The following is a 50,134-nucleotide window of genomic DNA, read 5'->3' as shown; positions in this document are numbered from 1 at the left end:
CGGCGCTGGGCCGCGCGGTGGGGTTCACCGTGCGGCCCAGGGCGAGGGTGGTGCGAGGGGGTGCGGGGTCAGCCCTTGCGGGTGTTGATCTCCTCGGTGAGCTGGGGGACGACGGTGAACAGGTCGCCGACGACGCCGTAGTCGACGAGGTCGAAGATCGGGGCCTCGGCGTCCTTGTTGATCGCGACGATGGTCTTGGAGGTCTGCATCCCGGCCCGGTGCTGGATCGCGCCGGAGATCCCCGAGGCGATGTACAGCTGCGGGGAGACGGACTTGCCGGTCTGCCCGACCTGGCTGGTGTGCGGGTACCAGCCCGCGTCCACCGCCGCGCGCGAAGCGCCCACCGCCGCGCCCAGACTGTCGGCGAGCGCCTCGATCAGCGGGAAGTTCTCCGCACCGTTGACCCCCCGCCCGCCGGACACCACGATCGCGGCCTCGGTCAGCTCCGGGCGCCCCGTGGACTCCCGCGGCGTACGCGAGGTGACCTTCGTGCCCCTGGCCGCGTCACCGAACGACACCGCCAGCTCCTCCACCGCACCGGCCGCCGCGGCCGGCTCCACCGGCGCCGAGTTCGGCTTGACCGTGATCACCGGCACCCCCCGCGAGACACGGGACCTCGTCGTGAACGAAGCCGCGAACGCCGACTGCGTGGCGACCGGACCCTGCTCACCGGCCTCCAGATCCGTGGCATCGGTGATCACACCCGACCCCACCCGCAACGCCAGACGCGCCGCGACCTCCTTGCCCTCGGCCGACGACGCCACCAGCACCGCCACCGGAGCCACCACCCCGAAAGCAGCCTGCAGCGCGTCCACCTTCGGCACCACCAGATACTCCCCGAACTCCGCGGCCTCCGCCACCAGAACCCGCACCGCACCGTGCTCACCCAGCACCCCGGCGGTCTCCCGCGCCCCCGCACCCAGCGCCACCGCCACCGGATCACCGACCCGACGGGCCAGCGTCAGCAGCTCCAGGGTCGGCTTGCGCACCGCACCGTCCACATGATCGACCAGAACCAGAACTTCAGCCATGACAACGCACTCCAGACAGAGAAGACACAGGAAGACAAGACACAACCGCACACACACCCGCACCCGGCCACCCCACCCACACCGGCGCCGAACCGGGCACGGACACCGGAACAGACCCCGACACGGACACGGGAACAGGCCCGGGCACTAGATGAACTTCTGGCCCGCGAGGAACTCCGCGAGCTGCCGGCCGCCCTCGCCCTCGTCCGTCACGACCGTGCCCGCCGTACGCGCCGGACGCTCCACGGCCGAGTCCACCGCCGTCCACGCACCCGCCAGACCCACCTCACCGGCCTCCAGACCCAGATCCTCCAGATCCAGCGACTCCACCGGCTTCTTCTTCGCCGCCATGATCCCCTTGAACGACGGGTAACGAGCCTCACCGGACTGATCGGTCACCGACACCACCGCCGGCAACGACGCCTCCAGCAACTCCGTCGCCGTGTCACCGTCACGCCGCCCCGTCACCACACCCCCCGCCACCGCGACCTCCGACACCAACGTCACCTGCGGAACACCCAGACGCTCCGCGAGCAGAGCCGGAAGCACCCCCATCACCCCGTCCGTGGAAGCCATCCCACAGACCACCAGGTCATACCCGCTCTTCTCCACCGCCTTCGCCAGCACCAGCGACGTCCCCATCACATCACTGCCGTGCACAGCACCGTCCTCGACGTGAACCGCCTTGTCCGCCCCCATCGACAACGCCTTGCGCAACGCGTCCCTGGCATCCTCCGGACCCACCGTCACCACGGTGACCTCCGCACCGTCCGCCCCGTCCGCGATCTGCAACGCCTGCTCGACCGCGTACTCGTCCAGCTCCGACAACAGACCGTCCACATCCTCACGGTCCAACGTCAGGTCATCGGCGAAACGCCGGTCACCGGTCGCGTCGGGCACGTACTTCACACAGACAACGATCCTCAAGCTCACGCCGGCTCTCCTACTGCATCGTCATTTCCGGGCTGCCTTGTCGCACGCAGCATAGGCGCCTTCTCCGGTCGAATCCGGTCAGGACGACCAAGGCCCTGAGCCCGATATTACTCGCCAGTACACTCAGTGTCCTGTCCCTGAGCAAGCGCTGTGCGCTGTGACCTTGCCAACGCGGCGGGCCCGTGCGTGCGTGACCTCAGTCTCGCAGAGACGTGAACCGTCCCTCGTGGTAGACCAGCGGCCGGGCGGCCCCGGAGAAGTCACCGGCGACGGCCTCGGCGATCACGACACGGTGGTCGCCCGCCGGAATGCGGCTCACGACGCGGCAGACCAGCCACGCGGACACATCGTCCAGCAGCGGAACGCCCCGGGGGCCGACGGTCCACTGCGTCGACGGGCCGAAGCGGTCCGCGCCGCTGCGGGCGAACGTCGCGGCCAGCTCGCGCTGGTGCTCACCGAGTATGTGGACGCCGACATGCTCGGCCTCGGCCAGCACGGGCCAGCTGGAGGAGGCCGTACCGACGCCGAAGGAGATCAGCGGCGGCTCAGCCGCGACGGAGGTGAGCGAGGTGGCGGTGAAGCCGACCGGGCTCTCTCCCGCGGCGGTGATCACTGCGACGCCGGCGGCGTGGCGGCGGAAGACGGAGCGCAGGAGTTCGGGCGTGGCGTCCGCCGGGGCGGAGCGCAGGGGCTCGGGCGCGGTGGCCGCCGGGGAAGGGGGGAGGCCGGGCGTAGCCGTCATGGACGCCTCCTTCTGCGGAGACGGCGTGTGGGCCCCTGGGTTCTCAGGCACCCGGACAACGCGCACTCGCGCAGCGCGCGAGGTCCTCATGGGCGCGGCCGTGGAGAAGGGGTTCTGGCGGCATAACGTCAGACTGACGATGCACGGTGGGTACCGTCAAGGGGGCCCCGCGAGGTGCGAGATGCGTCACGGTCCGTCACGACACGCGGCCCGGGTTCACACGGCCCGGCCCAGCGCCGCGACGACGTCCGCGGTGCGGGGCGCGCCGGACGCCCGGCGGACCACCTCCCCCGCGGCGTCGAGCACGAGGACGGTCGGCGTCCTCGTGATCTCCAGTCGCCGCACGAGGGCGAGATGGGCCTCGGCGTCGATCTCGATGTGTGCGACTCCGTCGACCATCCCGGCCACCTGCGCGAGGGTGCGGCGGGTGGCCCGGCACGGCTGGCAGAAGGCGCTGGAGAACTGGACGAGCGTCGCCCGCTCCCCCAGCGCCGCGCCGAGTTGGGCCGCGTCGAGCCGCCGCACGTCGTTCGGGCCGTCCACGTGATGCCTCCTGATCAGAGCTCTTCGCAGAGACGTCAGCACCGGTCGGCTCCTGGGCATTCCCGCAGCTCCTGCGGGAAGAAGCACGTGATGAGAATCTCGCGTCCCGAGCCCACCGGGACTGGCCAGCGGCTCGCGCATGGGGCACCATCGCCACCATGCCGAAAACCTACGGCTGCGTAACTTCCGCCGGGAGAACCCTCCCCAGGCACAGAAGAAGGGTCTTCCCCAGATGGCAGAGCTCGTCTATCGCCCGGTCATCGGCGCCGCCCGCACCTTGTTCAAGGCGCTCGACCTGAAGATCGACGCTCAGGGTTCGGAGCACATCCCGAAGACCGGCGGTGCGGTGCTGGTGAGCAACCACATCAGCTATCTCGACTTCATCTTCACCGGCCTGGGCGCGCTGCCGCAGAAGCGGCTCGTCCGGTTCATGGCGAAGGAGTCGGTCTTCCGGCACAAAATCTCCGGCCCGCTGATGCGGGGGATGAAGCACATCCCGGTCGACCGCGAGCAGGGGGAGGACGCCTATGCCCATGCGCTGCGGTCCCTGCGTTCCGGCGAGATCATCGGCGTGTTCCCCGAGGCGACCATCTCGCAGTCGTTCACGCTGAAGAGCTTCAAGTCGGGCGCGGCGCGTCTCGCCCAGGAGGCCGGGGTCCCCCTGGTCCCGATGGCGCTCTGGGGCACGCAGAGGATCTGGACGAAGGGGCGTCCCCGCAACTTCCGGCGCAGCCACCTACCGGTCACCATCCGTGTGGGAGAGCCCGTGGAGGCGCCCGCCGACCAGTACGCGGGCGCGATCACCCGGCGGCTGCGGGACAGGGTGCAGGAGCTCCTGGAGGCGGCGCAGCGGGCGTACCCCGTGCGCCCGAAGGACGTGAGCGACACCTGGTGGGTCCCGGCCCACCTCGGCGGTACGGCCCCGACCCCGGCCCAGGCGCGCGAGCTCGGCTGAGGCCGGCGTCGCGGGAGCGCGATCTCAGCCCGGGCGCGGCGGGCAGTGATCCGCGCCCTGGGCCCGGCCCTCGCCGGGGCGCGGTGGACGCGATGTCCGCGGCCGTCGACCGCGTCATCGTCCGCCGCGCCCCGGCGCTGTTCGGCTTCCCGGCACTCAGAGGCCGGCGGGGAGGAGCCGCCACAGCTCCGAGGTGCTGCGGGCGGCCCTCAGGGCGTGGAGGATCGCCCGGGGCGGCGCGGCGTGGACGGCCCGGTAGTCGACTTCGCCGTGTTCCTCACGCACGGTCCAGGCCAACCGCTCCTCGCCCAGCGAGAACCGGGCGTCGATGCCCGGTCTGGTTCCCGCGGGTCCACCCGTGCCCAGCTTTCGCCGCCCGGGAGCCGAAGGGCGACGAGGCCGTGGACGACCGGGGTCGCGCCGTCGTCGACAAGGAGCTGGTAGCAGAGCCCCGCGGGGATGCCGCGGGCCCGCAGCAGGGCCACGAGGGCGATCGACTTGGCGTAGCAGGTGCCGGTGCGGGCGGCGAGGACATCGGAGGCGCGCCAGGTGACGCGCGGGTCGCCCGAGTCGGCGGAGTGCGGGACGGCGTCACGGATGAACGTGAAAGCGGCACGGGCGTATGTGTATGCGTCGGCGCTGTCGTGAGCGAGACGGGCCGCGATATCGCGTACGCCAGGATGTTCGTGATCGATGGCGTCGTCGGCGGCCAAATAGTGGGTGATTTCCGGGGACTGCTGGATCAGCTCCATGACGCGGAGCCTATGAAGCGGTCGACCGGAAATCCATTGATTTCCGGTCGACCGCATAGATATGCACACGTGACGGCTACCGGGCCATCTCTTCCTTCAGCGCCTGGAGGAAGGCGTCCACGTCGTCCTCGCCGGTGTCGAAGGCGCACATCCAGCGGACGTCCCCGGCGGCCTCGTCCCAGAAGTAGAAACGGAAGCGCTGCTGGAGCCGCTCGCTGACCGCGTGCGGCAGCCGGGCGAACACGGCGTTGGCCTGGACCGGGTAGAGGATCTCCACCCCGTCGATCGCCCGGACGCCCTCAGCCAGCCGCTGGGCCATGGCGTTGGCGTGCCGGGCGTTGCGCAGCCACAGATCCCGGGCGAGCAGGGCCTCCAGCTGGACGGAGACGAAGCGCATTTTGGAGGCCAGCTGCATGGACAGCTTGCGCAGGTGCTTCATCGCCCGGACCGCGTCGGGGTTCAGCACCACGACGGCCTCACCGAACAGGGCCCCGTTCTTCGTGCCCCCGAAGGACAGCACGTCGACGCCGACCGTGTTGGTGAACGTCCGCATCGGCACGTCCAGTGAGGCGGCGGCGTTGGCTATCCGGGCCCCGTCGAGATGCACCTTCATACCGAGCCCGTGGGCGTGCTCGCAGACAGCCCTGATCTCGTCGGGCGTGTAGACGGTGCCCAGCTCGGTGTTCTGGGTGATCGAGACGACCTGCGGCATCGCGCGGTGCTCGTCGTCCCAGCCGAAGGCCTGCCGGTCGATCAGCTCGGGGGTGAGCTTGCCGTCCGGCGTGGGCACGGTCAGGAGCTTGAGGCCGCCCATCCGCTCGGGGGCTCCTCCCTCGTCCACGTTGATGTGCGCGGACTCGGCGCAGATCACGGCGCCCCAGCGGTCGGTGAGCGCCTGGAGGGCGACCACATTGGCTCCCGTGCCGTTGAAGACCGGAAAGGCCTCGGCACCGGACCCGAAGTGGCTGTGCATGACCCGCTGGAGGTGGCCGGTGTAGTCGTCCTCGCCGTAGGCGACCTGGTGGCCGCCGTTGGCGAGGGCGAGGGCCGCGAGGACCTCGGGGTGCGCTCCCGCGTAATTGTCACTGGCGAAACCGCGTACCCGCGGGTCGTGATGACGTCGCGCGTCGGTCCTTACGGTTGCGGGGTCAGCCACAGGCGCTTTCCGTTCACTTCGGTGGCGGGCCGGTCCCAGACGCCGGCGATGGCCTCGGCCAGTTCCGTGACGTCGGTGAAGCCCGCGAACTTCGCATTCGGGCGCTCGGCGCGCATCGCGTCGTGCACCAGTGCCTTGACCACCAGGATCGCAGCAGCGGTCCGCGGCCCCGCCTCGCCCCCCGCCTTGCGGAAGGCGTCGGCCAGCGCGAGCGTCCACGCCTCCGCGGCCGCCTTGGCGGAGGCGTAGGCGGCGTTGCCCGCGGTGGGCTTGCCGGCCCCGGCGGCGCTGATCAGGAGGTACCGGCCCCGGTCGCTGCGCTGAAGGCTCTGCTGGAAGGCGAGCGAGGTCGACTGGACCGTCCGGATGAGCAGTTTCTCCAGGGCGTCCCAGTCGGACAGCGCGGTCTCCTCGAAGGAGGCGCTGCCGCGCCATCCGCCGACGAGATGCACCAGGCCGTCGATGCGGCCGAACTCCGCCTCCGTGCGCTCGGCCCAGTCCCGGGCCGCGTCGACGTCGAGCAGATCGACGGTCTCGCCGGTGACGGTGGCACCGCCGTGGGCGTACCGGGCGGCGTCCACCGCCTCGGCGAGCCGTTCGGGGTGGGCGTCGCAGCCGACGACGGTCGCGCCCGCCTCCGCGAGCCTCAGCAGCGTCGCGCGCCCCGCGGGCCCCGCCGCTCCGGCGACCGCGACCACAGCCCCTTCGAGCGCTCCGGGTCCGCTGTTCGTACCGATTCCGTTCATGGCCACCGCCTCCTCGGGAGAATGGTTCACGCGGCTGCCCGCTCGTCGTCGGCCGCGGTGATTCCCTTGGCGGAGGCAATCACGTTCTTCAGCTTCTTGGCGAGCGCCTCATAGAACATGCTCAGGGGAAACTCGTCCGGAAGCACGTCGTCGACCAGCTTGCGGGGAGGCAGGGTGAGGTCCAGGGCGTCGGGGCCCTTGGCCCAGCGGGACCCCGGGTGTGGCGCGAGGTAGGTGGACACCAGCTCGTAGGCCGCGAACCAGTGGACCAGCTTCGGGCGGTCGATGCCGTCGCGGTAGAGCTTCTCGATCTCGTCGCAGAGCTGGTTGGTGATCTGCGGGGCGCGGTCCCAGTCGATCTTGAGGGTGTTGTCGGTCCAGCGGACGACATCGTGCTGGTGGAGGTAGGCGAAGAGCAGCTGACCGCCGAGGCCGTCGTAGTTGCGCACGCGCTCGCCGCTGACGGGGAAGCGGAACATCCGGTCGAAGAGCACCGCGTACTGCACGTCACGGCCGTGGGCGTCGCCCTCGGCCTCCAGCTTCACGGCCTCCTTGAAGGCGGTGAGGTCGCAGCGCAGCTCCTCCAGGCCGTACATCCAGAACGGCTGGCGCTGCTTGATCATGAACGGGTCGAAGGGGAGGTCGCCGTGGCTGTGGGTGCGGTCGTGGACCATGTCCCACAGGACGAACGCCTGCTCACAGCGCCTCTGGTCGCCGATCATCTCGCGGATGTCATCGGGCAGCTCCAGGCCGAGCAGGTCGACGGAGGCCTCGGTGACCCGGCGGAAGCGGGCGGCCTCGCGGTCGCAGAAGATGCCCCCCCAGCTGAAGCGCTCGGGGGCCTCACGCACGGCGATGGTCTCCGGGAAGAGCACCGCGGAGTGGGTGTCGTAGCCGGAGGTGAAGTCCTCGAAGGCGATGCCGCAGAAGAGCGGGTTGTCGTAGCGCTGGGCTTCGAGCTCGGCGAGCCACTGGGGCCAGACCATTTTCAGCACGACCGCTTCGAGGTTGCGGTCGGGGTTGCCGTTCTGCGTGTACATCGCGAAGACGACGAGGTGCTGGAGGCCGTCGGCGCGGTTCTGAGCGGGCTGGAAGGCCAGCAGGGAGTCGAGGAAGTCCGGGACGCGGAAGCCGTCGGCGGCCCAGCGGCGCAGGTCGGCGACGAGCGCGCGGTGATAGTCGGCGTCGTGCGGGAGCAGCGGTGAAAGCGCCTCGACGGCCGTGATCACCCGCTGGAGGACCTGCTCCACGGTGGCGGGGGACGGGGCGCCCTCGGCCTCGAAGTCGATGGACCCGTCCTTGGACTGCCAGGGCCGGATCTCCTCGACGGCGTTCTTGAGCACAGGCCAGGCCGGGTGCTCGACCACCCGCTGGGCGGTAGTTGCAGCGCCGTCGGTGGCGTCGTGCACAAGAATTTCCGTCATAACACTTCCTCCACGGGAGAACCTCGCGTCCCATCACCGTAGTCGCGCAGCACTCCTCCCGACAAGCGGAGGTCAGAAGATTATCCTGCACACCCGCCTCGTAGCCGCTGTTTTTCCTGTCACATCCCGGGTATGCGCACAGTTCGCGCCGCCGCTCGCCGGACCCGTCGACCTGGTCAGCCGGGCGACGGTCGGCACACGCGGCGGCGGCCCCCGCCGGCGCCGCTTCACCGCGCCTTCGCGCGGGCAGGAGCAGTGGGCGGACAGCCGTCGACGGAAACGAGGCCGCCTTGCCTTTTCTCACCCTGGGTCATCGCGGAGTGATGGGGGTCGAACCCGAGAACACCCTGCGCTCCTTCGTCCGTGCGGAGGCGGCGGGAATGGACGCCATCGAGCTGGATCTCCACCTCAGCAAGGACGGCGCGCTCGCCGTGATGCACGACACGTCCGTGGACCGCACCACGGACGGGACCGGGCCCGTCGCGGGCAAGACCCTGGCCGAGCTGCGCGCGCTCGACGCCGGCTCCGGCGAGCGGGTCCCCGTCTTCGAGGAGGTGCTGGAGGCCGTGGCCTCACCGCTCCAGGCCGAGATCAAGGATGTCGCGGCCGCCCGCGTACTGGCGGACGTGATGCGGGAGCGCGACCTCGTCGACCGGGTGGAGGTGTCCTCCTTCCACGACGAGGCCGTTGCCGAGATCGCCCGGCTCGTGCCCGGCGTACGGACCGTCCTCATCGCGAGCCGCTGGGGCCCGGACGTGGTGGAGCGGGCGAGGACGGCGGGGGCGGCGACGCTCGCGCTGAACATCCGCCGCCTCACCCTGCAGGTGGTGGAACAGGCGCACGCAGAGGGCGTCAAAGTGATCGGCTGGGTGGTCAACACCCAGGATCACCTGCGGCTGGCACGGGCCCTGGGCCTGGACGGCGCGACGACCGACTTCCCGGAGATCCGCCGAGCCGGCCGCTTCACCGCCTGAGCCCGACGCCCCGCGCCCGGCCGCCCCTGCCGTACGCCGGGAGCATGCGCCGTGTGCGCCGGGCGGGGCGGGCCCGGCAGGGCGGTGGGGCAGTGCGGTCGGGCGACGGGCCCCGCCCTCAGACGCTCTTGACCAGCAGCTCGAAGGCGAGGTCGTCGCGCTGAGGAATGCCGAAGCGCTCGTCGCCGTACGGGAACGGGGTGAGCTGTCCCGTACGGCGGTAGCCCCGGCGCTCGTACCAGGCGATGAGGTCCTCGCGCACCGAGATCACCGTCATGTGCATCTCCCCGATGCCCCAGCCGTCCTTGGCGATGCGCTCCGCCTCTGCGATGACCGCCTTGCCGAGCCCACCGCCCTGGAGTCCGGGCCGCACCGCGAACATACCGAAGTAGGCGGCCTCGCCCCGGTGTTCGAGCTGGCAGCAGGCAACCAGGCCGCCGTCCCGCTCGACGGCGAGCAGTCGGCTCGCCGGCGCGTCGATGACCGCGCGCACGGCGTGCCCGTCGGTCCGCTGCCCCTGGAGGAGGTCGGCCTCCGTGGTCCAGCCGGCACGGCTGGCGTCGCCGCGGTAGGCGGACTCGATCAGGGCCACCAGCGCGGGGACGTCGTCCCCGGTCGCGTCGCGGAAGGTCAGCCGGGCCGAGTCGGGGGGCGTGGCGGTGTCCATGGTGCGGCTCTCCTCTTCTCTGCCGCCGTGCGGGCGGCGGCAGTCCTTACTCACCCGAGCGGCGCATGCCCTGCCTCCGCACGTGCGGTCGAGAGTAGCGCGATACGGAGCGCCCCTCCCGGGCCCCGGCGTACCCCCTTCACACCCCCGTGCGCCGGGTTCGGCGCCGGCGGCGTGGGCATCGACCAGACGACCGCGGGAGCCGTACGTCCGAGAGGTGGTGCGCCGTGCACGGAGGGGCCCTGGCCGGCTGGCTGCTGCTGACGCTGTGCGCGGTGAGCGGCGCCGTCTGCCTGCTGCGCGCCCGCACCGGCCCCCCGGGGGAGCGCGGCTCCGCGCGCTCGGAGGCGGTGATGGCCTTCGGCATGGCGGTCATGGCCGTTCCCGCGGCCCTGCTGTCGCCCCCGGGCTGGGCCTGGGCGGTGTACGCGGCGCTGTTCGGCGTGGCCGCCCTGCGATCCCTGCGGCCCGCCCTGCGCGACGGGTGCCGTCTGCACCACCTGGTCGGCTCCCTGGCCATGGTGTACATGGCCGTGGCGATGGCTCCGGGGGCGATGGGGAGCGCCGGGGACGGGGGCGGGCACCTCGGGCACGGAGCAGGCGGGGCCGGAGGCGTCCCCTTGCTGACCGGCGCCCTGCTCGTCTATTACGCCTGGTATGTACTGACATCGGCCGGGCGACTGCTGCCGGCGACCGCCACGGTCGGCGGAGCCTTGGGGGCCCCTGGGGCCGAAGGCCGGGGAGAGGGAGGCGGCGGGGGCGGGGCGGGCAGCCGGTCGGAACTGACCGACGCCTGCCGGCTGACGATGGGCCTGGCCATGTTCGCCATGCTGCTCACCTTGTGAGACGGGGCATGGGACAGAGGCCGCCGTACACCGTGGTCTGCGTCACTTGACCGTCGCATCCGTATCCGCGGCGGACCCGCCCCTCATAGTCTGAGGGCATGCTGGTCTCCCTCGCGCTGCTTCTGCTCGGTGCACTGACCGCCCTGGTGACGCCGCGCCTGATGGCACGCGCCCGGTGGCCGGAGCGTGAACCGGTCGTGGCCCTGTGGGTCTGGCAGTGCGTCGTGGCGGGGGTGCTCATCTCGTTCGCGCTGTCCATGACCTTGAGCGCTTCAGCGGCCTGGCAGGCCGTACGCGGCCATGTCTTCGCCCCCGCTCCGCACGCCGTGGTCGAGGCCTACGCCCTGGCCGCCTACGGGCCGTGGTCGGCCGTCATCGCGGTACTGCTCGCGCTCGGCGGCCTGTGGAGCGGCACGATGCTTCTCCGGGAGGTCCGGCGGGCGCGGCGGCGGCGGGCGCGGCGGCGGGCCGAACTCTTGGTCCGCGCGCCCCTGATGCCCGGGGAGGAGCCCGGCGCCGACCGCCTCGTGGTACTGGAGGGCGAGCGCCCCGACGCGTGGTGGCTGCCTGGCGCCGCGCCACAGCTCGTCATCACCACGGCCGCGCTGGGCCGCCTGAAGGGCCGCCAGCTCGATGCCGTGCTCGCTCACGAGCAGGGCCACGCCCAGGCGCGGCACGACTGGCTGCTGCACTGCTCGTCGGCGCTGGCGATCGGCTTCCCGCAGGTTCCGGTGTTCGCCGCGTTCCGCGACGAGATGCACCGGCTGGTCGAGCTGGCCGCCGACGACGTGGCGTCACGCCGCTTCGGCAGGCTCACGACCGCGCTCGCCCTGGTCGGCCTCAACGAGGACCGCGGGGTGTTCGGACCCTGCCCCACACCGGACGCCCAAGTGCCGCTGCGCGTCAACCGGTTGCTGGGACCGGTCGATCGGCTGACCGCGGGCCGCCGGCTGCGCCTGACGGCCGCTGCCGCGTTGGTGCCGGTCGTCCCTCTGGTCGTTGCCTTCGTTCCGGGCCTCAGGGCCCTGGGGTAGTCGCCCGGCCGGGCTCAGCGGAGCACGACGGGTTGGTCATTCGGCCGCCTCCTCCACGAGGATCACCCCATGCGCTCTCCCCACGTACCCTCGCCGCGTCACTCCCCCCGCCTCCCGGCCGCCCCGTGGGCCGGGGCCGTCGCCGTCACAGCCGCCCTGGCGTGGCTCACGCTGGTCGCGACTCGCTGGCCTCCGCTGATGTCTGTGGACCGTGCGGTCGCCGAGGCCCTGCACCGGCGGGCGGTGGCGGAACCAGGGCTGGTCCAGGTCAACCGGGTGCTGACGGACTGGGTGTGGGACCCGTGGACCATGCGTGCCCTGACCGCGGTGGTCGTGATCGCCCTGTGGCGGCGGGGCGCTCGGCCGCTCGCCCTCTGGGCAGCCGCGACGAGCCTGCTGGCCTCCCTCGTCCAGCAGGGCCTGAAGTACGTCGTGGGCCGCGAGCGCCCGCAGTGGGCCGATCCGGTGGACACCGCGCAGTACGCCGCCTTCCCCTCCGGTCACGTCATGACGATGGCGGTGAGTTGCGGGGTGCTGCTGTGGCTGCTGCGGCTGTACGGCGCCGGCCCCGGGGCGTGGGGGGCGGCGGTGGCCGTGGCGGTGGTCTCCACGGTCGGCGTGGCGGTGACCCGGGTGTACCTGGGGGTGCACTGGCTGTCCGATGTCGTGGGCGGCGTTTTGCTGGGGGCGGCCGTGGTGACGCTGAGCACCGCCGCATACGCGCGCCGCACCGCGCGCCCGGCCCCGGCGGAGGCGCGACCCGAGGCAAAGACCACTCCACGGGCCTGAGACGCCGTGCTGTCGGCCCGGCCCGAGGCGGGACACCCCGCCGCCCCCGCGTCCTGCTCCGCCGACGCCCCCTCTCCCCCCTCGCGAGCCGGCGTCGTCGGAACCACGAGAGGCGGCGCCGTCAGGGCGGGGCGGCCCCGGGGAGGATCGCGTTCAGGGCGATCAGAGGCGTGCTCTTCGACTTCTGAGGAGCCCTGTTCCGCGTCGAGCCGGTCCGGGGCCGGTCGCGAGCGTGGCGTCGACGTACCGCCCGAGGGGGCTGAGCGGTGCGTACGTCACCTCACGGCCGCCGGTGCGCTGCCGGGCGGTCCGCCGCCGCTCCGGGCCCCGGAGCGTCTGGCCGGGGCGGTGGCGCACAGGGGCCTGAGCGCGCCGCCGCACCGAGAGGCGTGCACCGGCCCGGGAGGCCGCGCCCTGCCCGTCGCCGATCCGGGGCTGCCCGACGCGCCGTACGACCACCGCAGGAAGCCGGACGCGGCAGCCCTGCCCGGACGCGGCGGAGGTGCTGAGGGGCCGCGGCGGACGGGGGTCGAGGTCGGCGTGGCCGGCACCATCGGCTGGGGCCTGCGCCCGGCCTTCCGCGCCCACGGGCCCAACGCCCGGTCGACGCGCACGCACTGCCCCCTTCGAGCACGGTCTTGGCGCACGGGCCTCCGGGCTGTTTCGCACCGCCTGCTCGCACTCCGGGCCGCCGCGCCCCCTCCGCCTCGGGGGGGCCGTCCGCCGGGGCCGGACCGGCCTGACGGGCGGCGCGGGCCGGGGCCGGCCTCGGCGCGCGGCACCGCCGAGAAGAGGCGCGGCCGGGCCGGGATGTGAGGCATATCCCGCTGCGGATGGGGTACAAGAGTGTGCCCATGGCCGTAGCCTGGCAGGCATGTCCCCAATGTCGTCGCCGTCCGCTTCCGTGCGTTCCGCAACCGAGGTCAACGCGGAGATCCGTGACCTGTGGCAGCGCTCCGGCGGGTGCCTGAGCCCACAGGACGAGGCGGATTACCAGCGTCTTCTGGTGGAATGGGCGGCCGCCACGGGGGCCGGCGCCCGGACCGCCGCCTGACCTCCCGGAGCCGGGACCGGATACGCGGAAAGCGCCCGATCCGGCGATCCCCCGCGTCGCCGGATTCGGGCGCACCCCTCGAACGCGTCTGGACAGACACGGCCGCGAACCGCATCGGGGACCGGAGTTGCCCAGTCCGCCGGCGCAGGGCTCCAGCATGTCCCCACCCGGGTCATCGGTCAATGAATTTCCGCCCGTGCGGCACCGGGGCCGGGGCCGCACGGGCGGATGACCGCCCGGCAGGCGCCGGCCCCGGAGCGCCGGGCCTCTGACCGGACGCCCGCTGACGGATCAGCGGTCGAAGTAGTCCGGCTGGGTCTGCACATTGAGTTCGTGCATCTTGACCCGCTGCGCCGGGTTGGTCCGCGGGTCGACGAGCTTCAGCACGTCGAAGCCCTTGGCGATGTCGCTGGAGTAGATGTGGCCGTTGTAGTAGTACGCCGACCAGGGGCCGGCCGTGGTGACCCGGTCGAGGTTCACCGGACCGCGCTCGAAGAAGGCGATCTCCTCGGGCTCGGCCGAGTCGGTGAAGTCCCACACGGAGACACCGCCCTGGTACCAGGCCTGCACCATCAGGTCGCGGCCCTTCACCGGGATGATCGAACCGTTGTGGGCGACGCAGACCTCGACGTCGGCCTGGTGCCGGTCGATCTTGAAGTAGCTGCGGAAGACCAGCTCGCGGTCGTCCCCCTCGCCCACGATGTCGTAGACGCCGTCGGCCCCCCGCTCGGGGCCGATCTCCTTGTTGCAGGTCGCCGCGCCGCCGCCGCCGAGCTCGTCGGTGAAGACGACCTTGTTCGCACCCTGGTTGAAGGTGGCCGAGTGCCAGAACGCGAAGTTCTCGTTGTCCTGCACCCGGTCGATGATCCTGGGGTTCTCCGGGTCCTCGATGGAGAACAGCAGGCCGTCTCCCATACAGGCTCCGGCGGCGAGCTTCTCGGAGGGCAGGACTGTGAGGTCGTGGCAGCCGGTCGTCTCGATCACGCCCGGGTTCTCGGGCGCTCCGGGGTTGCCGCCGTCCGGGAAGAGCACCGGGAAGTTAACGATCCGGGCCTTCTGGGGCGCCTTGACCGGCACCTTGATGATGGAGATGCCGTCGTGCGGCGGCCGGCAGTCCGGGAACGCCTCATGGGGCGCGTACGAGGAGACGTAGACGTAGACGTGCCTGCCGTCGGGCACCAGCGTGTGGGTGTGCGAACCGCAGGCGGTCTCGACGGCCGCGATGTACTGCGGCCGCCGTTTGTCGCTGATGTCGAAGATCTTCATGCCCTCCCAGGAGGACTTCTCCGTGGCGGGCTGCGAGGTGCTGGAGCAGGAGTCGTCGCTGCGCGAGGAGTCGGTCGACAGGAACAGCAGGTCTCCGGAGACCGAGATGTCGTTCTGTGAACCGGGACAGAGGACCTGCGAGACCGTTCGCGGCTTCTTCGGCTTGCTGATGTCGTAGATGACGAAGCCGTCGTAATTGCCGACGAAGGCGTAGTCGCCCTGGAACGCGAGATCCGTGTTGGTTCCCCGCAGAGCACCCTTCGGGACGTTAGCCAGGTGCTTGATGTTGGAGCTGTGGACGATCTCGTCCACGCCGGGTATGTCGCCCGCGGCGATCGCGGCCCTCGCCTCGGCCTGCTCGCCGGTGGTGACGGAACCGCGTTCGTTCGGGGCGTCGCCCGGGTCGGGCGTCGCGGCCGCTGTGGTGGCCGTCAGCAGCGTGGCGAAGAGGCCGGCCGCGGCTGCCGCCGCCCCCAGACGTCTGCGCCGCACGCGGGTGGTGTGCAACGAGGTCACTGCGTCCTCCCTTGTATCCGTTCGAGGTCGAACGGTTCACGGACCCCCGCAGTATCGTCCCTCACATGTACACATCAACAGAGGGCGACGAAGACGTCCGGAAGGTTTTCGATCTCCCGTCCGTGGAAGCGTGTGAGCACGATCCGCGACACCCCCATGGGGGACAGGAGGCCACCGTGTTGACCCCTCGACGGTCGGTACGTCTGCGTGCGACGGCTCTCGCGGCAGCGGCGGTCGCGGTACTCGCCCTCGCCGCATGCGACGCGGACGGCGGTCACGGACAGCAGCAGGCGGGTAAGGACGCAGGTCCCGGCGTGCTGGCCCCCGGCCGACCGGGCGAACCTGCGCGGACGCTCTCCGCAGAGGAGGCCGTCGCGGAGGTCGGCCAGGACACCGCCAACGCGGCCGACTTCCGCTATACGCAGATGATGATCGAGCATCACCGGCAGGCCCTGGTGATGACCGGCCTCGTTCCGGGACGGACCTCGACCACTTCCGTCAAACGGCTTGCGGAGCGCATATCCGCAGGCCAGAAGCCCGAGATCGGGGCGATGGAAGGATGGCTGAAAAAGAACGGCGGGGAGGGGCGGAAGCAGCCCCACCATCACGCGGCCATGCCCGGCATGGCGACCGAGGCTCAGTTGAAGGAGCTCCGCGCCTCCCAGGGCAAGGCCTTCGACGCGCTCTTCCTCGAACTGATGATCACTCACCACCAGGGGGCGATCACCATGGCCGCAGAAGCGCTCTCCGACGGGAACGACGTCCTCGTCGAGGAGATGGCGAGCGACGTGATGGCCCAGCAGACCGTGGAGATCAACCGGATGCGCGCGCTGATGACCTGAAGCCCCGACCGCCCCCCACTCGACCGGGCGGCGTGAGGATGGGCGACGCGGCCGGTCGCCGCGGGGCCGCGGGGCCGGGACGCCGCCCGGAGCCATGGCCTCCGCTCCGCGCTCGGCGGGAGTCCGCCCTCGGCCCGGCGTGCACCGCTCATTCCCTGGCCGCCACCACCAGGCGGGCCCTGGGGCTGCCGTCCGGGCGCAGTCCCAGGTCGGTCAGCGGCAGCAGCCGCACGGCGAACCCGGCCGCCATCAGGTCCTCCAGCACATCGGCCAGCCGGAACGTGCGGTAGTACATGACGAACTGCGGGCGCCACAAGGCGTTGCGCACCCGCATCGCCGCGTCGAAGCCGACCAGCGACCAGTAGGCGCGCGACCCCACCGGGGGCGGCGCGCCGAGCGGGAAGACGAACTGTCCGCCCGGCCGGAGAGATCCGTACACCTCAGCGAAGAGGCCGAAGCGTTCGTCGGGCAGGAAATGACCGAACGCGCCGAGGCTCAGGGCCAGATCGAAGGCGGGAGCGAAGGGCAGGGCACGGGCGTCCGCCCGCACCCAGTCCACCGCGGGCCCGTCGTCGCCCGGGGGATGCGCGGCACGGGCCTCGGCCAGCATGCCGGCGCTGAAGTCGACCCCGGTCACTCGCTTCCGGCACACCTGCCGAAGGACCCCCGTCCCCGCGCCGGTGCCGCAGCAGACGTCGAGTCCGGCGTCGAAGGGCCCCAGCGGACGCAACGCCCGTGTGACGGCGTCGAGCACGTGGTCCGGTGTGCGGTAGGGCGTCCGGTCGAACTTGGGGGCGAGAAGGTCGTATCCGCGCTCGGTCGAGGAGAGCGCCTGGACTGCCAGTTCGCGCACGGTGGGGCCCTGTTTGGTGAACATCACGGGACACCCTACCGATGCCGGACACCGCCCCCGGACCGTCGAGCCGCCGTCCGGTGGGCGCGGCCCGCGGACCTCCGGCGCTTACATGCCGGTCTCCTCGGCGCCAGGGCATCGGGCGGCCCGGGCGCCCCGTACCTTCTCCCGGTCCATTTGGGCAACGCTCCCTCCGGCCGCCGCGCTGCCCATGAGGCACGTCGGCGAGGGCGCGTGAGCGGCCGCGAGGGTTCAGCGGCCCCCGGGGAGCCGCCGCCTGAGAGTGACGGGGGTGTCGACGGCGTATGCCTGGGTCCAGCTGCGACCGGCTCCGGACTTCCAGGTGACGTGCGCGGTGGAGCCGTCGGTCCGCACACTCTGGACGGTCATGACCCGCTCACCGTCGCGTACGTCGCCGCGGCGCAGTTCTCCCGCCGCGACCGTCTCGGGCTCCTCTCCGGGCGCGCTCTCCGCGTCCTCGGCCGCCCGGACGAGTGAGGCGGCGAGGTCCCGGGCCGCCTGGGGGGTGCAGGACCAGCGCAGTTCGCCGGCCGGGGGCGACAGCCGGATGCCCACACGGGGGGCCGGGCCGTCCTTGCCGACGACGACCGTCACCGGCACCTCGTGGCCGTCGGCGTCCGTGATCCCGCTGCCCATCGTCGTCTCCTCGTGCTCTCGCGGCCGGCGTCCGGCCGCTGCCAGCATGACAGCAGCCGGGAGGAGGCCCAGGAGGGGAGGGCGCGGAGCGCGGGGCGCGGCGGGGGCCCGGCCGTCGGGGCGGGCAGGGGGACGTGAGCCGACCGCGCCGAGCACGCGCGAGCCGGGTCACGCGTCCGGCCCGGTCCGCGTGTGCGCGGGCCGCTGTCAGTGGTCGGGGGCAGACTGGCCTTGTTCCGGCACAACGGCGTATCCGGAGGTTGTGGACCATGACCGATGTACTCCTCACCGTAGGCACCCGCAAAGGCCTCTTCATCGGCCGCAGGCGCGGCGGCGCCTGGCAGATCACGGGGCCGCACTTCAACGCGCAGGCGATCTACTCGGTCGCCGTCGACACGCGGAGCGCCACGCCCAGAATGCTCGTGGGCGGGGACAGCGCGCACTGGGGGCCCTCCGTCTTCCACTCCGACGACCTGGGCGAGACCTGGGTCGAGCCGCGGCAGCCCGCCGTGAGGTTCCCGAAGGCCACGGGGGCGTCCCTGGAGCGCGTCTGGCAGTTGCATCCGGCCGGTCCCGAGGCGCCGGACGTCGTCTACGCGGGCACAGAACCGGCCGCACTGTTCCGTTCCGAGGACCGGGGCGAGACCTTCGAGCTGGTGCGCCCGCTCTGGGAGCACCCGACCCGGTCCCGGTGGGCGCCGGGTGGCGGGGGCGAGGGGCTCCACACCATCCTGACCGACCGGCGGGACGCGGCGGCGGTGACCGTCGCCGTCTCGACCGCCGGCGTTTTCCGGACGCGGGACGGCGGGGCGAGCTGGGCCCCGTCGAACAAGGGCGTCTCCGCGGTCTTCCTCCCGGACCCCGAACCGGAGTTCGGCCAGTGCGTCCACAAGGTCGCCCGGGACGCGGCCGACCCGGACCGGCTCTATCTGCAGAACCACTGGGGCGTGTTCCGCAGCGACGACTGCGGCGACAGCTGGAGCGGCATCGGCGCGGGTCTGCCCTCGGACTTCGGGTTCGCGGTCGCCGCGCACCCGCACCGCGGTGACACGGCCTACCTCTTCCCGATCAACGCCGACGCCGACCGGGTCCCGGCGGGGCGCCGCTGCCGGGTCTTCCGCACCACCGACGCGGGGAGCACCTGGGAGCCGCTCAGTGCCGGGCTGCCGGACGGCGCGCACTACGGCACGGTGCTGCGGGACGCGCTGTGCACCGACGACTTGGACCCCGCCGGGGTCTATTTCGGCAATCGCAACGGCGAGTTGTACGCGAGCGCGGACGACGGGGACAGCTGGCAGCGGCTCGCCTCGCACCTGCCGGACGTCCTGTGCGTCCGCGCGGTGGCGCTCGGCTGACGGCAGTTGATCGGAGCGGTCGTATCAGCAGTAGAGTTCGGGCCGTGGCAGCACGACCGTTGAAAGAGATCATCGAGCCGGGGTGGGCCGACGCCCTCGAACCCGTCGCCGACCGCATCGCCGCTATGGGCGACTTCCTCCGCGCGGAGATCGCCGCAGGACGCACGTACCTGCCCTCGGGGGCTCATGTGCTGCGGGCGTTCCAGCAGCCGTTCGAGGAGGTGCGGGTGCTCGTCGTCGGCCAGGACCCGTATCCCACCCCGGGCCATGCGATCGGGCTGAGCTTCGCCGTGGCCCCCGACGTCCGGCCGCTACCGGGCAGTCTGGAGAACATCTTCCGGGAGCTGCAGGCGGACCTGGGCCTGCCGAGGCCGTCCGACGGGGACCTCACGCCGTGGACACGGCAGGGTGTGCTGTTGCTGAACCGGGCGCTGACGACGGCCCCGCGGCGGCCGGCGGCCCACCGGGGCAAGGGCTGGGAAGAGGTGACCGAGCAGGCCATCCGGGCGCTCGTGGCCCGGGGAACGCCGCTGGTGTCGGTCCTGTGGGGACGCGACGCCCGCAATCTGCGCCCGCAGTTGGGCGACTTTCCCGCGATCGAGTCCTCGCACCCCTCCCCCATGTCCGCGGACCGGGGCTTCTTCGGCTCACGCCCGTTCAGCCGCGTCAACGAGCTGCTGGAGCGCCAGGGGGCCCAGCCGGTGGACTGGCGGCTTCCGTGACCCGTCCCCCGGCGGCGATCCCTCCGGCCGACCGCGCCGTCCACGTCGTCGGGGTCGACTCCGGGGGTTCGGGGCTGCGGGTGGCGCTCGGGCGGGTGGACCGGCCGGAGCCCGTCGTGACGACGGTCTGCGCGGAGCCTGTGCGGACGGGGCCCGGCGGCATCGACCCCGCCCACCTGCTGGATCAGCTGCTGCCCGCCGTGCGGGATCTGCGGGCGCGCGCCGGTGCGGCCGGCGAGGCGTCGTCCGGCGGGATCGCCGCGCTGGCGATCGGGGCGGCCGGGATGGCCTCGCTGGGCGAGCGGTTGCGGACGGAGCTGCCCGGCGCGCTGGCGGATGCGCTGGGCGTGCGCAGGCTGGCGCTGGCCGCCGACGCGGTGACGGCGTACGCCGGGGCTGTGGGGCAGCGGCCCGGGGCGGTCGTCGCGGGCGGCACGGGCATGATCGCCCTCGGCACGGACCTGAGGTCCTGGCGCAGGGCGGACGGCTGGGGACACCTTCTGGGTGACAGCGGCGGCGGTGCGTGGATCGGCCGGGCCGGGCTGGACGCCGCGATGCGCGCCCACGACGGACGGAGCGGTGGATCGCCGGCGCTGCTGGCCCGGCTGGTGTCCGTGTTCGGTCCGGCAGAGGAGCTGCCGGGGTTGCTCTACCCCCGCTCCGACCGGCCTGCCGTGCTGGCCTCGTTCGCCCCGGAGGTGGCGGCGTGCGCCGGTGCGGACCAAGTCGCCGCGGGCATTCTGCGGGAGGCCGCCCGCCATATCGCCGAAGCCGCTTCGGCCGTGTGCCCCCGGGACGAGGCCGACGACGGGCAGGTCGGCGAAGTAGCCCTGACGGGCGGCCTGTTCCGGTTGGGCGACCCGCTGCTCCGGCCGTTGCGCGAGGAGTTGGCGCGGCTGCTGCCACGGGCCCGTGCGACCTCGGGAACCGGCGATCCGCTGACCGGCGCGCTGGGAATCGCGCGCGCCCTGGCCGATGGCGGTCTACGGTTGCCGCGCCACCCGACGATGCTGTGCGTGCACGCCGAGGGTCCGGAGAAGGGGGAGAACGGAGACCGTGAACGCACGGCGACACCGGGGTGAGCGAACGGACACAAGAGGACGAAAGGCGGGAGTCCGGGCGCAGTTCACCGTCCGACAGACAGGGACACTCCGGTGGTACATCACTCATCGGACATAAGCGGATAGTTAACGCTCGACCGGGCCCTCCCCGAACGGGGGAGCCGACAAAACCAGTAGCATGCGGCGCCATGAGCACCCCCACTGGGCCCGCTTCCGGCCTGCCTGTACGAATGCCGCGACCTCGCCAGTCCGGACGGCACCGCCGCCCGGAGCCGGTGGTCGCGCCTGAGGGCGCCGCCGCGCTCGTTCTCGCCCTTCCCGGTACCCCCTCTTCGGCCTCGCGCAGTCTGGCCGAAGAGGTGATCAGCATCGCCCGTTCGGAGCTGCCCGGCCTCAACGCCCGGATCGGCTACCTCGACGGCGACGACGCCGAGTACCCGACTCTCGCCACCGTCCTCGCCCACACCGCCGCCGAGCGCGTCGCGCGCTACGAGCGGGCCGTCGCCGTCGGCCGCGAGGCCGCCGAGCCCGAGGGCCCGTCGGCTGTCGTGGTGCCGCTCATCGCGGGCCCCGACAGCGCCCTGATGCGGCGGATACGACAGGCCGTGATGGACAGCGGGGCGCAGGTCGAGCTCACCGATGTGCTCGGCCCGCACCCCCTGCTCGCCGAGGCCCTGCACGTGCGCCTGTCGGAAGCCGGGCTGGCGCGCGCCGACCGGGCGAGGCTGTTCACCGTCGCGACCGCGGCGGACGGCATCGTGCTGGCCACCGTGGGCGGCGAGGAGGCCGTACAGGCGGCCGGCATCACGGGCATGCTGCTGGCCGCCCGGCTCGCCGTGCCGGTGATGGCCGCCGCACTGGACGTGGAGGGCTCGATCGCCTCGGTCGCGGAGCAGCTGAAGAGCTCCGGCTCGGCGCAGCTCGCCCTGGCCCCGTACCTGGTGGGCCCCGAGATCGACCCCGGCCTGCTGGACGCCGCCGCGAAGGAGGCGGACTGCGCGACGGCCGAGCCGTTGGGCGCGTACCCGGCGATCGGCAAGCTGGTGCTGTCGCTGTACGCCACGACGCTGGGCATCACGCCCGCGACCCCGCAGGGGGCCCCGGCGCTCTGACCGGACGCCCCCCCACAGCGGCTGGGGAGACCCGCCGTACCGCTTCCGTGGGACCGTGCCCCGTGGGGCATGCGAGCCGAAGACCAGGGCCGCCGGGTCCGGGCCGCGAGAGCCGGGGGCCGGGCCGGCGGCAGCCGCAGCGCGTCGAGCCCAGCCCCGTCTCCGCCCTCCGGGACCCGGCGGGAAGCCAGACGAGTCCGGGACCCGGCGGAGAGTCAGACGAGGACGACGCAGGAGGCCGCGGGGATCTCGATGGAACCCGCGTGCTGCGGGACGCCCGTCTCGGCGTCCACGGCGAACCAGCTGACGTTCCCGGAGTGCTCGTTGGCCGCGTACAGCCACTGGCCGCTCGCGTCGAGGGTGAGATCGCGTGGCCAGTGGCCGCCGCAGCCGACGGTGGCCACCAGGGCGGCCCTCTCCCCGGCCTCGTCCAGGGTCAGCACGGAGATGCTGTCGTGCCCCCGGTTGGCGGTCCACACGAAGCGCCCGTCGTGCGCGACGACCACCTCGGAGGGGTAGCTGCGCACCGCGTCGTCCGCGCGCTCGTGCTCGGGCAGTACAGGGGTCTCCCCGAGCACGTCGAAGCGGCCGGCGGCCGGGTCCCAGCGGCAGACGGTCAGGGTCGGCTCCAGCTCGCCCAGCACATAGGCCAGACGGCCTTTGGGGTGGAAGGCCAGGTGACGCGGTCCCGTGCCCGGACGCAGCGCCGTTTGCGAGTGCGGCCGCAACGAGCCGGTGGCGGGGTCGAGGGAACAGACGCGCAGCGAGTCGGCGCCGAGGTCCACGCTGACCACCCAGTCCCCCGAGGGGTCGGCGAGCACCTGGTGGGCGTGCGGCCCCTCCTGGCGGTCGGTGTCCGGGCCGCTGCCCTCGTGGCTGAGCACCGAGGTCGCCGCGCCGAGCGAACCGTCGGCGAGGACCGGAAGGACGGTGACGCTGCCGGAGCCGTAGTTGGCGGTGACCAGATGGCCCGCCGCGATCGCCAGGTGGGTGGGCGCGTCGGCGTCGACGGACCTGGCGGGGCCCAGGAGGGCGGGAACATCGCCGCTGACGTCGAAGGCGGCGGCGACGCCGGGGGCGCTCTCGCCGACCGCGTACAGCGCCGCGCCGGCTGCCGACGGGCCGACCGTGAGGAACGAGGGGTCGGGCACGGCGTCCGTGGACCCGAGCACGGTCAGCGCGCCGGTGTTGCGGTCCACAGCGGCGGCGGTGATGCCACCGCCGCCCGCAGAGGTGAACGACCCTATGAATGCCCGCCCGGCGCTGCTGCCGTCCATCGCGCTACCCCTCTTCGCCGTCGCCGTGATCTTCACGGCCGACGGTAGCAGGCAGCCCTGCGCGGTCCGGACCAGGAGAGCGCGCTTTGGGCCGGACGCGGGGCGTCCCGCCCGGAGCGGCCGCTTCCGGGCGGCGGGCGGCTTCCGGGGGCGGGGGACGGAACGGCGGACCGGGCGGTCGACGCCGACAGGGGAGGTCAGGCGCTCGCAGCCGTCGCTCGGCCGTGCGGCCCGCCGAGCGGTGCGGCCAGTGCGGCGAGCGCGCGCTCCAGGCCGTGGAGGTGGGCGAGTGCGGGGTCGACGACGGGAGCGGGCAGTTCCGCCGGATGGCTGGTCCACGCCCGCGAGCCCTCCGGCCGGGTGAGCGCTTCGACGGCCGCCTCCACACGGGAGCACGCGGCCGAGAGCCGGGCGTCGTGCGAGGCGTCCGGGTCGGCGGCGATGGAGGCCAGGCCGCGTACCTCCCGCACGCAGTCGTCCAGCAGCGCGAGCACCTGCCGGGCTCGTGCCTTGCGCGCCGCCAGCGGGCTCAAGGGGTGCACCAGGGGTGCGAGAGAGAGCCGGACGCGGCCCAGCAGCATCTCCAGTTCGGCGACCCGGGGGCCGGGGTCGGCGAGCTGCGAGCCGGCCAGGCGGGCGGCGGCCTCGGCCGTGCAGGCGTGCACACACCGCAGGGCCTTCTGGACCCACGCGTCGGTGACGGCGTGCGTCGTGACGGGGAGGACCAGCAGCACGGCCAGCACCGCGCCGAGCGCCCCGACGGCCGTCTCCGCCACGCGCAGCCACAGCAGCGAGGCGTCCAGGACCCCCAGGACGCCGTAGAGCATGCCGACCATCACCGTCACGAAGAACATCATCCAGCTGTAGGAGACCGCGGCCGTGTAGAAGATCCCGAAGACGCTCACCGCGACGATGGCGGCGGTCGGGACGCCCGCGCCGTCGAGGGGGATGGCCACGGCGAATCCGGCGACGATGCCGGCCACGGTCCCCAGGACCCGCCGGAACCCCCGGACCAGGGTCTCCCCGCGCGAGGTGGTGTTGACGAAGACCCACCAGGTGGCGCCGAGCGCCCAGTACCACCGCTGGTCCGACAGCATCTGCCCCACCCCCAGCGCGAAGGCTCCGCCCAGCGTGACCTGCACGGCCTGCCGCGTGGTGATCCGGGCCAGCCCGCGGCCCTCGGGAGGAGCCGGCGCGGGGGCGACGGGCAGCCGTCGCTCGTAGCACCAGGCGCCGAACCGCACGCAGGACGAGGCGGCCACGGAGAGCACCACGGCGGTGTACAGCTCGGGGAGCTGCTCGGGCACGGTGTGCAGGAACTGGGCGGCGAAGAAGGTCATGAACGCGAAGACGCCCAGCGCGTGCCCACGCGGCCCCCACCGGCGGGCGTACACGCCCGCGCCCATGACCGCGAGGAAGATCAGGTCACGGGCGACCGGCTGATCGTGCAGGACGGCGGCGACGGCGAGGACCGGAAGGCCGACGACGGGGAGCAGCGCCGTGGTGACCGCCTGCCCCCGCACCGTCGGGTCGGTCACGGTGAAGAGGGCGAGCAGCGCCGCCAGTCCGCCGGTGATGGCCGCGACGAGCGACAGGCCCGCGAGCCCGCACAGCGCGACCGCGAGGCTGATCCCCACAACGGCCCGGCCGGCGAAGCGCAACCGCATCCGCCCCGGGTCCGGTGCCACGAACACCCTCTTCAGCACACTTCCACCCCTTCCGCGTCCCCGCAGAACTCGCATGAAAAAGGCGCCGCGGAGAACCGCAGCGCCATCGACGGGTACATCACAGCATCCTGCGGACCCATGGATCAAACGGAGCCCCGAAGAGTGGGCCAATGGCCCAGCTTGCCGCCTGATCTTTCAGCCACCGACAGGCCAACGGACCACGCTCAGGGGGCACGGTGCCAAGCGGGGGAGCAGGTGCCCGGCGGGCCGGGACGGGGGGCCCGCGGCGGTCGCCCCGCGATGGACGCCAGGGCTTCGGCGCTCCATGGGTACAGTCGGGGCTGCAGCGGACGGGGCGGAAGGAGATCGGCGGATCATGGCGGTGGACGCTCTCGACACCCGGATTCTGCGCCTGCTGATCGAGCAGCCGCGCACAAGCGTCCGGGAGTACGCGCGCATCCTCGGCGTGGCCCGCGGCACCCTCCAGGCGCGGCTGGACCGACTGGAGCGCAACGGTGTGATCACCGGCACCGGGCCGGCCCTCTCCCCCGCCGCGCTCGGCCACCCAGTGCTCGCCTTCGTCCATCTGGAGGTCACCCAGGGCCATCTGGTGGACGTGGGTGACGCGCTGGCGGCCGTGCCCGAGATCATCGAGGCGTTCTCGACGACGGGCGGCGGCGATCTGCTGACCCGTGTCGTCGCCCGGGACAACGGGCACCTGGAGGACGTGATCCAGCGGTTGATCCAGATGCCGGGGGTCGTCAGGACGCGTACGGACGTGGCGCTGCGCGAGCGGGTGGCCTACCGGGTGCTGCCGCTGGTGGAGGCCGTGGGGCGGGCGGCGGGGAGCCAGGACCGGGCGGCCCGCGGCCAGGACTGAGCCCGGCTCCGCGCACGGGCGGTCAGGGCCTCGGCGGTCTCGGCCGGCAACGGATCGGCCTCTCGGGACGGCGGGGCGCGGCGCGCGAAGAAGGCCGCCGGGTCCGGGCATTGGAGGGGGCCCGGCCGACCGGCTGCGGCATGCTGGAGGCCATGACCTCACACCCCGCCCCCCGGCCCGGCGCCCCCACCCACGTCGTCTTCGATCTCGACGGGACCCTGGTGGACAGCGAGCCGAACTACTACGAGGCGGGCCGTCGGCTGCTCGCCCGGTACGGGGTGCGGGACTTCGGCTGGGAGGACCACACCCGGTTCATCGGGATCGGCACCCGCGAGACGCTGACCGCCCTGCGCGCGGAGTACGGGATCGACGCTCCCGTCGATGAGCTGCTGGCCGGGAAGAACGCGCTGTACCTGGAGCTGGCGGGAGCGTCGACCGAGGTGTTCGGGCAGATGCGGGCCCTCGTGGAGCGCCTGCACGCCGCCGGGGCGCCGATGGCGGTGGCCTCCGGCTCGTCCCGGGCCGCGATCGGGGCGGTGCTCGCGGTCACGGGGCTGGACGCGTACATCCCGCTGTACGTCTCCGCCGAGGAGGTCGCGCACGGCAAACCCGAGCCGCACGTCTTCCTGGAGGCGGCCCGGCGGCTGGGAGCCGACCCGGCCGACTGCGTGGTGTTGGAGGACGCGCCGCCCGGAGCGGCGGCGGCTAGGGCGGCGGGCATGCGGTGCATCGCCGTCCCCTATGTTGCCGCGACCGCCTTTGACCCGGCGTTCGCGGCGGCGGACCTGCTGTTCGCGGGCGGGCAGTCGGAGTTCACAGCCGAGGCCGCGTACGCCTGGCTGCTCGGCTGATCCACCCGCGGAGGCATCACGCACGGGGCGGGCGCCGGCTCCCGGCTCCCGGCTCCCGGCTCCCGGCTCCCGGGCACGGCGTAACGGGGACGGCGTAACGGGCACGGCGTAACGGGCACGGCGCCGGGTGGCCAAGGGCACCCGGCGAAAGGGCAGTCGGGGCGATCGGGGTCCGCCGGACGGATATCCTGATCATGTCCTTCGCCCCACCGCCCCGGACTCCACCGGAGACCGGTCGCGCGAGGTGGGCCGACCATCGGAACGGGCCACCATTCGAGAGAGGTGTACAGGTGCTGGTAGCTGGTCGGTACCGATTGGTCTCCCCCATCGGTCGTGGTGGCATGGGCGAGGTGTGGCGTGCCACGGACGAGGTGCTGGGCCGGGCCGTGGCGGTGAAGCTGCTGCTGGGGGACCAGGCGGACGCCTCGTCGACGGCACGCTTCCGGCTGGAGGCGCAGACCGCGGCCCGGCTGAGCCACCCGCACCTGGTGGCCGTGTTCGACTTCGGGGCCTGGGAGGACCGGTTCTTCCTGGTGATGGAGCTGGTCGAGGGGCAGAGCCTCGGGGACCTGCTGGCCGCCCAGGAGCGGGTCCACCCCGAACAGGTCGCCCATATCGCGGGCCAGGCCGCCGCCGGGCTGGCCGCCGCGCACCGTCAGGGCATCGTCCACCGTGACATCAAGCCGGGCAATCTGATGCTGGACGCGGACGGCTCGGTGAAGATCGGCGACTTCGGTATCGCGCAGTTCGTCGACGACCCCTCGACCGCGCTGACGACGGCCGGCCACATCGTGGGCACCAGCCTGTACCTGGCCCCGGAGCGGGCGCTCGGCCGCACCGCCGACTCCGCGTCCGACATGTACTCCCTGGGCTGCGTCGTCTACCAACTACTGCTGGGCGAGCCGCCGTTCCGGTCCGACACCGCGACCGCGACGCTCTATCAGCATGTGGACACCCCGCCGGTGCCACTGCGGCAGCGCGGTGTGGAGATATCCGCCGCCTTCGACGCGTATCTGCTGGGCCTACTGGCCAAGCAGCCCGAGGAGCGGCCCACCGCCCAGCAGGTCTCCGACTGGTTCCGCACCGACGCCTGGCGCGGCCGTCCGGAGCCTCTCCCGATGCAGACGCCCGCACGCCACCGGCCCTCCGCCCCGGCTCCCGTGCCCTCGCCGTCGCTCCCGGAAGCGCCGCCAGTTCCCGTCGGCCCCACGACGTACCGGCTGCCGCAGCAGCCCACGGGTCGGCGGCGCAGCACCGCGCCCCGCCCCGCTCCGGCCCGCCGGCGCAGCACCCGTGAGGCGATCCGACGACGGCCCAGGGTGGCCAGCCTCATCGCGGGGACGGCCACGTTCCTGGCCGCCGTGTATCTGGGGATGATCCTGTTCTCCCCTGACTCCAGCTCCGCCGGCACCCCCGTACCCGATGCGCCCTCCGCCCCGGCGCAGGACGCCGGCAACGGTGGCGGCGAACCGCAGCAGAGTCAGGGTCCGCAGGGGCAGAACCCGCAGGAGCAGAACCCGCAGGACCAGGGCCCGCAAGAGCAGGGTCAGGACGACGACCGGAGCGGAGAGCGGGGCCAGGAGAAGAAGCAGGAGAAGGGCCGGGACCAGGACCGGGGCGAGCAGGCGGACCACGACCGCGGCGAAGAGCACGACGAGGACCAGGACGACTGACCCCGAGTCCGAGAGTCCCTCGGCCACGCGATGTTCTGGCTGAACGAAGCGAAGCCGCACGGCGAGTTCGCGCTCACCCGCGTCGGGCCGAGGGAGGAGCGGGGCGGCGGGCCCCCGAGACCCGGTTGCCGATCAAGGCGAACGACCGCCTCGCCGTACGCGGGAGGGCCGGCCCGCCCGACCCGTACCACGCCAGGCCGACCCCACGACGACAGCGCGCATGTCAAGCGGGACGATCAACCACCCCCCAGCCGAACAAAGAGGCGGATAGGGCGGTGAGCGGCCCTCGTGAACCGATCGCGCCTCCCCGGCCCGGATGGAGGGGCGCTGGGGCGCCGATGGGGTCGGTCACCCGTACGCCGGGCCGGTACGCGACGGCCGAGCCGCCCGTGCCGACCGCACGGCAGTGAGGTGTGACCGGAGCCTCTGCGGGCGACGGCCGGGCCGCCGGGCAGGACGGTCCGCAGCCGGGCGGACGGCGCCCGGGCCAGCGGCACGTCCCCCGCGCCGGCCCGGCAGCTGCGACGGCCGGGCCGCCGGGCGCCGAGTGAGGAGGGCCGTGCCTGAGCGGGCGAGGACGGCCTCGGCCGGCGCGTCCCGCAGGTCGGCGTCCCGGGCCTGGACGAGGAGGGCCGGTTGCGGGACGCCGACCTGCCGGAGAAGGCCGGGTACCGCCCCGGTCCGTCCTGGTCGATGATGTGGCCGGGGCCGCACCCGGCAGGGGCGACGGCCGTCGAACGAAGGGGTTGTGATGCGGGATCTGACACCGGACCCGGCGACGGCGGACGCACGGGAGGTCTCCCGCGCGGGGGAGGACGCCCAGGTGATCGTGGTGGGGGCGGGGCCGGCCGGGTCTTCGGTCGCCTGCCACCTGGCCCGCGCCGGAGTCGATGTGATCCTGTTGGAGAAGGCCCGCTTCCCACGGGAGAAGGTGTGCGGCGACGGCCTCACCCCCCGGGCGGTGCACCAGCTCATCCGGATGGGCGTCGACGTCTCCGCGCCGGGCTGGATGCGTTCGCGCGGAATGCGCTGGGTGGCCGGGGAGCGCCACGTGCACATCGAGTGGCCCGCGCTGGGCCGGTACCCGGATTTCGGACTCTCGCGCAGTCGGCACGACTTCGACGACATCCTGGCGCGGCATGCCGTGGCGGCCGGGGCCCGGTTGCACAGCGGCTGGAAGGCGGGGCGGCCGCTGACAGACAGGGCGGGACGCATCACGGGAGTCACCGCCACGTCGGACTCGCCGGACGTGCCGGACCCGGTCGAATTCCGCGCGCCGCTCGTCGTCGCCGCCGACGGGGCCTCCGCGCGGCTGGCCCTGTCGATGGGGCTGGAGCGGGACCCCCGGCGGGCGGTCGCGACCGCTGCCCGCCGCTACTACCGCAGCCCGGAGCGCTCCCAGGAGGAGTATCTGGAACTGTGGGCGGACCTGCGCCTTCCGGACGGCGGCCCGTATCTCCCCGGATACGGGTGGATCTTCCCGATGGGCGACGGGCGGGTCAACGTCGGGCTCGGGGCGCTGCCGCACCGGCGGCGCGGCACGGTCGACCTGCGCGCGACCCTGGACCAGTGGCTGGCCCGGACTCCGGCGGAGTGGGGGCTGCGGGAGGAGAACGCGGAAGGCCCGGTCCGCAGCGCCGCCCTCCCCCTCGGCTTCAACCGGCATCCGCTCTACACGCGGGGCCTGCTGCTGGTCGGGGACTCCGGCGGCATGGTCAGCCCCTGGAACGGCGAGGGCATCGCCCAGGCCATGGAAGCCGGCGAGGTCGCCGCCGAGACCGCGGCACTCGCCCTGGCCCATCCGGCCGGACCACGGCGGGAACAGGTGCTGCGCGGCTATCCGGTGGAGATGAACCGGCGCTGGGGCCGCTACTACCGCCTCGGCAACACCGCCGCCGACCTGATCTTCAGCCGCTCGGGCTTCCAGCCGATGCTCAACCGGTACGTCATGGGCTCGCCCCATCTCCTGAACACCTTGGCCCGGCTGCTCACCAACCTGACGGACACGCCGTCGCGCGACGCCGTCGACCATCTGCTCAACACCGTACTCCGTCTCGTCCCGGCCCCGAGAACGGGCGTGCGCCGCAGCGGCGCACGCACACGCTGACGGCCCTCGCGGGCGGCCTTCGGGGCGTTCACCACCGCATCGGACCTGGCAGTGCCCGGCCTCGGTCCCGCCGGGCGGGAAGCGAGCGGCTGTACGCCTCCCGCCCGGCCTCGGCGAAGGAACGGGCGAGCCGGGCCGTGTACGGACTCCGAGCCGGAACGGTCCGCTTCAGCGGATGACACGGGCGCTGCCGGGGCAGGACACGCGTGCCGCGTCCACGGCGGGGCCCCGGCGCGGCGGGCCTCCGCGCTCGCCAAACGACCGCTCCGGGGCCCCGGCCCCCTCCCGTGTCCGCGCGGCCCGCGGCGAACCGGCGGCTCGGGGCCCCGGTGAGCGGGCGGGCCGCGACAGGCCTCGCCGCCGCGCCCGGAGACGGCGCCCCGGCTTCCCGAGCTCCCCCGCGACCTGGATCACCGGACCGCCACAGGGCCCCGTGCCCGGCCTGCCGAGGGACACGAAGACGCCCCACCCGGAAAGCGTCCTGACGGCTGGTCCGTCGTCCCCGACGGCCCCCTCCAGGCGAACCGGTGCGGCCGGAAAGGCGGTTGCCTCGTACAGCTTGCTCATGGAATCCGTGAACGGATGCTCTACAGGCCTGTAGATTGTCTACTGCCGGGCCGTCAGGGGTCCGGACGGCCTCGCGTCCGCTCCGCGCCAGAGAAAGCAGCCGCCGTGTTCGGGATCGGTGAACTCACCCTTCTTCTCCTCGTGATCGTGGCGGTCCTGAGCGTGAAGAGGCTGCCCGAGCTGATGCGGTCGGCCGGCAAGGCGGCACGCATCCTCAAGGGCGAGAAGCGAGCTCTCAAGGACCAGGACGTCCCTCAGGCCGGTGCACCGAGCGGCCGAGCGGCCGAGACGGACGGCCCTGTGCCGTCACCGCGCGTGATCCGCGGCGAGACGGTCGAACGCGAAGAACCGTAGCCCCACCTCGGACTCCGGGCTCCGGACTCGGTGCCCGGCCAGGCCGGCACGCCCCCAGTGACGCGGACCACGCGCGTCGAGAAGAACCATCGGGAGACGGCCGGCCGCCCTGCGCAGTCCCCCGCGGCCCCGTCCGGGGCCGCCCGCCCCAGGGCGGGAAGACACACACTCCCAGGAGGAAAAAGTGGCCCAGATCGACCTGGACAAGATGCTCGACAAGGCATACGCGGACAAGGACCTCAGCACCATCCTCGCGGCTCCGGTCTCGGCGCTCAAGGGCGTCTCGGACCGCGACGGCGAGCTGCTCCAGGAGGCGTTCAACGTCAAGACGGTGGCAGATCTCGCCAACTTGAAGTACGCCCGCTGGGCCCAGGCGCTCGCCGCACTCGACACCGGCCGGGGCTGACCCACCGGAAGCGGCCCGCCGGGAGTCCTCGGCGGGCCCGTCCCGCGGCGGCCGCTACAACGGCGTCGCCGCTTTCAGCACGAGGAACAGCGCGACGGCAGCGTTGAGCGAGGACAGCGCCGAGACGGTCGTCCCGGCCGCTGCGACGAACGCGGCCACCCCGGCCGGGGTGAGCGCGGGCGGCCAGACCCGGTCCGGCGGCACCGGGCCCAGGAGCGCCGCCACCCGCCGCGGCACCGGCCCCGCGGCGGCGAACGCGGCGAAGACCTGACCCCCGGGGGCCGGGCGGGAGACCAGCGCCGCCTTGCCCACGGCGCGCGCGGTCAGCCGGCGGTCGCCCGTGGCCGCGGCCGCCTCCTCGTCGGCCCAGCGCTCCGTGCTGTAGACCAGAGCCGCGATCAGGGGCCTCAGCAGAGGGTTGACGCACGCGGCCAGCCGGGTCGCGAGCAGCAGCCGGTGGTGGCGCCGCACGAGGTGGGCCCGCTCGTGCGCGAACAGCGCCCGCCGCTCCGGCGGGTCCAGGGAGGCGAGCATGCCGGTGGAGACCACCACCCTCCCCGGGGAGCCGGGCAGCGCGTAGGCGTACGGCGCCTCGTCGGGAAGCACGGCGAGGTCGCCGCCCGGCAGCCCGGCGAGCGCCCGGTGGGCCCGTGCCCGGAAGCGGTAGTGGCGGCGGACGGTGCGGCCGCAGGCCGCCGTCACGGCGACGAGCGCGACGATGGAGGCCTTGCCGGCGAAGGCGTCGTGCGGCACGGCGTCGCGGACCGCGTCGTCGGACCAGCCGTCGGGCAGCGGGTTGCCAGGCAGTTGGGCGGTGCCGACGACCACCAGCAACCCGAGGCACACCAGGCTGCACGAGGCGAGGATGACGGCGACGGTGGCCAGCAGACGAGCAGCCCTGCGGGGGTGCAGATGCTGCTCGGCCAGACGGGCGATCGGCAACGCGGTCAGAGGCAGGACCAGGGGAAGGTAGACGAAGACGCCCATCGTCAGTGCTCCGGACGGCCCGAGGGGGCGCGGGGCTCGTCGGGGCCGCTCTCCGCCAGCAGGGACCGCAGCAGCTCCTCGTCGTGGGACGACAGGACGGAGACGAAGCTGGAGAGCACCGCGTCCCGGTCGCTCTGCTTGTCGAGGAGCCGGCGCATGCGCAGCGCCGCGAGACCGGCCTCGTTCGCCACGGGCTGCCACAGGACGGGGCGCTTGGGCCCGGTGCGCGTGACCGCCTGCTTGGCGTGCAGCCTGGTCAGGATGGTGATGACCGTGCTGTAGGAGAGTCCGTTGCCGAGCCGTTCCAGCACCCATGCCGCGGTCACCGGCTCGCTCGCCTCCCCCAGCACCGACAGCACCTGGGCCTCCAGCTCGCCCTGCCCCCGTCTGCGGACTGGCGTTTCCCGTTCGTCACCGGCGCCTTCGGCGTCCACGGCCCGACCCCCTTCTCCGTTCGGCCGCCCGGTTCCGGCCGTTCACCTGCCGGGCATCGGGAAATCGTAACCAGCCCGCGGAGCCACCGGCCACCGGCCGGGACCTCCTCGCCTTCTCCTGGCCCCCAAGATCTACAGTGCTGTAGATTTCTTGTGTCACCGCTGAGTGCCCGCGCCACCCCCCATGGCGTGGCCACCGCTGCGTACGCACCCGCTACCGCAAGGGAGAACATCATGGGCGTCAGCCTGGCCAAGGGCGGAAACGTCTCGCTGAGCAAGGAGGCCCCCGGACTGACCGCGGTCCTCGTCGGGCTCGGCTGGGACGTCCGCACCACCACCGGCGTCGACTACGACCTGGACGCGAGCGCGCTGCTCTGCGACGAGGCGGGCAAGGTGCCGTCGAACGAGCACTTCGTCTTCTACAACAACCTCAAGAGCCCCGACGGGTCGGTCGAGCACACCGGCGACAACCTCACGGGCGAGGGCGAGGGCGACGACGAGATCGTCAAGGTCGACCTGGCCGCGGTCCCCGCGACGGTCGCGAAGATCGTCTTCCCGGTCTCGATCCACGAGGCCCAGAGCCGGGGGCAGAGCTTCGGACAGGTCCGCAACGCCTACATTCGCGTGGTGAACCAGGCGGGCGGTGCGGAGATCGCCCGCTACGACCTCAGTGAGGACGCGTCCACCGAGACGGCCATGGTCTTCGGCGAGCTGTACCGACACGGCGCCGAATGGAAGTTCCGCGCGGTCGGGCAAGGGTATGCCTCCGGCCTGAGCGGCATTGTCGCCGACTTCGGCGTGGGACTCTGAGCCGCTCGCGCCGAAACCGCACGACGCGCCCCTCAGCGCACACACCGAAACAGACGCGCTTCCTCACCGAAGCCACCACGGCACCGAAGGCGGAACCATGACGATCAACCTCACCAAGGGCCAGCAGGTCAGCCTCACCAAGACCGGCGGCGGCGAACTCGGCGTCGTCAGGATGGGCCTGGGCTGGAAGTCCGCCCCCCGCAAGGGGTTCTTGGCCCGGCTGACCGCCCGCGACATCGACCTGGACGCGTCGGCGGTGCTCTTCGCGGGCGCGGAGCCGCTGGACGTGGTCTTCTTCCAGCACCTCACCAGCAACGACGGCTCGGTCCAGCACACCGGTGACAACCGGGTCGGCGGGGCGGGCGAGGGCGGCGACGACGAGTCCATCGTCGTCGATCTGAGCCGCGTCCCCGTCCACGTGGACCAGATCGTCTTCACGGTGAACTCGTTCACCGGCCAGACCTTCGAGGAGGTCGAGGCCGCCTTCTGCCGCCTGGTCGACGAGAGCACCGGCCAGGAGCTGGCCCGCTACACGCTGACCGGCGGCGGCCGGCACACGGCCCAGATCATGGCCAAGGTCCAGCGGGCCGGCGCGGGCTGGCAGATGAAGGCCATCGGCGCGGCGGCGGACGGACGCACCTTCCAGGACCTCATGCCCTCGGTGGCGCAGCACCTGTAGTCACCGGCGGCCCCGCGCCGGCAAGCCCGGGGGCGGCGGTGCGCTCAGCCCGCTCCGCACGCCGCCGTGGCAGGGGCGGGCCGTGCGCCCGAGCGGTCGCGGCGGTGGCGGGCGGCCCGGACCAGAGCGGCCATGACCCGGGGGTCCTCGCCCATCTCGGGGTGCCACTGGACGCCGAGCACCAGGCTCCGGCCGCCCGGGAGTTCCAGCGCCTCCACCGTCCCGTCGGGCGCGTGGGCACAAGCCACCAGGCCGTCGCCCAGCCGGTCGACCGCTTGATGGTGGTAGGCGGGCACCACGATCGTCTCCGGGACCGCCTGTGCGTACGCCGTGCCGGGCACAGGGTCGACCGGGTGGGCGCCGAAGACGCCGGGGCCGCCGGTGTGGCCGTCCAGATGCTGGTGCAGGGTCCCGCCGCGGGAGACGTTCAGCAGCTGCATGCCGCGGCAGATGCCGAGCAGCGGGACCCGCTGGGCGATCGCCGCCGCGATCAGGGCCAGTTCCCAGGCGTCGCGTTCGCGGGCCGGGGGCCCGGTACGAGGATCGGCGGGCGCACCGTAGCGAGCCGGCTCGACGTCCGCGCCGCCCGCGATGACCAGCCCGTGCAGGGCGGCGACCGCCTCTTGGGCCGCGCCCGCCGCGTCGTCGGGGGGCAGCAGCACCGCGAGTCCACCGGCCGCCCGGACCAGGCGGGGGTAGGCGGCCGGCAACAGCACCGCGGGCATCTCCCACACGCCCCAGCGGGCCGGGTCCTGATAGGTGCTGATGCCGATGACGGGCCGGGGCATGGGTCGGACTCCTCGGGTAGGGGTGGGCCGGATGTGCGGGGCCTCCGGCGCGGCGCGGCCCGGTGCGGGCCCGGACCTCCCGACGGCGAGAGCCCGTCGTGCCGGGCGAGGCTCAGTCGCGAGCCAGTTCGGCCTCGGCCGCCGCGAGCGCGGCGAACTCCTCCTCCGGGGCTCCCGCGACCAGTCGGTGGCGGCTGTAGAGCGCGAAGTAGGCCAGCGCCGCCCCGTACACGCCGAGGGCGATGAACGCGGCATCGCGGTCGACCAGGAAGGTCGCCACCAGTGCCGAGCATGCCAGAGCGAAGGCGACCGACGAGGTGAACGCGCCGCCGGGCGTGCGGTAGGGGCGCGGCAGTTCCGGTTCGCGGCGGCGCAGCACGATGTGGGAGAGCGCCATCAGGGCGTAGCTGATCGTGGCTCCGAAGACGGCGACGTTCAGCATCCGGCCGCCGTCGCCGCTCCAGGCGGCGAGAGCGAACCCGATGAGGCCGGGGATCAGGAGGCCGAGGTAGGGGGACTTGCGCCGGTTGGTCAGCGAGAGGAAGCGCGGCAGGTATCCGGCCCGGGAGAGGGCGAACAGCTGGCGCGACCCGGCGAAGATGAGGGAGAAGAAGGACGCCACGAGACCGGCGAGGCCCGCGTAGTTCACGAACCGGCTCAGGGCGGTCGGCTCGCCGCTCCCTTCCAGGGCCACCACCAGCGGGTTCCCGGCCTCCTTGATGGCGTCGGCCCCCTGGGCCCCGGTGGCGGAGACGAAGGTGACGAGTGCGAGGCCCACCAGCACGAAGAGGGAGAGGGAGAGGGCCCTGGGCAGGGAGCGGACCGGGTCCTTGGCCTCCTCCGCGGCCAGCGGCACGCCTTCCACCCCGAGGAAGAACCACATGCCGAAGGGGAAGGCGGCCCAGATGCCGAGGAGGCCGAAGGGCAGCCAGGAGGAGGAGCCGAAGGCCGTGGTGTCCGCCGGGATGTCGTTGAGGCGGTCCGCGTCGAACTCGGTGAACGCGCCGACGGCGAAGACGAGCAGGGCGGCGACCGCGATGGCGGTCACCACGAGACTGAAACGCAGGGCCTCGCCGACGCCCCAGAGGTGGATGCCGATGAAGAGCGCGAAGCAGGCCAGGAGGACGGGCCAGCCGGAGGTGAGGCCGAAGAGGCCGAGCGATTCGACGTAGTCGCCGATGAAGAGCGAGATGGCGGCGGGGGCGAGGATGTACTCGATGAGGATGGCGGTACCGGTCAGGAAGCCGCCCCAGGGGCCGAGCGCCCGCCGGGCGAAGCCGTAACCGCCGCCGGCGGTAGGCAGGATGGCGGAGAGTTCGGCGAGGGCGAAGACCAGGCACGCGTACATGAGACCCATCAGGACCATGGCCGCGGCGAGGCCCCCGAACCCGCCCTCGGACAGGCCGATGTTCCAGCCGGAGAAGTCGCCGGAGACGACGTAGGCGACGCCGAGCCCGGTCAGCAGGAACCATCCGGCGCTGCCCCGGCGCAGGGTTCGTCGGCGCAGATACGCGTCCGTGCCCGGTGCGCCCGGGTTCGCGTCGCCGGGCGGGCCTGCGTGGGGGTCGGTTCCCTGGGCCATGAGGCGCTCCAGACGGGTGTCGCCGGCGTGGTGCCGAGGAGGGAGAGGCGTAGCAGGCCTTCATCACACGTGCGTACGCCGATCAAAGGTTTGTCGACACACCTTTGTGGAAGAGCCCGGGGAAAACAAGGGGCGTGCGCACAGGAGTGGCGACGACGACCCCGGCCGCGCCGGGCGGCCGGGGCTCGACCGCCGCCCGGAAGCCGGCTTCCGGGCAGCTGCCCTTGGCGGGCGGCCCCCGGGCGGCCTCCCTGCTCAGGAGAGGAAGCCGCGCAGCAGTGCGGCCGTACCGCCGCAGTGTTCGCGCATCATCTCGCGGGCCGCGTCCGCGTCGCGGTCGAGCACCGCCTCGACGACGGCGGCGTGCTGGTGCTGGGAGTGCTCCAGGTTGCGCACCAGCAGCGGTATGCAGTCCAGCAGTTCGTTGAGGGTGGCTCTGACTCCGGCGTACTGCGCGGCGAGCGAGCGGGAGCCGGAGAGTTCGGCGAGCGTGAGGTGGAGCAGGGTGTCCTGGCGGCGGTAGTCCTCCAGTCGGGCCCCCCGGGTCGCGCTGAGCGCGGCCCGCAGTCGGCCGCCCCCCTCCCCCGTGAGCCCTTCGGCGCACAGGCCCGCCGCTCCGGCCTCCAGGACCTCGCGGAAGCGCAGCGTGTCCTCCACGTCGACGACGGCGACGCGGCGGGCCAACTCGTCGCTGCCGTCGGGTGCGAAGGCGCGCGGCAGGACGAAGGTGCCGCCGTAGCGGCCGCGTCGGCTCTCGACCATGTGCTGGTCCTGAAGGACCTTGAGCACCTCGCGCAGGGTCACCCTGCTGATGCGCAACTGCTGGGCGAGCTCACGTTCTGCGGGCAGGCGCCCGCCGGGCGGGACCAGCCCGAGGCGCAGGAGCTGGAGGATCTGCTCCAGGGCTTCCTCGAAGCCGTTGCCCGCGCGGACCGGGCGCAGCACGGCGTCCAGCCGGGCCGGCCCGCCGCCCGCCGCCTCCCGCACGCCCGGCGCGCCGAGGGCCTCCAATCCGCCGCCGACTCGCGCGGCTGGTTGCGTTGCCGCCGGACGGGTGTCGTCCGCTCTCCTTCGGGTGGCCATGCGCCGATCCCCTTCCCAAGCAATGGTTCTCCGTCATACCTTATGCCTCCCGGTTCACCCAAGGAGGCATCCCGTGGCAGACCGCACACCCCCGCTCGGCGTCGACGAGCTGCGCTCACGCGTCGCGGAAGGGTCGATCGACACCGTGGTGCTGGCCTTCCCGGACATGCAGGGCCGCCTCCAGGGGAAGCGGTTCGCGGCCGGGTACTTCCTCGACGAGGTGCTGGAGCACGGCACGGAGGGCTGCAACTACCTGCTGGCCGTGGACACCGAGATGCGGACCGTCGAGGGCTATGCGATGTCCTCGTGGGAGAACGGTTACGGCGACTTCCGCATGGTCCCCGATCCGGCCACCCTGCGCGCAGTGCCGTGGCACGAGGGGACGGCGCTGCTGATCGCGGACCTCGCCTGGCACGACGGCGGCCCCGTCGCGGCGGCCCCGCGTCAGATCCTGCGCCGCCAGCTCGACCGGCTCGCCGCCCTCGGCCACCGGGCCCAGGTCGGCACCGAGTTGGAGTTCATCGTCTTCCGGGACAGCTACGAGGAGGCGTGGGACCGGGGCTACCGGGGGCTGACTCCGGCGAACCAGTACAACATCGACTACTCGATCCTCGGCACGGGGCGCATCGAACCGCTGCTGCGCCGAATCCGCAACGAGATGCAGGCGGCCGGGCTGGCCGTGGAGTCCGCCAAGGGCGAGTGCAGCCCCGGCCAGCACGAGATCGTCTTCCGCTACGACGAGGCGCTGACCACCTGCGACCAGCATGCCCTCTACAAGACCGGGGCCAAGGAGATCGCGGCCCAAGAAGGCGTCTCGCTCACCTTCATGGCCAAGTACGACGAGCGCGAGGGCAACTCCTGCCACATCCATCTCTCCCTGACCGACGAGCACGGTGAGAACGTCATGGCGGGCGACGCCCCGGACGGCATGTCCGAGCTGATGCGGCACTTCCTGGCCGGTCAGCTGGCCGCTCTGCGGGACTTCTGCCTCCTCTACGCACCGAACATCAACTCCTACAAGCGCTTCCAGCCCGGTTCGTTCGCCCCCACCGCCGTCGCCTGGGGCGTCGACAACCGCACCTGCGCCGTGCGCGTCGTCGGCCACGGCCGCTCGACGCGCTTCGAGAACCGGCTGCCGGGCGGCGACGTCAACCCCCACCTGGCGGTGGCCGGGCTGGTCGCCGCCGGTCTGTACGGGGTGGAGCACCGGCTGCCGCTGCCGGAGACCTGCACGGGCAACGCCTACACCGGCGACTACGACCAGGTGCCGGCTTCCCTGCGCGAGGCGGCCGAGCTGTGGGAGGCCAGTCCCATCGCCAAGGAGGCGTTCGGCGAGGAGGTCGTCGAGCACTACCTCAACATGGCCCGGGTCGAACTCGCCGCGTACGACGCGGCGGTGACCGACTGGGAGCTGCGGCGCTCCCTCGAACGCCTCTGACCTCCGCCGCTCCCCGCACACCCCCCGCCCCCCTTCCCTCCTCCCGTCCGTCGACCGCGATCGAGGCCCGCCCGTGACACACCCCGAACCGCCCACCCTGGACGTACTCAATCCGGCGACCGCCGAAGTCGTCGCCACCGTCCCGGCGGCCTCCGCGGCCGATGTCGACGCCGCCGTCGTCCGCGCCACGGCCGCCCAGCGCTCCTGGGCTGCCGCCGCGCCCGCCGACCGGGCCAGGCTGTTGCGCCGCTTCGCCGCGGTCGTCGACGAACACGTCGAGGAACTGGCGCGGTTGGAGGTGCGGGAGGCCGGCCACACCATCGGCAACGCCCGCTGGGAGGCCGGCAACGTCCGCGATCTCCTCGACTACAGCGCGGGCGGGGTCGAGCGGCTGGTGGGGCGGCAGATCCCGGTGGCGGGCGGCATCGACTTCACGGTCCTGGAGCCGCTCGGCGTCATCGGCGTCATCGCGCCGTGGAACTTTCCGATGCCGATCGCCGCCTGGGGCCTCGCCCCGGCTCTCGCGGCAGGCAACGCCGTCCTCCTCAAGCCCGCAGAGACGACCCCGCTCACCGCGCTGAGGCTGGCCGAACTCGCCCTGGCGGCAGGCCTGCCCGACGGACTGTTCCAGGTGCTGCCGGGCCGCGGCCCGGTGGCCGGGGGCGCTCTGGTCGAGCACCCCGGCGTAGCGAAGATCGTCTTCACCGGCTCCACCCGGACCGGCAAGCACATCATGTCCCGCTGCGCCGAGCGCGTGAAACGGCTGACGCTGGAGCTCGGCGGCAAGAGCCCCAACGTCGTCTTCGCCGACGCGGACGTCGAGGCCGCGGCGGCGGCGGCCCCCATGTCCTTCCTGGACAACGCCGGCCAGGACTGCTGCGCCCGCACCCGCATCCTCGTCGAGCGGCCCGTGTACGACCTCTTCCTCGACCTCCTCATCCCGGCGGTGGCCGCCGTGGTGGTGGGCGACCCGGCCGACGAGAAGACCCGTATGGGTCCGCTGATCTCGCTCTCCCAGCGGGACCGGGTGGCCCGCTACGTCGACGCGGCCCGGGACGCCGACGGCGTACGGGCGATCCTCGGCGAGGCCCCCGACGGCCCGGGTTTCTGGTATCCGCCGACGGTCCTCACCGGGGTGCTCCCCGACGCGCCGGTGGCCGTGGAGGAGGTCTTCGGGCCGGTGGCCGTCGTCCTGCCGTTCGAGGACGAGGAGGACGCCGTGCGTCTGGCGAACGCCACCGACTACGGGCTGGCGGGTTCCGTCTGGACACGGGACGTGGGCCGCGCGCTGCGCGTCGGACAGCGCCTGCGGGCGGGCAATCTCTCCGTCAACTCTCATTCCAGCGTCCGCTACACGACGCCCTTCGGCGGCTACAAGCAGTCGGGACTCGGCCGTGAACTCGGTCCCGACGCGCTGGCCGCCTTCACCGAGACCAAGAACGTCTTCATCAGCACGGAGGCCTGACCACCATGACCGACACGTCTTCTGTCTGCCGCCGACTGGTCGGCCGTACCGCCGTCGTCACCGGAGCCGGCAGCGGCATCGGGCTGGCCGCCGTGCGGCGCCTGGCCGCCGAGGGCGCGCACGTCGTCTGCGCCGATGTGGACGAGGAGCGGGGGCGGGCGGCCGCAGAGGAGACCGCCGGCCTGTTCGTCCGTACCGACGTCACCGACGCCGATCAGGTGAACGCCCTCTTCGGGGCCGCACACGCCGCCTACGGCTCGGTCGACGTCGCGTTCAACAACGCCGGGATCTCGCCGCCCGAGGACGATTCCATCCTGGAGACCGGCCTGGACGCCTGGCGCCGGGTGCAGGAGGTCAACCTCACCTCCGTCTACCTCTGCTGCAAGGCCGCCATTCCCTACATGCGCGAGCAGGGCAAGGGCTCCATCATCAACACGGCCTCCTTCGTGGCCCGGCTGGGCGCGGCCACCTCGCAGATCTCGTACACGGCGTCCAAGGGCGGCGTCCTGGCGATGTCGCGGGAGCTGGGGGTGCAGTTCGCGCGCGACGGCATCCGGGTCAACGCGCTGTGTCCCGGCCCGGTCAACACCCCTCTGCTGCAGGAGCTGTTCGCGAAGGACCCGGAGCGGGCCGCACGCCGGCTGGTGCACATCCCGGTCGGACGGTTCGCCGAGCCCACCGAGATCGCCGCCGCCGTGGCCTTCCTGGCCAGCGACGACTCCTCGTTCGTGAACGCCACGGACTTCCTGGTCGACGGCGGCATCGCGGGGGCGTACGTCACGCCGGTCTAGCCCTGCCGGCCACCGCGGCAGGGCGGTGCCGGGCGCTCCTCCCCCGGCGGTTCTGGGCCCGGCCCCTCGGAGGCCGGGCCGCATCAGCGCTCCTGTGCCTCCTCGGCGTTGCGCCAGACCGTCAGATCGACCGAGATGTAACGGCTGGGGTCACTCTCCTCAGACCTGCCTCGGTAGGTCACCACGGCGATGTGCCCGGCCTTGCTGAGCACGCAGACCTGGGACCCGGACGTGAGCTGGTCGAGGCCGATCTTCTCGGTGTAGCGGGTCTCGTCGCGGCAGACCTCCAGTGAGCCCTTCTGCGAGTTCTTCAGCACGACGAGCTTTCCGTTGGCGGAACCCACCTTCTCGTCGCCGAAGAGGCTGTCCCGGTAGTAGTAGAAGTCCGCCTTGCCGTACATCACGCCGCTGCCCTCCCCGTCGACCGGCCGCGGCGGATGGTCGGCGAGCATCAGCGCGTAGTTCGCCGTCAGGTCGATGCCGTCGTACGAGACGGGCTCGGGGTCGGCCGGCTTCTCCGCCGCTCGGTCCGCGGAACCGCTGCCGCCCGGACCACCGTCGGAGGGCGAGGCGGCGCGGCCCTCCTTGCCGGGCCCCTCCGGGCCTTCCGGCAGGAGCGCGCCGACGACGGCGAGGACGATGACCGCGCCGACGACCCAGGCGGTGACGACCAGCCCCGCCCGCTTGGGGCGCGGTGCGGGAGGCAGGTGGCCGGCGTGGGGGTAGGGCGGCGGGGTCGCGTGACCCTGAGGGGGCGCGGCCGTAGGCCAGGGGCCGGACGGCGCTCCGGGCGGCCCGGGCGCCGCCGGTCCCGTCTGGGTCGGCGCGGCGGCCACCGCGAAACCGGTCGGGGTGTACGGGTGCGGCGCGCCCGGCGGCGGGGGGTGCGGGGAGAAGACCGTCGGGGTCGGAGCGACCGTGGGCTGCGGCGGCGGGGCCACCGCCGGTGCGGGCAGCCGCAGGCGCTCGGTGATCGATCCGGCGACCGCCCGCGGAAGCCAGTCCTCGCCCTGGCGCAGCGGTTCGGGCGAGAGCTCGTGGCACAGCCGGATGATCTCCGCCAGTGCCGGGCGGTCGGCCGGGTCGCGGCTGAGGCAACGGGCTGCCAGAGGGAGCAGCTCCTTCGGCAGCCTGCTCAGGTCGGGGTCCTCGTGCACGATCCGGTAGAGCACCGCGTGTGAGGGGCCTTCGCCGTACGCGGGTACGCCGATCGCGGCGAAGGCCATGATCTGGCCGAGGGCGAAGATGTCGGTGGCCGGGGTGACCGTGCCGGCCGCCGCCTGCTCGGGAGACATGAACGCCGGGGTCCCCACGCTCACACCGGTCCCGGTGAGGGCGGTGGTGTCGGCCGCGCGGGCGATGCCGAAGTCGATGACGCGCGGGCCGTCGGCGGCGAGGAGGACGTTGGCGGGCTTCAGGTCGCGGTGGACGATGCCGGCGCCGTGGATGACGCCGAGTGCCTCGGCCACCCCGACCGTCAGCAACAGCACGCTGCGCAGCGGCAGTCCGCCGTGCCGGGACACGGCGTGGGCGAGCGAGGGGCCCGGCACGTAGGCGGTGGCCAGCCACGGCTGCGGGCCCTCGGTGTCCGAGTCGATGACGGGCGCGGTGTACAGGCCCTGGACCCGCTGGGCGGACCGAACCTCCTGCTGGAACCGGCGACGGAACTCCGGGTCCTCGCTGAACTCGGGGCGGATCACCTTGAGGGCGAGAGGCCTGCCGCCGGGCGTGTAGGAGAGGTACACCTTGCCCATGCCGCCCGCGCCCAGCACGGCGGCGAGCCGGTAACCGCCCACCACCGCCGGGTCCTCGGCCTTCAATGGCTGGAACGGGCCCGCCGAAGGTGCGCTGCTCACGAAATCATCCCCCATGTCTACGGCGATCCAGGGCGTCTCGCCCCCGGAGTCAGACGAGAGCGTACCGAACCGGCGGCCTGCCCCCGCCACCCGTAACCCCTCCCCCTGCCTGCGGAAACGTACGCGGGTACGCAATGCGGGCCATACCCGTCACGCCCCTGGGGGGCCGGGCGCTCGGGGCCGGGCGGGCGGCGCGCCGGCCCCCGCGCCGCGGGAGGGTTACGGTGCCATCTCGTACGTCCCCGCCAGGGCCTCGACCCGCTCCCAGACCCGTGCCGACCGGGCCGCGTCGGCGACGGGACGGCGTACCGCGCCCAGCGCCCAGCTCTGCTGGTCCTCGGTGGCCGAGTCCTTGCCGTGCAGTTCGACGGCGTGCGCGGAGAAGTCGCGTACGAGGACGGCGAACAGTTCGTCGAGGAGGTCCTGGTCCAGGCCGGACAACCGGGCCTGCTCCAGGATCAGCTGGGCGTGGACGACCAGGGCGAACAGCTGTCCCACGGCGAGGAGGAGGTCGAGGTCCCGGCTCTGCTCCTCGCCCGGGGCAGCGGTCTCCACGAACGTGCACAGGGCGTTCGCCTGCTCCCGGAAGCGGGCGACGTTCGGCACGTCGGCGTACGCGTCGAAGGCGGGGCGCCAGTCGTGGAAGCGGATGGAGCCGAGGCCGCGGGCCGGGCCCTGCTGGAACAGGAAGGCGTCGTCGGCCGCGTCGAGCCGGGTCGGGACCTCCGGGCGGTCGACCGGGTTCAGCAGATGGTTGCGCAGGAACTTCAGGATCAGCGCGAGGTTGACGTGGACCGTGCCCTCCAGCTTGGGGAGGCTCCGGATCTCGACGGCCGCCTGGGCGAAGTAGGTGTCCTTCTCGAACCCCTTGGCGGCGATGACGTCCCACATGAGGTCGATGACCTTCTCGCCCTCCGTGGTCACCTTCATCTTCGTCATCGGATTGAAGAGCAGGTAGCGGCGGTCGTCGGGGCCGGCGGAGCGGAAGTAGTCGACGGCGCGGTCGCTGAAGAGCTTCATCCCGACGAGGCGGACGTAGGCGTCGGTCAGCTCGCGGCGCACGTGGGGGAAGGCGGTGACGGGCCGGCCGTAGAGGATGCGGTTGCTCGCGTGGGTGACGGCCTCGTACATCGCGTGCTCGCAGATGCCGATCGAGGCGGTGCAGAGGTTGAACTTGCCGACGTTGACGGTGTTGAGCGCGGCGTCGAAGGCGGCACGGCCCGTGTGCAGGATGTCGCCAGGGGCCACCGGGTAGTCGGCCAGCCGGAACTCGCTCACGTACTTGGACGAGTCGACGACGTTCTTCACGAGGTGGTAAGCGGGGTGCCGGCTGTCGGCCGCGAAGAACACGTAGCCGTCGGGGCCTTCGACGTCGGTGCGCCGGCCGAAGACGGAGACGAGACCGGCGGCGTTGCCGTTGCCGATGTAGTACTTGGACCCGGAGGCCGTGAAGCCGCCGTCGCCGTCGGGCTCCAGCAGCATGTCGGTGGAGTAGATGTCGGCGCCGTGGCTCTTCTCCGACAGGCCGAAGGCGAACACCTCGCCCTGGGAGAGGAGCTCGGCGGCCCGGCTGCGAGCGGCGGCGTTGTCGCTCTGCCACACCGGGCCCAGGCCGAGGATGGTCACCTGCCAGGCGTACCAGTAGTCGAGCCCGTAGAAGCCGAAGACCTCGTTGAGGGCGGCGATCCGGGCGGTGTCCCAGCGGCGGCCCTCCTCCCCGGCAGCGGAGGCCGGGGTGAGGAAGGCGGCGAAGAGGCCTGTCTCGGCGGAGAAGGCGAGGAAGTCCCCCAGCCAGGCGCGGGAGCGGTAGTCCTCGATCAGCCGGCGCTTGCCCCGCTCCTCGAACCAGTCCACGGTGGCCCGGAGCAGCCTGCGTGTCTCCGGGTCGAAGTGCTTCGGGTCGTAGGTGCGCGGGTTGAAGAGCAGGGACTCGGCCATGAGGGGCGCCTTCCGGGAGAGAGCGGGCTGGGTGAGGGTCGGGCATGCGGTCAGGTGGTCGCGGAGGGGGGCGGCGCGGGGCCGGCGTTCAGTGGGCCGGACCTGTGGCCGCGAGCCGTTCGAGGGTGGCCAGTACGTCGTCGAGCCAGGCGATCGTCATGCGTTCGAAGGCGATGCCGCCGCGCAGGACGACGTGTTGGAGTTCCTGGCCGGCGTCCGGCGGCGCGGGGGCCTCGGGTCCGGTGAAGTCGCGCAGCTCCCCGGCGAGGTAGTGCTCAAGCCGGTCCCGGTGCGCCTGGCGGTGCCGCTCGACCTCGCGGACCAGGGCGGCCGGGTCGTCGAAGGCCGCGCCCCGGATTTTGACGGCGAGGTCGTGCCGGAGGCTCTCGGGTTCGATCGGCTTGTGCAGCCAGTCGGCGAGAGCGGTGCGGCCGGAGCCGGTGACGGAGTACTCCTTCTTGTCCGGCCGGCCCTCCTGCGGCACTGCGCGGACGGCGAGCAGGCCGTCGCTCTCCATGCGTCCCAGCACGCGGTAGATCTGCTGGTGGGTGGCGGTCCAGAAGTAGCCGATGGACCGCTCGAACCGCCGGGCCAGCTCATAGCCGGAGCCCGGCTTCTCCAGCAGGGAGACGAGGATCGCGTGGTCGAGGGCCATATCGCGATCCTTCTATGCAACTCGTTGCATAGACAAGCCCCGGAGCCCGGGTGAGACACGGCTCACCCGGGCTTCGGGGCTGATCGCGGCGGGACCGTGGCCGGCTGGGCGGCTACGGCGCTCCCGACCGGGGCGTCACGGGTGGTCGGGCTGCTGCTCCGGCGGCGTCCCGCCGCCCGGGCCGCCGCCCTTCCCGCCCTTGTCCGTTCCATGGGCGCGGCCGCTGCCCCGGGGCGTTCCGGGCTGCCGGGCCTTCAGTTCGGCACTGTCCTGAGGGGTGCCGGAACCCTTGTCGCTGCGCCTCTGCTCGGGCTGCTGCGGGTTCGCCATGGCGATCGCTCCTTGCCGCATGCGTAGGGATCAGATGGTCGCACCCTCCGGGTGCCCTGCCCCCTGCGGCCGAAACGCCCCTCTCGCCCGCAGGGCGGCAGGACGGCACACGTTTACTCGGGCACGCCGGGGTACCCAGAAGGACGGGGGCGGCCCGAGGAGCCCGCTCTGTCGCAACGCGGCGAACAGGTGGGACGCGAGCCGCCCCGGCGAGCCGCCGCGAGCGGAAAGAGGCCGACGCGCCCTCCGCCCCGGACGACAGGACACGCTGCCCGCGTCGCCGCCTCGCGTCGGCCGCCGCGCCCCCGCCGACGTGCCGCCCCATACGCCCGCACCGGGGCCCGTACCGGGGCCCGTACCGCAGAAAGAGGAAGGCAGGACCATGACGAAGGACGAACGTCCGCAGGACCCGAACCGGCTTCACCCGCGCCCGGACTTTCCCCAGCAGGACCAGAAGCACCCGGGCTGGTCCGGCCCGATGGACCCGCCGCCCGACCACGGTGAGGACTCCTACCGGGGCAGCGGCCTCCTCACGGACCGGAAGGCCGTGATCACGGGAGGCGACTCCGGCATCGGCCGTGCGGTGGCCCTGGCCTTCGCGCGCGAGGGCGCGGACGTGATGCTGACCCACCTCCCGGAGGAGGACGGAGAGGCCCGGGAGACCGTGCGCCTGGTGGAGGAGGCGGGCCGCAAGGCGGTGCCTGTCGTGTGCGACATCCGGGACGAGAAGCAGTGCCGCTCACTCGTCGAGCAGGCTGTCTCCGAGTTCGGGCGCATCGACGTCCTGGTGAACAACGCGGCCTACCAGATGGCGCAGCCCGACGGGATCTCCGCCATCTCGACCGAACAGTTCGACCGTGTGGTGCGCACCAACCTGTACGGCATGTTCTGGCTGTGCAAGACGGCTCTGCCGCACATCCCGGCGGGCGGCTCGATCATCAACACCACGTCGGTGCAGGCCTACAAGCCCAGCCCGCACCTGCTCGACTACGCGATGACGAAGGGGGCGATCGTCACCTTCACCCAGGGCCTCGCCCAGATGCTGGCGCCCGACGGCATCCGGGTGAACGCGGTGGCGCCGGGCCCCGTGTGGACGCCCCTCATCCCGGCGACGCTGCCGGACACCGTCGAGTTCGGGAAGCAGAGCCCGCTGGGCCGGCCCGCACAACCCGCCGAGATGGCGCCGCCCTACGTCTTCCTCGCCTCTCCGAACGCGTCCTTCATCACCGGCGAGATCATGAACGCCACGGGCGGAACACCTCTCCCCTGACCCCCATCGGCGGGACCGCACACCCTGGTTGGCGGAGCGCCACAGCGGGAAGGCGTCACGAATGGAAATAAACCACCATGAAGCACCTGTCCTCGACGCTCTCGCCGCGTACAAGGAGCAAGGCGAGCTGGGCTTCTCCCCGCCCGGTCACAAGCAGGCCCGAGGAGCGGCGCCGGCCGTACGCGCCGCCCTCGGGGACGCCGTCTTCCTCGGCGACGTCCTGGCCACGGGGGGGCTGGACGACCGGCGGGAGAGGTCGAACGTCCTGCAACGCGCCGAGCGGCTGATGGCCGACGCGGTACACGCCGAGCACACGTTCTTCTCCACCTGCGGCAGCTCGCTCTCGGTGAAGGCGGCCATGTTGAGCGTCACCGCCCCCGGCCGGAAACTGGTGGTCGGACGCGACGCCCACAAATCCGTCGTCTCCGGTCTGATCCTGTCCGGGGTGGAGCCCGTCTGGGTGGCTCCGCGGTGGGACACCGAGCGACGGCTCGCCCACCCTCCGTCGGCGGAGTCCTTCGAGAAGGCCTTCGCCGAGCACCCGGAGGCCGACGGAGCCCTGGTCACCAGTCCCACTCCGTACGGCGCGGCGGCCGACCTGCGGTCCATCGCCGACGTCTGCCACCGGCGCTCGAAGCCGCTCATCGTGGACGAGGCATGGGGCGCCCATCTGCCCTTCCACCCGGACCTGCCGTCCTGGGCCATGGACGCGGGGGCCGACGTCTGCGTCACCAGCATCCACAAGATGGGCAGCGGCCTGGAGCAGGGCTCGGTCTTCCACCTCCAGGGCGACCTGGTGGATCACGACACTCTGGCCTCACGCGCCGACCTCCTCGGCACCACGAGCCCCTCGGTGCTGATCTACGCGGGAATCGACGGCTGGCGCCGGCAGATGGTGCTGGAGGGACACGCCCTGCTCTCCCGGGCGCTGGAGCTGGCCGCGAGGGTCCGTCAGCGCATCGAGGAGATCGAGGGATTGCACGTCAACGGGCAGGACGACTTCTGCGGGCCCGACGCGGCCGCGGAGTTCGATCCGCTGCCCGTGATCATCGACGTCGAGGGGCTGGGCACCACGGGCTACCGGGCGGCCGACTGGCTGCGCCGGCGCCACCACATCGACATGCACATCGTCGACCACCGCCGCATCAGCGCCCAGATCACCCACGCCGACGACGAGGACACCGCCGATCGCCTGCTCGCGGGTCTGCGCGACCTGTCCCGGGAGGCCCACACCCTGCGGCCGGCGCCGGAGGTGTACGTGCCCTCCCCCGGCGAACTCGCCCCCGACCAGGCTCTCCTGCCGCGCGACGCCTACTTCGCCGATGTCGAGGACGTGCCGGCAGCGCAGGCGGTCGGCCGGACGGCCGCCGAAATGATGACTCCGTATCCTCCCGGCATCCCGGCCGTACTGCCCGGCGAACGGATCACGGAGCCCCTGCTGCGGTACCTGCGGTCGGGTGTCGAGGCCGGCATGAACGTGCCCGACCCGGCCGATCCCACCCTGGCGACGGTGCGGGTCTGCGTCGAGGAAACCTGACCTGCCGACCGCGGCCCGCCTCGCCCCCGTTTCCCCACCCCCGTCTCTGAAGGAGAACACCCGCCATGCGCGCCCTTGCCCTCGTCTGCTCGCTCAACGCCTCGCCCGCCGACTCCAGCAGTCACCACCTCGCCGAACAGGTCATGGCCGAGTTCGCACGCCACGACGTGCGGGGAGAGATCGTCCGGGTCGCCGACCACGACGTCCGGCCGGGCGTCGCGGTGGACCTGGGAGACGGCGACGCATGGCCCGCCCTCCGCGAGAAGGTGCTGGCGGCCGACATCCTCCTCATCGCCACGCCCATCTGGCTCGGCCACCCCTCCAGCGTCTGCCAGCGGGTCCTGGAGCGTCTCAACGCCGAGTCCTCCGAGACCGACGACGAGGGGCGTCCCCTCGTCTCCGGCAAGGTCGCGACCGTGGCCGTCGTGGGCAACGAGGACGGGGCGCACAAGGTGAGCTCGGACGTGTTCCAGGGGCTGAACGACATCGGCTTCTCCCTGGCCGGGGGCGCGGTCACCTACTGGGTCGGGGAAGCGATGCACGGTACCGACTACCTGGACCTGGACGCCACGCCCGACGCCGTCGCCTCCACGACCCGGGCGCTCGCCGCCAACGCCGTCCATCTGGCGCGCCTGCTCGGCGAGCACCCCTACCCCGCGTCCTGACGGCCCCGCCGCTCC

47 protein-coding genes and 1 pseudogene are annotated in these 50,134 nt (G+C 72.8%); 25 read left to right on the top strand and 23 right to left on the bottom strand.

From position 1 onward, the window contains the following. Window positions 1-68: 68 nt before the first annotated feature. The 4 genes from V9U70_RS13155 to V9U70_RS13140 form a co-directional block, all read right to left on the bottom strand. A complete protein-coding gene (locus V9U70_RS13155; RefSeq protein WP_336673359.1) occupies window positions 69-1,031 on the bottom strand; it encodes an electron transfer flavoprotein subunit alpha/FixB family protein in 963 nt (320 codons plus the stop codon). Window positions 1,032-1,178: 147 nt separating this feature from the next. Beyond that, window positions 1,179-1,964: an electron transfer flavoprotein subunit beta/FixA family protein gene (locus V9U70_RS13150; protein WP_336673358.1), complete on the bottom strand. Its 786-nt coding sequence runs from the start codon at window positions 1,962-1,964 to the stop codon at window positions 1,179-1,181. A 196-nt stretch (window positions 1,965-2,160) separates the two neighbouring features. Continuing rightward, complete coding sequence (locus V9U70_RS13145) at window positions 2,161-2,706, bottom strand: flavin reductase family protein (RefSeq protein ID WP_336674963.1); 546 nt, start codon at window positions 2,704-2,706, stop codon at window positions 2,161-2,163. 216 nt (window positions 2,707-2,922) lie between these two features. Further along, window positions 2,923-3,249, bottom strand: coding sequence for a thioredoxin family protein (locus V9U70_RS13140; RefSeq protein ID WP_336674961.1), 327 nt, complete (start codon window positions 3,247-3,249; stop codon window positions 2,923-2,925). Between the two features lie 232 nt (window positions 3,250-3,481). Here V9U70_RS13140 and V9U70_RS13135 point away from each other — a divergent pair, with 232 nt between their 5' ends. Continuing rightward, on the top strand, window positions 3,482-4,204 hold the full coding sequence (locus V9U70_RS13135) for a lysophospholipid acyltransferase family protein (RefSeq protein ID WP_336674960.1): 723 nt from the start codon (window positions 3,482-3,484) through the stop codon (window positions 4,202-4,204). Window positions 4,205-4,360: 156 nt separating this feature from the next. Here the strand turns inward: V9U70_RS13135 and V9U70_RS13130 are convergent. The 4 genes and pseudogenes from V9U70_RS13130 to V9U70_RS13115 all read right to left on the bottom strand — a co-directional run bounded on the left by V9U70_RS13130 (window position 4,361) and on the right by V9U70_RS13115 (window position 8,282). After that, window positions 4,361-4,956 (bottom strand): annotated as a pseudogene (locus V9U70_RS13130) (transglutaminase-like domain-containing protein). A gap of 76 nt (window positions 4,957-5,032) precedes the next feature. Further along, the gene (locus V9U70_RS13125) at window positions 5,033-6,112 is read right to left on the bottom strand and encodes a threonine aldolase family protein (protein ID WP_336674958.1); all 1,080 of its coding nucleotides are present in this window, start codon (window positions 6,110-6,112) and stop codon (window positions 5,033-5,035) included. Further along, complete coding sequence (locus V9U70_RS13120) at window positions 6,091-6,858, bottom strand: SDR family NAD(P)-dependent oxidoreductase (protein ID WP_336674957.1); 768 nt, start codon at window positions 6,856-6,858, stop codon at window positions 6,091-6,093. The genes V9U70_RS13125 and V9U70_RS13120 overlap by 22 nt, the downstream gene beginning before the upstream one ends. Before the next feature lie 26 nt (window positions 6,859-6,884). Next, complete coding sequence (locus V9U70_RS13115) at window positions 6,885-8,282, bottom strand: DUF6421 family protein (protein WP_336674955.1); 1,398 nt, start codon at window positions 8,280-8,282, stop codon at window positions 6,885-6,887. 290 nt (window positions 8,283-8,572) lie between these two features. Between V9U70_RS13115 and V9U70_RS13110 the strand changes: the two genes are divergently transcribed. Beyond that, entirely contained in the window at window positions 8,573-9,256 is a 684-nt protein-coding gene (locus V9U70_RS13110; RefSeq protein WP_336674954.1) for a glycerophosphodiester phosphodiesterase, read from the top strand. Window positions 9,257-9,374: 118 nt separating this feature from the next. On the opposite strand, the gene V9U70_RS13105 is transcribed toward V9U70_RS13110, so the two are convergent. Further along, on the bottom strand, window positions 9,375-9,923 hold the full coding sequence (locus V9U70_RS13105) for a GNAT family N-acetyltransferase (protein WP_336674953.1): 549 nt from the start codon (window positions 9,921-9,923) through the stop codon (window positions 9,375-9,377). A 227-nt stretch (window positions 9,924-10,150) separates the two neighbouring features. On the opposite strand from V9U70_RS13105, the gene V9U70_RS13100 reads away from it, so the two are divergent. The 4 genes from V9U70_RS13100 (at window position 10,151) to V9U70_RS13085 (ending at window position 13,645) form a co-directional block, all read left to right on the top strand. Continuing rightward, the gene (locus V9U70_RS13100) at window positions 10,151-10,768 is read left to right on the top strand and encodes a DUF5134 domain-containing protein (protein WP_336674951.1); all 618 of its coding nucleotides are present in this window, start codon (window positions 10,151-10,153) and stop codon (window positions 10,766-10,768) included. A 98-nt stretch (window positions 10,769-10,866) separates the two neighbouring features. Further along, on the top strand, window positions 10,867-11,802 hold the full coding sequence (locus tag V9U70_RS13095; protein ID WP_336674949.1) for a M56 family metallopeptidase: 936 nt from the start codon (window positions 10,867-10,869) through the stop codon (window positions 11,800-11,802). A 69-nt stretch (window positions 11,803-11,871) separates the two neighbouring features. Beyond that, window positions 11,872-12,591 (top strand): phosphatase PAP2 family protein, encoded by a 720-nt coding sequence (locus V9U70_RS13090; RefSeq protein ID WP_336674947.1) that lies wholly within the window; start codon window positions 11,872-11,874, stop codon window positions 12,589-12,591. Between the two features lie 874 nt (window positions 12,592-13,465). Next, window positions 13,466-13,645: a hypothetical protein gene (locus V9U70_RS13085; RefSeq protein WP_336674986.1), complete on the top strand. Its 180-nt coding sequence runs from the start codon at window positions 13,466-13,468 to the stop codon at window positions 13,643-13,645. A gap of 291 nt (window positions 13,646-13,936) precedes the next feature. On the opposite strand, the gene V9U70_RS13080 is transcribed toward V9U70_RS13085, so the two are convergent. Then, window positions 13,937-15,427 carry an LVIVD repeat-containing protein gene (locus V9U70_RS13080; protein WP_336674945.1) on the bottom strand — a complete coding sequence of 497 codons (1,491 nt, stop codon included), beginning with the start codon at window positions 15,425-15,427 and terminating at the stop codon, window positions 13,937-13,939. A 176-nt stretch (window positions 15,428-15,603) separates the two neighbouring features. Between V9U70_RS13080 and V9U70_RS13075 the strand changes: the two genes are divergently transcribed. Continuing rightward, the gene (locus V9U70_RS13075) at window positions 15,604-16,269 is read left to right on the top strand and encodes a DUF305 domain-containing protein (RefSeq protein WP_336674943.1); all 666 of its coding nucleotides are present in this window, start codon (window positions 15,604-15,606) and stop codon (window positions 16,267-16,269) included. A gap of 148 nt (window positions 16,270-16,417) precedes the next feature. On the opposite strand, the gene V9U70_RS13070 is transcribed toward V9U70_RS13075, so the two are convergent. Together V9U70_RS13070 and V9U70_RS13065 are read right to left on the bottom strand one after the other, a co-directional pair. Continuing rightward, window positions 16,418-17,146 carry a class I SAM-dependent methyltransferase gene (locus V9U70_RS13070; RefSeq protein ID WP_336674941.1) on the bottom strand — a complete coding sequence of 243 codons (729 nt, stop codon included), beginning with the start codon at window positions 17,144-17,146 and terminating at the stop codon, window positions 16,418-16,420. 228 nt (window positions 17,147-17,374) lie between these two features. Next, on the bottom strand, window positions 17,375-17,779 hold the full coding sequence (locus V9U70_RS13065; protein ID WP_336674940.1) for a hypothetical protein: 405 nt from the start codon (window positions 17,777-17,779) through the stop codon (window positions 17,375-17,377). Window positions 17,780-18,048: 269 nt separating this feature from the next. Here V9U70_RS13065 and V9U70_RS13060 point away from each other — a divergent pair, with 269 nt between their 5' ends. From V9U70_RS13060 to V9U70_RS13045, 4 genes are all read left to right on the top strand, one after another. Then, the gene (locus V9U70_RS13060; RefSeq protein ID WP_336674938.1) at window positions 18,049-19,134 is read left to right on the top strand and encodes a WD40/YVTN/BNR-like repeat-containing protein; all 1,086 of its coding nucleotides are present in this window, start codon (window positions 18,049-18,051) and stop codon (window positions 19,132-19,134) included. A gap of 44 nt (window positions 19,135-19,178) precedes the next feature. Further along, a complete protein-coding gene (locus V9U70_RS13055) occupies window positions 19,179-19,856 on the top strand; it encodes a uracil-DNA glycosylase (protein WP_336674937.1) in 678 nt (225 codons plus the stop codon). Beyond that, window positions 19,853-20,938 (top strand): N-acetylglucosamine kinase, encoded by a 1,086-nt coding sequence (locus V9U70_RS13050; protein WP_336674935.1) that lies wholly within the window; start codon window positions 19,853-19,855, stop codon window positions 20,936-20,938. Before V9U70_RS13055 ends, V9U70_RS13050 begins: the two co-directional genes overlap by 4 nt. A gap of 167 nt (window positions 20,939-21,105) precedes the next feature. Further along, window positions 21,106-22,029 carry a sirohydrochlorin chelatase gene (locus tag V9U70_RS13045; RefSeq protein ID WP_336674933.1) on the top strand — a complete coding sequence of 308 codons (924 nt, stop codon included), beginning with the start codon at window positions 21,106-21,108 and terminating at the stop codon, window positions 22,027-22,029. Window positions 22,030-22,244: 215 nt separating this feature from the next. On the opposite strand, the gene V9U70_RS13040 is transcribed toward V9U70_RS13045, so the two are convergent. Next, the gene (locus V9U70_RS13040) at window positions 22,245-23,306 is read right to left on the bottom strand and encodes a lactonase family protein (RefSeq protein ID WP_336674931.1); all 1,062 of its coding nucleotides are present in this window, start codon (window positions 23,304-23,306) and stop codon (window positions 22,245-22,247) included. A gap of 197 nt (window positions 23,307-23,503) precedes the next feature. After that, complete coding sequence (locus V9U70_RS13035) at window positions 23,504-25,012, bottom strand: FUSC family protein (protein WP_336674929.1); 1,509 nt, start codon at window positions 25,010-25,012, stop codon at window positions 23,504-23,506. 337 nt (window positions 25,013-25,349) lie between these two features. On the opposite strand from V9U70_RS13035, the gene V9U70_RS13030 reads away from it, so the two are divergent. The 6 genes from V9U70_RS13030 (at window position 25,350) to V9U70_RS13000 (ending at window position 31,811) form a co-directional block, all read left to right on the top strand. After that, a complete protein-coding gene (locus V9U70_RS13030; protein WP_336674927.1) occupies window positions 25,350-25,853 on the top strand; it encodes an Lrp/AsnC family transcriptional regulator in 504 nt (167 codons plus the stop codon). A 152-nt stretch (window positions 25,854-26,005) separates the two neighbouring features. Then, complete coding sequence (locus V9U70_RS13025; protein WP_419723975.1) at window positions 26,006-26,704, top strand: HAD family hydrolase; 699 nt, start codon at window positions 26,006-26,008, stop codon at window positions 26,702-26,704. Between the two features lie 341 nt (window positions 26,705-27,045). Next, window positions 27,046-28,377: a serine/threonine-protein kinase gene (locus V9U70_RS13020; protein WP_336674924.1), complete on the top strand. Its 1,332-nt coding sequence runs from the start codon at window positions 27,046-27,048 to the stop codon at window positions 28,375-28,377. 751 nt (window positions 28,378-29,128) lie between these two features. Continuing rightward, window positions 29,129-30,484, top strand: a complete 1,356-nt coding sequence (locus V9U70_RS13010; RefSeq protein ID WP_336674922.1) for a geranylgeranyl reductase family protein — start codon at window positions 29,129-29,131, stop codon at window positions 30,482-30,484. Between the two features lie 672 nt (window positions 30,485-31,156). Next, window positions 31,157-31,405, top strand: coding sequence for a twin-arginine translocase TatA/TatE family subunit (locus tag V9U70_RS13005; RefSeq protein WP_336674920.1), 249 nt, complete (start codon window positions 31,157-31,159; stop codon window positions 31,403-31,405). Window positions 31,406-31,589: 184 nt separating this feature from the next. Then, complete coding sequence (locus V9U70_RS13000) at window positions 31,590-31,811, top strand: hypothetical protein (protein ID WP_336674918.1); 222 nt, start codon at window positions 31,590-31,592, stop codon at window positions 31,809-31,811. 54 nt (window positions 31,812-31,865) lie between these two features. On the opposite strand, the gene V9U70_RS12995 is transcribed toward V9U70_RS13000, so the two are convergent. Next, entirely contained in the window at window positions 31,866-32,798 is a 933-nt protein-coding gene (locus tag V9U70_RS12995; protein WP_336674916.1) for a M56 family metallopeptidase, read from the bottom strand. A 2-nt stretch (window positions 32,799-32,800) separates the two neighbouring features. After that, window positions 32,801-33,232, bottom strand: a complete 432-nt coding sequence (locus V9U70_RS12990; RefSeq protein ID WP_336674915.1) for a BlaI/MecI/CopY family transcriptional regulator — start codon at window positions 33,230-33,232, stop codon at window positions 32,801-32,803. A 234-nt stretch (window positions 33,233-33,466) separates the two neighbouring features. Between V9U70_RS12990 and V9U70_RS12985 the strand changes: the two genes are divergently transcribed. Both V9U70_RS12985 and V9U70_RS12980 read left to right on the top strand, forming a co-directional pair. After that, on the top strand, window positions 33,467-34,042 hold the full coding sequence (locus V9U70_RS12985) for a TerD family protein (protein ID WP_336674913.1): 576 nt from the start codon (window positions 33,467-33,469) through the stop codon (window positions 34,040-34,042). A gap of 97 nt (window positions 34,043-34,139) precedes the next feature. Then, window positions 34,140-34,721, top strand: a complete 582-nt coding sequence (locus V9U70_RS12980) for a TerD family protein (RefSeq protein WP_336674912.1) — start codon at window positions 34,140-34,142, stop codon at window positions 34,719-34,721. A 44-nt stretch (window positions 34,722-34,765) separates the two neighbouring features. Here V9U70_RS12980 and V9U70_RS12975 read toward each other — a convergent pair whose 3' ends face one another. The 3 genes from V9U70_RS12975 to V9U70_RS12965 all read right to left on the bottom strand — a co-directional run bounded on the left by V9U70_RS12975 (window position 34,766) and on the right by V9U70_RS12965 (window position 38,174). After that, window positions 34,766-35,509 (bottom strand): gamma-glutamyl-gamma-aminobutyrate hydrolase family protein, encoded by a 744-nt coding sequence (locus V9U70_RS12975; RefSeq protein ID WP_336674911.1) that lies wholly within the window; start codon window positions 35,507-35,509, stop codon window positions 34,766-34,768. 112 nt (window positions 35,510-35,621) lie between these two features. Continuing rightward, complete coding sequence (eat, locus tag V9U70_RS12970; RefSeq protein WP_336674910.1) at window positions 35,622-37,091, bottom strand: ethanolamine permease; 1,470 nt, start codon at window positions 37,089-37,091, stop codon at window positions 35,622-35,624. 255 nt (window positions 37,092-37,346) lie between these two features. Next, window positions 37,347-38,174 carry a FadR/GntR family transcriptional regulator gene (locus tag V9U70_RS12965; RefSeq protein ID WP_336674908.1) on the bottom strand — a complete coding sequence of 276 codons (828 nt, stop codon included), beginning with the start codon at window positions 38,172-38,174 and terminating at the stop codon, window positions 37,347-37,349. Window positions 38,175-38,247: 73 nt separating this feature from the next. Here V9U70_RS12965 and V9U70_RS12960 point away from each other — a divergent pair, with 73 nt between their 5' ends. The 3 genes from V9U70_RS12960 to V9U70_RS12950 all read left to right on the top strand — a co-directional run bounded on the left by V9U70_RS12960 (window position 38,248) and on the right by V9U70_RS12950 (window position 41,868). Next, the gene (locus V9U70_RS12960; RefSeq protein ID WP_336674906.1) at window positions 38,248-39,612 is read left to right on the top strand and encodes a glutamine synthetase family protein; all 1,365 of its coding nucleotides are present in this window, start codon (window positions 38,248-38,250) and stop codon (window positions 39,610-39,612) included. A gap of 73 nt (window positions 39,613-39,685) precedes the next feature. Further along, a complete protein-coding gene (locus tag V9U70_RS12955) occupies window positions 39,686-41,077 on the top strand; it encodes an aldehyde dehydrogenase family protein (protein WP_336674904.1) in 1,392 nt (463 codons plus the stop codon). 5 nt (window positions 41,078-41,082) lie between these two features. Beyond that, window positions 41,083-41,868: a 3-oxoacyl-ACP reductase gene (locus tag V9U70_RS12950; RefSeq protein WP_336674902.1), complete on the top strand. Its 786-nt coding sequence runs from the start codon at window positions 41,083-41,085 to the stop codon at window positions 41,866-41,868. Between the two features lie 83 nt (window positions 41,869-41,951). On the opposite strand, the gene V9U70_RS12945 is transcribed toward V9U70_RS12950, so the two are convergent. From V9U70_RS12945 to V9U70_RS12930, 4 genes are all read right to left on the bottom strand, one after another. Continuing rightward, entirely contained in the window at window positions 41,952-43,739 is a 1,788-nt protein-coding gene (locus V9U70_RS12945; RefSeq protein WP_473828694.1) for a serine/threonine-protein kinase, read from the bottom strand. A 204-nt stretch (window positions 43,740-43,943) separates the two neighbouring features. Beyond that, a complete protein-coding gene (locus V9U70_RS12940; protein ID WP_336674899.1) occupies window positions 43,944-45,662 on the bottom strand; it encodes an acyl-CoA dehydrogenase family protein in 1,719 nt (572 codons plus the stop codon). Between the two features lie 88 nt (window positions 45,663-45,750). Then, window positions 45,751-46,317 carry a PadR family transcriptional regulator gene (locus tag V9U70_RS12935; protein WP_336674897.1) on the bottom strand — a complete coding sequence of 189 codons (567 nt, stop codon included), beginning with the start codon at window positions 46,315-46,317 and terminating at the stop codon, window positions 45,751-45,753. A gap of 135 nt (window positions 46,318-46,452) precedes the next feature. Further along, window positions 46,453-46,647, bottom strand: coding sequence for a hypothetical protein (locus V9U70_RS12930; RefSeq protein WP_336674896.1), 195 nt, complete (start codon window positions 46,645-46,647; stop codon window positions 46,453-46,455). Between the two features lie 382 nt (window positions 46,648-47,029). Between V9U70_RS12930 and V9U70_RS12925 the strand changes: the two genes are divergently transcribed. The 3 genes from V9U70_RS12925 (at window position 47,030) to V9U70_RS12915 (ending at window position 50,119) form a co-directional block, all read left to right on the top strand. Continuing rightward, window positions 47,030-47,917 carry an SDR family oxidoreductase gene (locus tag V9U70_RS12925; protein WP_336674895.1) on the top strand — a complete coding sequence of 296 codons (888 nt, stop codon included), beginning with the start codon at window positions 47,030-47,032 and terminating at the stop codon, window positions 47,915-47,917. Between the two features lie 61 nt (window positions 47,918-47,978). Beyond that, a complete protein-coding gene (locus V9U70_RS12920; RefSeq protein ID WP_336674894.1) occupies window positions 47,979-49,454 on the top strand; it encodes an aminotransferase class I/II-fold pyridoxal phosphate-dependent enzyme in 1,476 nt (491 codons plus the stop codon). Window positions 49,455-49,519: 65 nt separating this feature from the next. Next, window positions 49,520-50,119, top strand: a complete 600-nt coding sequence (locus V9U70_RS12915; RefSeq protein ID WP_336674893.1) for a flavodoxin family protein — start codon at window positions 49,520-49,522, stop codon at window positions 50,117-50,119. The last annotated feature ends 15 nt before the right edge of the window (window positions 50,120-50,134 follow it).

The organism is Streptomyces pratensis, from assembly GCF_037137275.1.
GTDB classification, from domain to species: Bacteria; Actinomycetota; Actinomycetes; order Streptomycetales; family Streptomycetaceae; genus Streptomyces; species Streptomyces pratensis_B.
Note: the sequence above shows the minus strand (reverse complement) of the source record. Positions and strands in the feature narration are given on the sequence as shown.

Coding starts and splice junctions, on each gene's coding strand:
- V9U70_RS12965 (WP_336674908.1), bottom strand. CDS start 38,174: ATGGCCACCCGAAGGAGAGCGGACGACACCCGTCCGGCGGCAACGCAA.
- V9U70_RS12930 (WP_336674896.1), bottom strand. CDS start 46,647: ATGGCGAACCCGCAGCAGCCCGAGCAGAGGCGCAGCGACAAGGGTTCC.
- V9U70_RS12995 (WP_336674916.1), bottom strand. CDS start 32,798: ATGGGCGTCTTCGTCTACCTTCCCCTGGTCCTGCCTCTGACCGCGTTG.
- V9U70_RS13120 (WP_336674957.1), bottom strand. CDS start 6,858: ATGAACGGAATCGGTACGAACAGCGGACCCGGAGCGCTCGAAGGGGCT.
- V9U70_RS13115 (WP_336674955.1), bottom strand. CDS start 8,282: ATGACGGAAATTCTTGTGCACGACGCCACCGACGGCGCTGCAACTACC.
- V9U70_RS12925 (WP_336674895.1), top strand. CDS start 47,030: ATGACGAAGGACGAACGTCCGCAGGACCCGAACCGGCTTCACCCGCGC.
- V9U70_RS12945 (WP_473828694.1), bottom strand. CDS start 43,739: ATGGGGGATGATTTCGTGAGCAGCGCACCTTCGGCGGGCCCGTTCCAG.
- V9U70_RS12975 (WP_336674911.1), bottom strand. CDS start 35,509: ATGCCCCGGCCCGTCATCGGCATCAGCACCTATCAGGACCCGGCCCGC.
- V9U70_RS13070 (WP_336674941.1), bottom strand. CDS start 17,146: ATGTTCACCAAACAGGGCCCCACCGTGCGCGAACTGGCAGTCCAGGCG.
- V9U70_RS13085 (WP_336674986.1), top strand. CDS start 13,466: ATGTCCCCAATGTCGTCGCCGTCCGCTTCCGTGCGTTCCGCAACCGAG.
- V9U70_RS12985 (WP_336674913.1), top strand. CDS start 33,467: ATGGGCGTCAGCCTGGCCAAGGGCGGAAACGTCTCGCTGAGCAAGGAG.
- eat (WP_336674910.1), bottom strand. CDS start 37,091: ATGGCCCAGGGAACCGACCCCCACGCAGGCCCGCCCGGCGACGCGAAC.
- V9U70_RS13135 (WP_336674960.1), top strand. CDS start 3,482: ATGGCAGAGCTCGTCTATCGCCCGGTCATCGGCGCCGCCCGCACCTTG.
- V9U70_RS13030 (WP_336674927.1), top strand. CDS start 25,350: ATGGCGGTGGACGCTCTCGACACCCGGATTCTGCGCCTGCTGATCGAG.
- V9U70_RS13020 (WP_336674924.1), top strand. CDS start 27,046: ATGGGCGAGGTGTGGCGTGCCACGGACGAGGTGCTGGGCCGGGCCGTG.
- V9U70_RS13045 (WP_336674933.1), top strand. CDS start 21,106: ATGAGCACCCCCACTGGGCCCGCTTCCGGCCTGCCTGTACGAATGCCG.
- V9U70_RS13060 (WP_336674938.1), top strand. CDS start 18,049: ATGACCGATGTACTCCTCACCGTAGGCACCCGCAAAGGCCTCTTCATC.
- V9U70_RS12950 (WP_336674902.1), top strand. CDS start 41,083: ATGACCGACACGTCTTCTGTCTGCCGCCGACTGGTCGGCCGTACCGCC.
- V9U70_RS13090 (WP_336674947.1), top strand. CDS start 11,872: ATGCGCTCTCCCCACGTACCCTCGCCGCGTCACTCCCCCCGCCTCCCG.
- V9U70_RS13065 (WP_336674940.1), bottom strand. CDS start 17,779: ATGGGCAGCGGGATCACGGACGCCGACGGCCACGAGGTGCCGGTGACG.
- V9U70_RS13025 (WP_419723975.1), top strand. CDS start 26,006: ATGACCTCACACCCCGCCCCCCGGCCCGGCGCCCCCACCCACGTCGTC.
- V9U70_RS13145 (WP_336674963.1), bottom strand. CDS start 2,706: ATGACGGCTACGCCCGGCCTCCCCCCTTCCCCGGCGGCCACCGCGCCC.
- V9U70_RS12915 (WP_336674893.1), top strand. CDS start 49,520: ATGCGCGCCCTTGCCCTCGTCTGCTCGCTCAACGCCTCGCCCGCCGAC.
- V9U70_RS13155 (WP_336673359.1), bottom strand. CDS start 1,031: ATGGCTGAAGTTCTGGTTCTGGTCGATCATGTGGACGGTGCGGTGCGC.
- V9U70_RS13095 (WP_336674949.1), top strand. CDS start 10,867: ATGCTGGTCTCCCTCGCGCTGCTTCTGCTCGGTGCACTGACCGCCCTG.
- V9U70_RS12940 (WP_336674899.1), bottom strand. CDS start 45,662: ATGGCCGAGTCCCTGCTCTTCAACCCGCGCACCTACGACCCGAAGCAC.
- V9U70_RS12920 (WP_336674894.1), top strand. CDS start 47,979: ATGGAAATAAACCACCATGAAGCACCTGTCCTCGACGCTCTCGCCGCG.
- V9U70_RS13105 (WP_336674953.1), bottom strand. CDS start 9,923: ATGGACACCGCCACGCCCCCCGACTCGGCCCGGCTGACCTTCCGCGAC.
- V9U70_RS13010 (WP_336674922.1), top strand. CDS start 29,129: ATGCGGGATCTGACACCGGACCCGGCGACGGCGGACGCACGGGAGGTC.
- V9U70_RS12980 (WP_336674912.1), top strand. CDS start 34,140: ATGACGATCAACCTCACCAAGGGCCAGCAGGTCAGCCTCACCAAGACC.
- V9U70_RS12935 (WP_336674897.1), bottom strand. CDS start 46,317: ATGGCCCTCGACCACGCGATCCTCGTCTCCCTGCTGGAGAAGCCGGGC.
- V9U70_RS13040 (WP_336674931.1), bottom strand. CDS start 23,306: ATGGACGGCAGCAGCGCCGGGCGGGCATTCATAGGGTCGTTCACCTCT.